Here is a 57,671-nt window from a genome sequence, read left to right as displayed (position 1 = left end):
TGCGTTGCTCGTGGTAGAGGTCGGCGAGGAACATGTTCAACGCCTTGACCCGCTGAATGCAGCCGCGCTCGACGACCCGCCATTCGCTGGCAGGAATGCTGCGTGGGATGGTATCGAAGGGAATCAGGCGCTCTGTCCCCTGCTCGTCCCCGTAGAGCGTGAAAGTAATCCCGGCGCGATGAAACAACAGATCGGCCTCGCGTCGCCGTTGTGCCAAAAGCTCGTCAGGCGTTTCGGCCAGCCAACGGGCAAACTCCCGATAATGCGGGCGAACCTGGCCGCCGGCATCGTACATCTCATCAAAATAGGTGCGGATCATGCCGTACTCCTTGTCACCCGGACATGCAGGCCTTCGCAAGGCCCGTGCCATCGGCATAAACGCTTTGATTTCAATCGGTTGGATAATCACAACGCATGCACCGCACCAATCCTGTGCGGTAATTGCCCCAACCCGATCGCCCCCGCTCCATTACAAGGCGTGATGAACGCCTACGACCAGCATAGCCGGTAGGAGCCGGCTTGCTGGCGATGGGGCCTATGAGTCATGTGCTGCACTTCAAAGACGCCTTTGCTGGCAAGCCAGCTCCTACGAAAAGCCGGAGAGTCGTAGCCTCATGATCGACGGCAAAAACGAAAACGGCCAACCCGAAGGTCAGCCGTTAGTGCTGGTTGTCACTGTTCATAAGCTTATGCGAGTCGCCCTCGTACCTCCTGTTTCACACCCCAGCCTTCGATAATGCCCCCCAACGGCTCGACCACCGCTTCGAAGCCCTGTTCGAAATCGCCGATGTCGTCGTAGGTGGCATACATGACTTTGCTCAACTCCAGCGCCCAGGCACCGTCGTCGCGCACACTGATTTGCGCATTCAGGGATTCACCACGATGGAAATGACCTGCCGCCCTGCGTGCCCGCTCCTCATCCGGGAAAATGGCGTAGAACTCGATGGGATGAAACCGCGAAAAATCAAAACCGCCTTCTTTCATGCGGCGCAACACGCTGCTGCTGATGTCTTCTTGATAGGCTGTGCTCATGAAACGTCCTCCGCAAAACGATGGATAGACTTTCCGTACTCCCTGCGCCCGCAACCGAACAGCGCGAGCGACGGCAACCGATGTGCCGACGGGAAACAAGCATGGAGCTGACAAGACCAGACCTTAGCGATTCGTTCGCTGATCTCGATTGCAGAGTAGCCCCAAGATAGAGGCGCTGCCAAGGTCTGGATGGGAATGCGACAGGCGTTGTTCAGATTGGCGTGATACTGCGGATTTCGATGCTGTTCTGGGTTTTCAGGTTTTTCACGCCTGCATCAGCGGTCCGCCCTTCCAGATCATTCAGATCCAGTTCAGCGGCGACAGGAAGGAAGCGTTCCTTGATGAGTTTGGCGGCCTGCTCGTGAGTCGGGCATTCCTCGTACTCGAAGACTTCGTCGATCGTTTCACCATGATCATCCACGAAAGTGACTTTCCACTTTTGCATTGGTGCCTCCTCGATCAAACCCGCAAATGGGCTTACCTCTATCTCGACCTTGTTAGCTGGCTAATCGTTCCGCCGGATCTGCACCCATCGCAGATCTCTGTAGGAGCGAGCTGCTCGCGAAAAACTTGAAAACGCCGCGTTAAATCAGACATCCCGCGTCATGGTTCACGTCCATCGCGAGCAGGCTCGCTCCTACAGGTCTACGTTTCAAGGAATCAGTCGTTGCTTGGCTTGTTCACCGCTTGCAGCACGTACTGCGGCAGGGCGAAGGCGCCGATGTGGATTTCTGGATTGTAGTAGCGGGTAACGATGCCGCTGCCAGCGAATCGCTGTTGCAGGGTTTCGCGCGACAGTTTGCGATAAGCGGTGTTGGTCGCGCCCCAGGCGAACGTCATTGCGCCGCCGATGTAGGTCGGTACGGCGGCCTGGTAGAAGTGCCAGTCCGGGAACAGGCTGCGCAGGCGGCCGGCGGTAGTCTTCACTTCTTCGATCTGCATGAACGGTGTGCCGTTCTGCGTCACCAGGATGCCGCCCTCATTCAGGCAACGGTGGCAGGCCTGGTAGAAGTTTTCCGAGAACAGCACTTCGCCCGGGCCGATCGGGTCGGTGGAGTCGGAAATGATCACGTCGAATTTTTCGGTGGTGGTGGCGACGAAACGCATGCCGTCATCGATCACCAGGTTCAGCCGTGGATCATCGAACGCGCCCATGGAGTGGTTCGGCAGGAATTCCTTGCACATGTCGACCACGGTACCGTCGATCTCGACCATGGTGATGTGCTCGACGCTGCGGTGCTTGGCCACTTCACGCAACATGCCACCGTCACCGCCGCCGATGATCAGCACGCGCTTGGCCGCACCGTGCGCCAGGATCGGCACGTGGGTGAGCATCTCGTGGTAGATGAACTCGTCGGCTTCGGTGGTCTGGATCACGCCGTCCAGCGCCATCACACGGCCCATGCGCGGGTTCTCGAAGATCACCAGGTGCTGATGTTCCGTGCGCACTTCGTGCAGCAGTTTTTCCATGCGAAAACGCTGGCCGTAGCCTTCGTAGAGGGTTTCCAGGTAGTCGCTGGCGGGGATATTGCTCATGGGAAGTGCTCCGATGAATGCGGGTGGCAACGGACGGTTACCCGCCCATGATGGCCAATCGATCGGCTCGATTGACCGTGAAAGGCGCGCATTCTACGTTGCGGAACATGACAGGTCGAACCTCAGTTGATCGGCTTGCCACAATCCTGTGGGAGCGTGGCTTGCCCGCGATCGGATCGCCTCGGTTTATCTGGCAGACCCGCGTCGTCTGCATCGCGGGCAAGCCACGCGCCTACACGTTCAGTGCCGCTTGTTCAGAACTTGACGTTGCCTCGCGGCCCGGCGATAGCCCAGATGATCAATCCCAGTACGGGCAACAGCGCAATCAACAGCACCCAGACGATTTTCATCCCGGTGCCGGTGCTGCTTTTGACCACATTGATGATGGCCCAGATGTCCAGGACAAAGATGATCAAGGCAACCAGACTGTTGAACGTTGAACCCATGGTGACGCTCCCGAAAAGTGATATGCACCCTTAGGATAGACGGTCGTCGCAAAGGGTTCCCTTTGTTTGACAGTGTTGTGCTATCAGACGTGGATGGCCACTTTCAGGGCTTCCAGTGAAGGCGCGGCGGCGATGCCGACTTCGCTGCACAATTCCAGCACCCGTGGCACGTCGTTGCCGAAGACCAGTACCACTTGCAACTCGTCGTCCAGCAACTGGCTGAAATTCATCAGCGTGTAGCCGCCGTTTTCCTTGTTCAGGCTGCTCATCTGCACCTGGATGCGATTGAGCGCGGTCAAGGCTTCGGTCTTGGCCAGTTGTTTGGGTTTGATGTTGAAATCGATGCCCGGACCGAACGAGGCAACGATCTGCGCGAACAGGTCCATGTAGGTGTCAGCCTGGAACAGCACAGTCTCGGGCAGGCTACCAACCACGACCCACTCACCCAATGGGATCGGGAAGGTGTCGTCGTAATTGATGTCAGGATTGGCCGTCAGAAAAGCCGCTGGATCGGCGTAGGCCTGCGCCGCTTCGGCGGCGACCTTGAGGATTTCGTCTTCGCCCATGCACCCGGAGCTGATTTTGCTGATGAGTTCGACGAGTGCGGCTTTCATGGGCGGATCCTGTAGCGAAGGGAATTTTGAGGGCGCGAAGGATACCGCAAGGATAGGTTCAAATGACCAAAAAGATCGCAGCCTGCGGCAGCTCCTACATTGGGAAGGTGTCCCCCCGCAGGAGTTGCCGCAGGCTCGGGCCGCGTTCGGACAATCTTTTGAATCCAATCAACCCAGCATTTTTTCCAACTGAGCAACGGTATCGGAAGCCCCCATGGTTTTTGCCGCCTCCAGCGCCGTGATGCCATTGGCATCCTTGGCTTGCGGGTCGGCGCCTTTGCTGATCAGGTAGTCGACCACTTCGACGCGGTTGAACATCGCCGCCATCATCAGGGCCGTACGGCCATCGAAGGACGAACCTTCAACCTGTGCGCCGCCCTCGACCAACGCCTTGATCACCGACAGATCGCCTTTGAACGCGGCGCCGGCTATCGGGCTCTGGCCGTTGTCGTTGCGGATCTCCGGATCAGCCTTGTGCTCGAGCAGGACCTTCACCGTGTCCACGTGGCCGTGGTAGGCAGCCAGCATCAGCAAGGTGTCGCCCTTGTGGTTGCGCAAGTTCGGCGGCAGCCCTTTGCTCAACAGCGCGGCCATCATCGCCGCATCGCCTTCCCGAGCCTTGTTGAATACCTGTTCGGCAAATTCGGCAGCTTCTTCGGGGGTCATCTGGCGGCTTTTGTCTGACATCGGGCACTCCATTTTCTGTCATTCGTAAAAGCCGACAGTTTCCCGAGCGCGTCCGAGACTGTCACTTGTTTTTTCTCATGGGCCGCCATAGCCAGATTCAATAGCGGTACTTGCCGCTGTGAATGTCAGACACCATCTGCTCGGTTACCTGCACGTAAGTCTGCGTTCCCGGCAGCCACGCGTAGATCGGATCGTCACCGGTCTTGCCCGGATCATAGGCTTCGGTCTTGAGCCGGGTCTTCTGGTATTTGAAGGTACCCGTGGTGTCCATTTTCACTTTCACCCGCAGGAACAGCGGCACGGCATATAACGGCATTTGCTGCTTGGCGAAGGCCAGCAGTTCGCTGAAATCCAGCGTCGCCAGGGATTCGGCCGGCGTGATCGCTGCCATGCCGGCCCGGCCATTGGTGTTATGGATTTCCACGCCGTAAGCCACGGCTTCGCAAATCTGCGGATGTCGCAGAAGAATGTTCTCGACCTCGGTGGTCGAGACGTTTTCGCCCTTCCAGCGGTAGGTATCGCCCAGGCGATCGACAAACTGCGCATGACCAAAACCAATGTTGCGCAACAGGTCACCGGTATTGAAATAACGGTCGCCCTTTTCGAACACGTCGTGAAGTACCACCTTGGCAGTCTTCTGCGGGTCGGTATAACCGTCCAGCGGGGCCTTGTCGTCGATTTTTGCCAGCAACAGCCCTTTCTCGCCCTTGGTGACCTTGCGCATCAAACCCTTGGCATCACGGATCGGCGCACCGCTGTCGTGGTCATACGCAACCAGTTCCCAGGACATCAGGGAAAAACCGATGGTGTTGTCGAAATTCAGAATGTTGGTGAAGCCGATGTTGCCATCGCTGGCGGCATAGAGCTCGCAGATGTGATTCACCGCGAACCGGGTCTTGAACGCGCTCCACGCACCGGGTCGCAGGCCGTTGCCGATCATTTTCGTGACGCCGTGACGGCTGTCGTCGGCACTGGTCGGTTGGTCCACCAGGTAACGGCACAACTCGCCCACGTAGCCGATGGTCGTCGCACGGTAATGGCGCACGTCATTCCAGAACTGACTGGCGCTGAATTTGCGGCGGATGGCGAAACCAGCAGCGCCGCTGATCGCCGAACCCCAGCACACGCACAGGCCGGTGGCGTGATACAGCGGCAAGGTGCAGTAAACGATGTCGTCCGGCCCCATATCCAGGGCGATCATCCCGAAGCTCGCGGAGCTGCGCATCCAGCGGCCATGCTTGAATACGCCGGCCTTGGGCAAGCCCGTGGTGCCCGAGGTGTAGATGTAGAAACAGGGGTCGTCGAAGAAAATCTGCCGACTGCTGAGCGGGTTGTCGCTCGATTCATCGAGGCTGGCGGACATCAGGTTGATGAAGCCGTCGGGGGCGATGCCGGGCTGGCGAGAGGTGTCCTTGTCGGCGACAAACCAGTTGCGTGTTGCGTCGATCGCCACCCGTTCACGGACCGTCGAATAGACCGGGAGCAATTCTTCACCGACGATAATCGCCTTCGGTGCCACCAGGTTCAGGCTGTGAATCAGGGTGTCGCGGGTCAACGAAGTATTGACCAGCGCACTGATCGCGCCGACCTTTGCCACGGCCAGAATCGTGACCAGCAACTCGGGACGGTTTTCGATGAACACCACCACCGCATCGCCCTTGCCGATGCCTTGGCGGGCCAGGTGATGGGCGATGCGATTGGCCCACTGGTTGACCTCGGTGTAGCTGAGCGTCACCTCGCCCTGCAACAATGCCGGGCCGTCGGGGTTGCGCAACGTAGCCTGCTCGAAGCTCCAGCCCAGGCCACAGGACTGGGTCGGGTCCGTGACGTTCGCGACTTTCATGCCCTTGACCACCCGAGGGATGGCCTTGGCAATGGAAGGTAGCTTGCGGAGCATCATGCTCCAGGTAATCGTGTCCTTCGAGGTACGGCTCATGCTTGCTCCCGTTCGATCTTCTTATTGTCGGGCAACGCTGATTGAGCCCGAAAATACGTCAACGGTTCTTGAGCTGTACACGCGGTTTTTGAAATGTTTTGTATCTGCGTGGTTTTGATCGACGATCCGAATTCCGTGTTGAACCTGGCCTGGTGCATTGGTTCCATCGAATCGGCGAAGGACCTCGCAAAATGCAGGATGCACGATGGCCATTCATGCAGATTGCACGAAACCGAAAATAACCATAAAAACTAAGTTATTGTTTTATATGAGGTTTTTACAATTTCGAATGCTGGCACATTCAGTGCAACCCTTCTCCGCATGCTTGCCATCTAAAGCCAACGGAGCTGAAAAACATGAACTTGATCCAGGAAAAATTTTCGTCCTTGTTCTCCAACTTCGAAGTCGCCACCCAGAATCGGCCCGACGGCGGAATTCTGCTGACGCTGAGTGCTGAGGGCAAAGTGTTCAAGCGTTCGATTTCCTATCAGCAATTGCACAATGGCGACCAGCTGTCGTGGGTCATCAGTGCCATCCGCCGCGACCTTGCCGAACAGGCCAGTGAACTGCCGCAGATTTCCATGCTGCAAAGTCAGCAACGCTTTGCGCTGCCGACTTATCACTCGCTGTAAGGCTTAAAACAACTGTAGGAGCGAGCTTGCTCGCGATAGCGGGGTGTCAATCAACATTGATGTTGAATGACCGGTCGCAATCGCGAGCAAGCTTGCTCCTACAGGTTGTGTAGCGTTTGGAAGGCAGCAGGATCTATCCGCGCAAAGCTGACCACGGTGACATGTCCTGTTAGTTCCCCGCCCTCACGGGCCAGGCCGCAAGTGGCCATTCCCGCTTCGCGTGCGGCGTCCAGTTCTTCGACGATGTCTGACAGAAACAGAATCTGCCCCGCCTCGACGTTGATCGCCTGCGTGATGTTGGCGTAGGACTGCGCCTCGCGCTTGGGTCCTGACGTGGTGTCGAAGTAACCACTGAACAGCGGCGTCAAATCCCCCGCCTCTGAGCAGCCGAAGATCAGGCGTTGAGCCTGGATGGAACCGGACGAGTACACAAACAGTTGATAGCCGTCCTGATGCCAGCGTTTGAGCGCTTCAACGGCGTCCGGGTACACGTGGCCCTTGAGTTGTCCGGCGTGATAACCCTGTTCCCAGACCATTCCCTGCAAAGCCTTCAATGGCGTGGCCTTGCGGTCCTCGGCGATCCAGCCCAGCAGGATCTCTATGACGCGTTCGACGTCAGCATCGGGCTCGTTACTGTCGCTGCGAACGGCGGCCAGTTGTTCGGCTACGTCGGCACGCTCGGCGTTCTGGCGGACAAAGTCCGGCAGGTGCTTGGCGGCATAGGGAAACAGCACATCGAACACAAAACTCACCGCGCTGGTGGTGCCTTCGATGTCGGTAAGGATCGCTTTGATCGGCATCGATTCAGTCCTCAAGACGCGGGAATTGGTCGGCGATGTCTTCGCCGGTGAAGTTGGCCACCCAGCCTTGCGGGTTATTGAACAGACGGATCGCGATGAAATGCGGATGCTCGCCCATGTCGAACCAGTGCCTGGTGCCGGCCGGTACCGAGATCAGGTCGTTTTTCTCGCAGAGCACCGCGTAGACATAATCGTCGATATGCAGGGTAAACAAGCCACGACCGGCGACGAAAAAACGTACTTCGTCTTCGCCGTGGCGGTGTTCGTTGAGGAACTTGGCGCGCAGTTCGGCTTTTTGTGGATGATCGCTGTCGAGGCTGATCACATCGACGGTGATGTAGCCGCGTTCGCTCATCAATTGGTCGATTTGCGCCTGATAGGCGGCGATCACTTCTTCCTGGCTGGCGCCCGGCTGGATCTTCGCAGCGGCTTGCCAACGGTCGAAACGCACGCCTTGCTCGGCCAGGGTCGAGGTGATGTCTTCGAAATGGGTCAGCACCTTGTTGGGGATTTCAGGGCTGGAAACGTGATAAACGGACAGGCTGCTCATCAGGGCAACTCCTTAACGGTTCATGCTTTAACGTTCAAGAGCGAGCGCATCTTCAGCTCGCACTCGAACAAAAATTCAAAGGCCTCGATCTGCCGCAGGGCATCGCTCATGCGCGCCCCCCAGGTGTAGAGGCCGTGGCCGCGAATCAGGTAACCGACGCAATCGGGATGGGCGTCGAGCCAAGGCTGCACCTTGGCGGCCAGGCGCGCAATGTCCTGGTCGTTATCGAAAATCGGCACCCGGACCCGGGATTCGTGGGTGGTCACACCGCTGAAGGCCTTTTGCAGTTCGTAGTCTTCGAACTCGATGAAATCTTCTGGCGTCAGGCGCGACAGCACCGTGGCATTCACCGAATGGGTGTGCAGTACCGCGCCGATCTCCGCACGCCAGCTATAGAGCTGGGTGTGCAGCAGGGTTTCGGCAGACGGTTTTTTGCCCGGTTCAAGGCTGTTGCCCGAGAGATCCGTGGCCAGCACATCGTCCATGCCCAACTGGCCTTTATGCTTGCCGGAGACGGTCAGCAAGGCTTGGCTCGGCGACAAACGGGTCGAATAGTTGCTGCTGGTGGCCGGCGACCAACCGCGGCCATACAGAAAACGCCCGGCGTCGATGATTTCCTGGGCGAAGTGTTCACGGGTAAGGCTCATGGCCTGTCCTCTTGCATGCATGTGGCAATGATAACGGCAGCCGCTACGGCTGCGAGGCTGGCAATACTAAAGGTCAATGCGGCGCCGAGGGCGCTCCAGCTATAGCCGGCGTACAACGCGCCCAATGCACCGCCGGTGCCTGCCAGTGCAGCGTACAACGCCTGACCTTGCCCTTGCTGGCGCGCACCGAAGCTACGTTGCACGAATGAAATGGCAGCGGCGTGAAAGCTGCCGAAGGTCGCCGCGTGCAATACCTGGGCAAACAGCAGCACCCACAAAAACTCGGCCAACGACCCGAGCAGCAACCAGCGCAGCGCCGCCAGCAGAAAACTCGCCATCAGCACCCGGCGCAGGGAGAACCGCGTGAGGATCTTGCTCATGGCCAAAAACATCAGAACCTCGGCGACTACGCCGACCGCCCAGAGCAGGCCGATCACGCCGCGGCTGTAGCCCAGACGCTCAAGGTGCAGGGTCAAAAACGTGTAGTACGGACCGTGGCTCATCTGCATCAGCGCCACGCAGCCGTAGAACGCCAACACGCCAGGGTTGCGCAACTGTTTGAGAAATCCCTCTCCCGCCACCCGGTTGCCCGGTGCCGGTTGGGCATTCGGCACCCACAGGCTGCTGATCACGATGCCTGCCATGATCAGCGCCAGCGCCGACGGATAGATGTCCAGGCTCAGCCATTCGAACAACCGGCCCAGCGCCACCACGGTGATGATGAAACCGATGGAGCCCCACAAGCGAATCTGGCTGTAGCGCGACGTCTGACCCTGTAAATGCGCGAGGGTGATGACCTCGAACTGTGGCAACACCGCGTGCCAGAAAAATGCGTGCAAGGCCATGACCATCGCCAGCCACGCGTAGGTCTTGCTGAAGAAAATCAGCGAGAAAGTCAGTAGCGTGCACACCGCGCCGAAACGCACGATGGCCAGCCGCCGCCCTGTGTAATCGCCCAGCCAGCCCCAGATGTTCGGTGCCACGCAGCGCATCAGCATCGGGATCGCCACCAGCTCGCCGATGCGTGCGGCGCTGAAACCCAGATGATCGAAATACAGCGCCAGAAACGGCGCCGTCGAACCGAGCAAGGCGAAATAGAACAGGTAAAAACTGGAGAGCCGCCAGTACGGCAGCGCCGCTGTCGTCATCAGACAGCAGCGGCTTTGTGGTCAGCCATTAAAGCTGACCCAGCACCGGCGTGCTCACCCGCACATCGGCGTTCTGCCCACGGTGACGCAGCAGGTGGTCCATCAGCACGATGGCCATCATCGCTTCGGCAATCGGCGTGGCACGGATGCCGACACACGGGTCGTGGCGACCCTTGGTGATGACCTCGACCGGGTTGCCATGGATGTCGATGGAGCGACCCGGCGTGGTGATGCTCGAGGTTGGCTTCAACGCCAGGTGAGCGACGATCGGCTGACCGGAGGAAATACCGCCGAGAATGCCGCCGGCATTGTTGCTGAGGAAACCTTGCGGGGTCATTTCGTCACGATGTTCGGTGCCGCGCTGGGCAACGCTGGCGAAACCGGCGCCGATCTCAACGCCCTTGACCGCGTTGATGCTCATCAGCGCATGGGCCAGCTCCGCGTCGAGACGGTCGAAAATCGGCTCGCCGAGGCCCGGCATCACACCTTCGGCCACCACGGTGATTTTCGCGCCGACCGAATCCTGGTCGCGACGCAGCTGGTCCATATAGGCTTCCAGCTCAGGCACTTTGTCCGGGTCCGGGCTGAAGAACGCGTTCTCTTCCACCGAATCCCAGGTTTTGAACGGGATTTCGATCGGTCCGAGCTGGCTCATGTAGCCGCGAATGACGATGCCCTGGCTGGCCAGGTACTTCTTCGCAATCGCACCGGCAGCCACGCGCATCGCGGTTTCGCGGGCCGAACTGCGACCGCCGCCGCGATAATCGCGCTCGCCATACTTGTGGTGGTAGGTGTAGTCGGCGTGGGCCGGGCGGAACAGATCCTTGATCGCCGAGTAGTCCTTGGACTTCTGATCGGTGTTGCGGATCAACAGGCCGATGGCGCAACCGGTGGTGCGACCTTCGAACACGCCGGAAAGGATTTCGACTTCGTCGGCTTCCTGGCGCTGAGTGGTGTGGCGGCTGGTGCCGGGCTTGCGGCGATCCAGGTCGCGCTGCAGATCCTCAAGGGAAATCTCCAGGCCCGGCGGACAGCCATCGACAATGGCGACCAACGCCGGACCATGGCTTTCGCCCGCGGTGGTGACAGTGAACAGCTTGCCGTAGGTATTGCCGGACATGCAGGACGCTCCGTGAAATGAACCTGAATACGTAATGCGCGCCAGTATACGCAGGCTACCCAAGTAGTTCATCCTCGAACCTTATGGGTGCCTGCGAGTCAAACCGGCATCCTGTTAATGATGGCGTGATGATGCTGCGAGTTCTAGCCTTGAGCCTTACCCTGATTTCCGGCTTCGCCCAGGCGACTGTCCTGCAACGACCAATCACATTGGATACCGGCACGGGTGAGCTTTTTGGCTCGCTTTTGCTGCCAAAGTCCGACAACCCGGTGCCGGTTGTCCTGCTGATTTCCGGCTCAGGCCCTACGGATCGCGACGGAAACAACTCTGACGGCGGCCGTAATGACAGTCTCAAACGACTGGCCTGGGTGTTGGCCAAACACAACATTGCCAGTGTGCGTTATGACAAACGCGGCGTAGCGGCGAGTCTGGCGGCGACCCCGGACGAACGCAACCTGTCCGTGGAAGCCTACGTGGCCGACGCTCAAGCCTGGGGCCGCAAGCTCAAGACTGATCCGCGCTTCGGACAATTGATTCTGCTCGGGCACAGTGAAGGCGCCTTGATCGCGAGCCTCGCCGCCCCGAGTGTCGACGCGGCGGGGGTGATTTCCCTGTCCGGCAGCGCCCGCCCCGTGGATGAGGTCATTCGTCAGCAATTGAGCAATCGCCTGCCTCCCCCGCTGATGTTGCGCAGCAATGAACTGCTCGACAGCCTCAAGGCCGGGAAAACCAACGACAATGTCCCACCGCAACTGCAAGTGATTTTCCGCCCGAGCGTGCAGCCGTACCTGATTTCACTGTTTCGCCAGGACCCGGCAGCCGCGTTCGCCAAGCTGAAAATGCCGGCGTTGATCATTCAGGGCAGCAACGACATCCAGGTCGGCGTCAATGATGCGCGGCTGCTCAAGGCCGCCAAACCGGACGCCGAACTGGTGTTGATCGAAGGCATGAACCACGTCCTGCGCATCGTGCCCAACGACGTCAAACGCCAGTTGGCCTCCTACAAAGATCCGAATTTGCCACTGGCGGCGGAACTGGGCACACGAATCCTCGGGTTTATTGACGGACTTCGCTCCAGTTAACCTCTTTTTGCCCTCCAGTCTTGAAGAAAACGGCCGATAAGCCTTTGTCGCCAGCACACACGCTGGCGGCAAGCAGAGCTTGGACAGGACTCGCCGTTATGACTCAAACCCAGACCTCACCCGACACCAGCGCTGAAGTAGACGTACCGCCAGCGGTCGAGCTGCCGTGGGCGGACGTCCACGCCGAGCACAACAAGATGCTCCGTCTGGCGCCGTTGCAGACTGACCGTCACACCGGCGGTCGGCCCTTGCGCTTTGTCGAGTTCGGCTACGCCGAGCGCAACGACAAGGAACGCAGCCTGATGCGCATGAGCATCACCCTGCCCGGCCAGCGTGTGCGCAAGGAACAGAATCACCTGGACGTCTGGGTCGACCACGGCGAAAAACGCGTGCATTTCGGTCCCGACAGCGGTCTGCAGATTGAACCGGTGAACCGAGGTATCGGCCGATTCATGGCGGCCCATGGCATTGCCTGGGCGAAGAAGCGCTGGCCCGCTTACACCATCGATGGCATCGACCTGAACAACAAAGACGCACTGAACGAAGGCACACGCCTGCGCCGCGATCACTTTTTACGTGTGCACGGTTTCGACGTGGTGTACGCCGATGCCCAACATTTGAAGGGCAGCATCGAGGACGTGAAGGTCGGCGAATTGCTGGCGGACTGGAACAGCGAAAAACTGCAAGTCGTGGAAATTCTCGAAGCGGCGCAGATGCTCCAGCAGGCCGAGCAGAACCTGGCCGAGCAGGAAGTCAAACTCAAGAAGCATGAAGAAAAAGTCAGCAAGTACAAACGCGAAGACGCCGGGTTGCGCTTTACCATTACCTGCCTGGTGGCGTTTGCGGTGTTTCAGGCAGGGCTGCTGATCTGGATCGCCACGCATCGTTGACAGCTGTAGGTCGCATGCTCAGTGCTTGCGCAACCACTCGATGAACAGCGCAAACAGCTCCGACTGAGAACCGACCTCCAACTTCAGGTAAAGGTTCTTGCGGTGCATGCGCACGGTTTCTGGAGAGATGCTCATCTGGCTCGCCGTGGACTTCACGGAGTGACCGCGCAGAACCATGTGCGCCACTTCTCGCTCGCGTTCGGTGAGCAACTCACAACCAAACTGCTCGAAGGCCGCCTGCACCCGGTGCTTGAGATCACCGCCCTCCCCGAATGCCTGCTGGCCTTGCCGGGTGGCGCTGCGCTGTAGACCACGACGTCCGAACTCGCTCACAAACTCGCGCACCAATGGCTCGACCGCCCGCAGCAGGTTCAGTTGCTCAGCCCGCAGGATTTCCCCGCCGAAGCCCTGGAACAGGCTGACCGATATCTGGCTGTCATGGCCGGTATCGACCAGATAGAAACTGTCTTCGGAGCTGCCTGCCTTCAAGTAGTAAGTCTTGTAGTACTCACTGTCGAAGAAATTGTCCGGGGCGATTTCTTCCAGGTGGTAGAAACCTTGAGCCAGGCCCTGCTCGACCGCGAGGCAGAACGGATCGAGCAAGTAGCCGCCGGAAAAATAACGGTCGATGATCGAGTCGCGGTACTGCTCGGCAATTCCGCGCTGATACAGCAACTGTGGCGGTCGATCCCTGTGTTCAAGGCTGATCATCACCGACTCGATGCCCACCAGATGCCCGAACGCCGACGCCAGGTGGCGCAGGGCGTCGGGCTCGTCGACCTGGGCGAAGGCGTCGCGCATGTCCCCATGCCAGCGGTGCAATGCGCCAAAGGTCAGGGCAATCAACGTATCGTCTTGTGCTTTGCTCATGCCCCGCAGTCTAGCGGGTGAGCCAACCCTTGGTAAGCGTGCGCCGGGCAACGTCATTGGCCACCGTACTGGCCGCTGGCCTGAAGTTCGGCCGCTACTTCCAGGATGCACTCGCGCAAAGTCTCGACGATTTCATCGACCTGAACAAACGTCAGGATCAGCGGCGGCGACATCACGTTGAGGTGCATGATCGGTCGCACCAGCAGGCCCCGTGCCTGGGCCCGGACGTGAATCTTCTCGCCGATGTTGATCTCATCGGCAAACAGCGCCTTGGTACGTTTATCGGCGACAAACTCTACGCAGGCCATGAGTTTCTGGCAGCGCACGTCACCCACCAGCGGCAGGTCCCGCAGGGTCGCCAGGCGTTCTTCGAGGTAGGCGCCAACGGTGTCGACATGGGCCAGCAGGTTTTCCCGCTCGATGATTTCAATGTTTTTCAGCGCCGCCGTGCAGCACACCGGATGGCCGCTGTAGGTGAAACCGTGGGTGAAGCAGCGACCCTTGCCCGGTTCGGCGATGACTTTCCAGATGCGGTCGGAAAAGATGCAGGCGCCCAGCGGCAGGTAAGCCGAGGTCAGGCCCTTGGCCGTGGTGATGATGTCGGGCTGCACGTCGAACACATCATAAGAGGCAAAGAACTTGCCCAGGCGTCCGAACGAAGTCACCACTTCGTCAGCGACGAACAGAATGTCGTAGCGCTGGCAGACGTCCCACATGCGTTTGAGATAACCCTGGGGCGGAATGATCACCCCGCCCGAGCCCATGATCGGTTCGGCGAAGAAGCCGGCGACCTTGTCCGCGCCAATCGACAGGATCTTGTCTTCGAACTCCTTGACCAGGAATTCGAGAAACTGCGCATCGTCCATGCCGTCCGGCGCGCGGTACGGGTTCGGGTTGGAGACATGGTGGATCAGCGGGTTGGCGTAATCGAACTCCGGCACCCGGTCGGCGGCCTTGTTGCCGATCGACATGGTGAGCGTGGTCGAGCCGTGATAGGCGTTGAAGCGCGCGATGATGTGCTTCTTTTCCGGTTTGCCGCGGCAGTTCTGGTAGTACTGGATCAGCCGGTACGCGGTGTCCACCGCGGTGGAGCCGCCGGTGGTGAGGAACACATGATCGAGGTCGCCGGGGGCCAGGCTGGCGAGTTTCTCGCACAACTGGATCGCAACGTTGTTGGACATGTCGGAAAACGGATTCGAGTAGGCCAGTTGCCGCACCTGATCAGCGATGGCCTCGGCCATTTCTTCACGGCCCAGGCCGATGTTGGTGCACCACATCCCGCCCACGGCATCGAGGAAACGGTTGCCCTGGGTGTCGTAGATGTAGGCGCCATCGCCAGCGACGATGTTCAACGAACCTTGTTCAGCGTGTTCGTCGAACACGTGATAGCCATGCATGTGATGGGCCTTGTCGGCCTTGACCAGCTGAGACTCGTCCGCTGGCGAAAAAACGGTGTGTGTTGGCGTCGCCATAAAAAAACCTCTAAGCGAATTGACTAACGATCGAACAAATCAGATCCCGCTTTTCACCGTGCTCCAGACCCGGGTCATGGCGCGCATGTCCTTGGCGTCCTGGGTCTTCTGTGGAAACAGTCGCTCGCGGGTTTGCGCGTCGGGATAGATCGCCGGGTTGTTGCGCACGCTGGCGTTCAACAACGGTGTGGCCGCCGCGTTACTGTTGGCGTAATTGATGTAATCACTGACGTCGGCCATCACCTGTGGCTGCATCAGGTATTCCAGAAACCTGTGTGCGTTGGCGACATGAGGCGCGTCGGCCGGGATGTACAGGTTGTCGAACCAGATCAGTGAGCCTTCCTTGGGAATGAAGTAAGCGAGGTCGATCTTTTTCTTCGCTTCTGCGGCGCGGGCCATCGCGGTGGCATAGTCGCCCGACCAGGTCATCGCCATGCACACATCGCCATTGGGCAGGCTGGTCAGGTAATTGACCGAGTCGAACTTGCGGATGAACGGCCTGACCGACAGCAGCAATTCCTGCGCGGCTTTCAGATCTGCCGGGGCGGCGCTTCGAGGGTCACGGCCCAGGTACTTCAGGGCCAGGGGAATGACTTCGGTCGGGGCATCGAGCAGCGTCACCCCGCAATCGGCGAAGCGCGAGACGATTTTCGGGTCGAAGATCATCGCCAACGAGCCGATGGGCGCGTCGGGCATGCGCTCCTTGATCTTGTCAACGTTGTAAGTCACGCCGTTACTGCCCCAGGTGTAAGGCGCCGAGTACGCGGTACCTGGATCGAACCCCTGTTGGTCCTCGAGAATTTTCGGGTCAAGGTTGCTCCAGCTCGGCAGCAGCTTTTTATCCAGTGGCTGAAAGACCTTGGCCTTGATCAACGGCGGCGCGAGCGAGGCATTCAACACGATCAGGTCATAACCTGAGTGACCGGTGAGCAACTTGGCCTGCACCGTTTCGTAGGCATCGAAGGTGTCGTAGATCACCTTGATGCCGGTGGTTTTCTCAAAATCTGCCAGGGTTTTTTCACCGATGTAATCCGCCCAGTTGTAGAGCCGCAGCGTATTGGCGTCGTTCACCTCGGCGGCGTAGGCATTGAGGGTCAGCGGTACAACAAACAGACTGGAAATCACCTTAAGCAGTGTCTTGCCCATAGCAAATGCACCTTATCAAGCGAGTTCGGCTCTGGATGAGCGGATGTGTTCACTATTGGTGGATTCGCCGGGCGGCACCATACCCCGAATGGGTGTGTGCCCTGTTTTACCCGGCGGCATGGCAAAAAGCGGCAGACCAGTTGACCCGTTTAGCCATAGATCCCGAGTTTGTCCGACGCTTAAAGTGGCGGCCTGATTCGACCAACCTGGGCATTCAATGACTGACCTGATCAAACACGAGCGATGTGACGGCGTGCTGACGCTGACACTTGACCGTCCCGACAAGCTCAATGCGCTGAACAACGCCATGTACATGCAGTTGGCCGATCTGTTGCTGGCCGCTGACGAAGACGAGCAAACTGGCGTGATCATCCTCACCGGTGGCCCGAGCTGTTTTACCAGCGGCAATGACCTGGTGGATTTTCTCCAGCATCCGCCAACGCATCTGGACAGCCCGGCGTTTCGCCTGATGAAGGTGGTCACGCGCCTGCAAAAACCGCTGATCGCGGCGGTCTGCGGGGCGGCTGTCGGCATCGGCACCACGTTGCTGCTGCATTGCGATCAGGTGTTGGTCACGCGCAAAGCCAAGCTGCGCATGCCGTTCGTCAATCTGGGCCTGTGCCCCGAATTCGGTGCCAGCCTGTTGCTGCCTCGTCGACTCGGCCACGCCCGAGCCGCACGCCTGTTGTTACTGGGCGACAGCCTCGATGGCAACGAAGCGGTGGCGTGGGGCCTGGCCAACGAAGCGTTCGACGACGGCGAACAATGCCTGGCCGCGGCGACAAAAACGGCCCAGCGTTTTTTGGCGATGCCCCAGCAAGCCTTGCGCCAATCGCGGCAACTGATGAAACAGGCTTCCCTGGCAGAACTGGAAGCCACCCTGCGCGACGAAAACCTGTTGTTTATCGCGCGCCTGAATACCGATGAGGCCAAAACGGCCTTGAACACCTTGCTCAATCGCAGCACGGAAAAGCATTCACCGAGAGGAAACCAGCCATGAACACCCCGGAAATCTACGTCGTCAGCGCCGCCCGTACCGCCATCGGTACCTTTGGTGGTTCGCTCAAGGACGTGCCACTGGCCGACCTGGCAACCACGGCCGTGAAAGCCGCCCTGCACAAGGCTGCCGTGGACCCGGCACTCGTCGGCCATCTGGTGATGGGCAACGTGATCGCGACCGAAACCCGTGACGCCTACATCTCCCGCGTCGCTGCAATGAATGCCGGCATTCCGAAGGAAACCCCGGCCTACAACGTCAACCGTCTCTGCGGTTCGGGCCTGCAGGCCATCATCAATGCCGCTCAGACGCTGATGCTCGGTGATGCAGACATCGTTGTCGGTGCCGGCGCCGAATCCATGAGCCGTGGCCCGTACCTGATGCCGGCCGCCCGCTGGGGTTCGCGCATGGGTAACGCCCAGGTCATCGACTACATGCTCGGCATCCTGCATGACCCGTTCCACGGGATCCATATGGGCATCACTGCCGAAAACGTCGCCGCCCGCAACGGCATCACCCGTCAAATGCAGGACGCCCTGGCCTTCGAAGACCAGAAACGCGCGGCCCACGCGATTGCCAACGGCTACTTCAACGAGCAGATCGCGACCGTGGAAATCCAGGATCGCAAAGGCGTCAAACTGTTCAGCGTCGACGAACATCCTCGCGCCACGTCTCTGGAACAGCTGGCTGCGATGAAGCCTGCGTTCAAAAAGGACGGCTCGGTCACCGCCGGCAACGCTTCGGGTCTGAACGATGGCGCCGCCGCGGTGGTCATGGCTACCGGCACCGCTGTCCAGGTCAACAACCTCAAGCCACTCGCTCGTCTGGTCAGCTACGCCCACGCGGGTGTGGAACCTGAGCTGATGGGCCTGGGCCCGATTCCGGCCACCCGCCTGGCACTCAAGCGCGCCGGTCTGACCGTCTCCGACCTGGACGTGATCGAAGCCAACATCGCCTTCGCCGCCCAGGCCTGCGCCGTCAGCCAGGAACTGGACCTCGACCCGGCCAGGGTCAACCCGAACGGTTCGGGCATTGCCCTGGGCCACCCGGTCGGTGCAACCGGCGCAATCATCACCACCAAAGCCATCCACGAACTGCATCGCACTGGCGGCCGCTACGCGCTGGTGACCATGTGCATCGGTGGCGGCCAAGGCATCGCCGCGATTTTCGAACGCGTTTAACCCTCTTCTCCGCTCCCCGCTCATCGTAGGAGCTGCCGCAGGCTGCGATCTTTTGATCTTGAAAATCAAAAGATCGCAGCCTGCGGCAGCTCCTACGTCGTTTCCTGACAACCGGCAATAAAAAACAATTGCCACCAAATATTACCTGCGTCATATTACGGTCGTAATCAAATCTGATTCCGACAGGTAATCCCCATGACCAGCATGTCCACCGTTGAACCTGACCTGGCCTCCCCGGTGAAGCCTGCCAAACCGCCGATGCTCAAGCGCCTGCTGCTGCCGACGCTGGGAATTGCGGCACTGATGCTGGCCGGTGTGTATGGCACGCATTGGTGGACAGCCGGGCGCTTCATCGAAGAAACCGACGACGCCTACATCGGTGGTGACGTGACGGTCATCGGGCCAAAAGTCGCGGGATACATCGACCAAGTACTGGTGGGCGACAACCAGAAGGTCAAGGCCGGCGAGGTGCTGATTCGCCTCGATGCGCGCGACTATCGTGCCCACCTGGCCAAGGCTGAGGGCGCAATCGCTGCCGAAGAAGCGTTGCTCGACAATCTCGATGCTACCGAGCAACTGCAACAAGCCGTCATTGGCCAGGCCCGGGCCGGTATTGATGCCGCCGGGGCTGAAACCGCCCGTTCCCGGGACGATGATGCGCGTTACAAAAAACTGGTCACCACCAACGCCGTCTCGGTGGAAAGCGCACAACGGGCCAACGCCACCTTCAAGACCGCCCAGGCCCAGAGCAACCGCGCCGAGGCCGAACTGCTGGCGGCGCAACGCCAGTTGAATGTGATCGCGACGCAAAAACAGCAAGCCCGTGCGGCATTGATTCAGGCAAAAGCCGAACGAGACCTGGCACAACTGAATGTCGAGTACACCGAACTGCGGGCACCGGTCGATGGCGTGATCGGCAACCGGCGGGCGCGGGTCGGCGCCTATGCCCAGGCTGGTTCGCAGTTACTCTCGGTGGTGCCGGCCAGTGGTTTGTGGGTCGATGCCAATTTCAAGGAAGACCAGCTGGCGCACATGATTGCGGGGCAACGGGTAGTGATTCACGCCGATGTGCTCTCAGGGCAGGAATTTCACGGTCACCTGGACAGCCTCGCCCCCGCCAGCGGTTCGCAATTCAGCGTGCTGCCTCCGGAGAACGCCACCGGCAACTTCACCAAAATCGTGCAACGTGTACCGGTGCGTATTCACCTGGACCCGGCCGACAGCCTGCTCGGTCATCTGCGTCCCGGTCTGTCGGTGACCGCTGAAGTCGACACTCGCAGGGAACCTGAAAGCCCCACCGTGGCCAGCGCACCATGAGCCGTGCCCTCGCCGTCCCGGTGCAACCTTTCGATGCGGCGAGCATGGCGACCGGGACCAAAGTCTTCGCGTTTGCCACCATGTGCATCGGTATGTTCATCGCACTGCTGGATATCCAGATTGTCTCCGCGTCGTTGCGCGACATCGGCGGCGGGCTCTCAGCCGGTACCGACGAAACCGCCTGGGTACAGACCAGCTACCTGATCGCCGAAATCATCGTGATACCGCTGTCCGGCTGGCTGTCCCGAGTGTTTTCCACGCGCTGGCTGTTTTGCGCCTCTGCGGTGGGTTTCACCCTGACCAGTCTGTTGTGCGGCGCGGCCTGGAACATCCAGAGCATGATTACCTTCCGCGCCCTGCAGGGTTTTCTTGGCGGCTCGATGATCCCGCTGGTGTTCACCACGGCGTTCTTTTTCTTCACCGGCAAACAGCGGGTGATTGCTGCCGCCACCATCGGCGCCGTGGCTTCGCTGGCCCCGACCCTGGGGCCGGTGATCGGCGGCTGGATCACCGATGTGTCGTCCTGGCATTGGCTGTTCTACATCAACCTCGTACCGGGGATCTTCGTCGCGGTGGCCGTGCCCTTGCTGGTGAAAATCGACCAACCGGAATTGTCGCTGCTCAAAGGCGCGGACTACTTGAGCATGGTGTTTCTGGCGCTGTTCCTCGGCTGCCTGGAATACACCCTCGAAGAAGGCCCGCGCTGGAACTGGTTCAGCGATCACACCATCCTGACCACGGCGTGGATCAGCGGCCTGTCGGGCCTGGCGTTCATCGGCCGGACTTTGCACGTGGCCAATCCGATTGTCGATCTGCGCGCCCTGAAGGATCGCAATTTCGCGCTCGGCTGTTTCTTCTCGTTCGTCACCGGCATCGGCCTGTTCGCCACCATTTACCTGACGCCGTTGTTTCTCGGCCGGGTGCGCGGCTATGGCGCGCTGGACATTGGCCTGGCGGTTTTCTCCACCGGGGTGTTCCAGGTCATGGCTATTCCGCTGTATGCCTTTCTGGCCAACCGCGTGGACCTGCGCTGGATCATGATGACCGGGCTTGGGTTGTTCGCGTTGTCGATGTGGGATTTCAGCCCGATCACCCATGACTGGGGGGCCAAAGAACTCATGCTGCCGCAAGCCCTGCGTGGCATTGCCCAGCAATTGGCGGTGCCGCCAGCGGTGACCTTGACCCTCGGCGGTTTGGCACCGGCGCGGCTCAAACATGCGTCGGGCTTGTTCAACCTGATGCGCAATCTGGGCGGCGCCATTGGCATCGCCGCGTGCGCGACCATTCTCAATGACCGCACCAACCTGCATTTCACGCGGCTGGCGGAAAACCTCAACAGCACCAACGAAGCGCTCAACCAATGGCTGTCTCAGGTGGGCAACAACTTCGCCACCCTCGGCCAGGGCGGCGATGTCGGTGTCACCGCCGCCCTGCATCATCTGTGGTTGCTGACCTATCGTGAGGCGCAGACACAGACCTATGGCGATGCGTTTCTGATGATCATGGTCTGCTTCATCATCGCCACGGCGATGGTGCCGCTGATGCGCAAAGTGCAACCACCGGCCGCACCGAGTGCCGATGCTCATTGAGCCTCGGCACCCTTGTTGAAATCAGGCCTGAGGGGTTTTGCGGAAACCGACGGCCAGACGGTTCCAGCTGTTGATGGTGCTGATCGCCACGGTCAGATCGACCATTTCCTTGGGCGTGAACCGGGCGCTGACCACTTCGTAGTCTTCATCCGGTGCATGGGTCAGGCTCAGTTGGGTCAGGGATTCGGTCCAGAGCAGCGCGGCACGTTCACGCTCGCTGAAGAACGGTGCCTCGCGCCAGGCCGTCACGGCGAACAGGCGACGCGGGGTTTCGCCACCCTTGATTGCGTCGCTGGTGTGCATGTCGATGCAGAAGGCGCAGCCGTTGATTTGCGAAGCGCGCAGCTTGACCAGTTCAATCAGGTTCTTTTCCAGCGGCAGCTTCGACACTGCGGTTTCCAACGCGATCATCGCTTTGAGGGCATCAGGGGACGCGGTGTAAAAATCGATACGCGGTTGCATGGTCTGCTCCAGGGCAAGTGGGTGTGTGACTACGTTAGCCCCCCGCCCCGGTTGCACAAATAGCCAATATTCCAGAAGTCGAGGAGGCCATTGGGTTTTGCTCATGGCGGTCATCGCGAGCAAGCTCGCTCCTACAGGGAACACGGTCATATGTGAGAGTGAACCGCGCAGCGGCCATTCAAACCCGATTGCGCAACCACTGCAAAAAGCCCTTTTTCGCCTCCGCCACCGGCAGCTCCTGAGTCAGGGTTTTCGCTTTGTACAACCGGTAATCGAGCAAGGTTTTCATCGCATCGCCGATGTCGTGACGGGCATCCAGGCATGGCTTGAGGTACGACTTTTCGATGCGATACAAGCCGCAAAAGGTCTTGGCGGTAAACTGCGCGGGCACCGAACTGTCGTCCAGGATGCCAGCCTCGCCGATCACCTCCCCCGGCCCCATGCGGCCTGATTCAAACGGTGAACCGTGACGGTTCAGCGTCACGCTGACGACGCCGGATTCGATGATGAACAAGTGATCACTGACCTCCCCCGCCTCCAGGATCGTTTCCCCGGCGCGGAAGGTTTGCAGGGTCATGTTCTGGCTGAAGGTGTCCTTTTCCTCCTGACGCAAAGTAGAGAAAATCGGCGAACTGTCGAGCAATGCCCGGGGCCGTGACAGGTTGTCGGACAGCGTGGGTTCGACGCTCGACAACAGGTTGACCCCGGACGCCTGCAAGTGTCGGTACGCCAGGTCGAACAGCTGATTGCGCACCGTGCGTTTCTCGCTCATCGACGCGACAAACCCGCTGATTTCGTATTCCACACCCGTGCTGCTGGAACCTTTCAATGCGACGCTCGGTGCCGGTGTGTCCAGCAGAAAACGGCAACCTTGCATGGCGCGCTCAAGCGCATCGATCACCGTATTCGGTCGCGCATGGGGGCTCACTTGAAGGGTGATGGATACGCCGAACATATCGCTCGGACGGCTGAAGTTGATGATCTTGGCCTTGGCGGCCAGGGAATTGGGAATCACCGCCAGGCTGCCTTGAGCGGTTTGCAGGCGCGTGGCCCGCCAGTCGATGTCGGTGACTCGGCCTTCGGTGCCGTCGATGGAGATCCAGTCATCCAGTTGATAGGGTTTGGTGGTGTTCAGGACGATCCCGGAAAACACGTCGCTGAGGGTACTTTGCAACGCCAGACCGACGATGATTGCCAACGCACCGGAGGTCGCCAGTACGCCTTTGACCGGCAATTCGAGCACGTAGGCCAGCGCGGCGATGACCGCAATCAGAAAAATCACCGCGCCAAGCAAATCCTGAAGCAGCCGCCCGGTGTGCCCGACCCGCTGCATCATCACGGCGCCGATCAGTACGGTCAGGGTCCGCGCGCCGAACAGCCACCAACCAATCTGCAAACCAGTCGCCGCCAGATGCAGGGGTACGTTTTCAGGCCACGGCGCAGGCTCGAGCGGATTGAGACCTTCGTTGAACAGCAGAACACTGAACAACGCAAAAATCACCACCCGCACCAACAGCCGCCAGCCACTGCCCATCGTACTGAGCAAGCGCCACAAACCCAGGTCGATCAGGATCAGCAGCATCGCGCAGATCAGCGGGTGTTCGGTGAGCAATGACAGCATCAAACAACTCCAGCAAAGGCCAATGAGGCGAAGATCGCACAGATTGGCCATAGTGTAGGAGCAATTGATTTGAGTGATTCTGTCGGCATCAAAAAACAAATGTGGGAACGAGCAGGCTCGTTCCCGGTAAAGGGGACCTCAGGTGCGTTGCGAATCCAGCACTTCGTGTTCGTTCGCCACTTGCTGGGCCTTGAGGTAGCTCTCGATCAGCAATTGATAATGCGGCATGGCCTGGGCGTAGACCGCCGCCCACTCTTGCGCGTCCGGACGGTTCCACGAACCTTGCAGCTCGGACAGCGTCGCCATGATGTCGATCGGCACCACACCGGCCTGGGCGAGACGGGCAATGGTCAGGTCGGTGGCAAGTTTCGAGTGGTTGCCCGAGGCATCGACCACGGCAAACACTTTGTAGCCTTCATGCACGGCCGCGATGGACGGGAACGCCAGGCACACGCTGGTCAGGGTGCCGGCGATCACCAGGGTTTTCTTGCCGGTGGCTTTGACCGCGGCGTGAAACTGCGCGTTATCCCAGGCGTTGATTTCACCTTTACGCGCCACGTATTGCGCATGGGGCGCCGCCTCGTGAATTTCCGGAATCAACGGCCCGTTCGGCCCTTGTGGAACAGAGGCAGTGGTGATCACCGGCATCTTGAGCAAGGTCGCAGCCTTGGCCAGGGCGATGGCGTTGGCGCGCAATTGCGGTACGTCCATGTCCTTGACGATCTGGAACAGCCCGCTCTGGTGGTCGATCAACAGCATCGCGCTGTCGTTGGGGTCGATGGTCGGTTTCTGGCCGTTGAAGTTGGCCGCGTTGACGGTGTTCATGAGCGTTTCCTCTTTCGTTTGGGCAACAGCCATCCCTGGCCTGAGAACCGGCCTACTCATCCTGTGTAGAGTCGGGTTATGGAAGGGCTACGGATTAACCGTGCATCTGGCCGAAGCGGCCGGACTGGAAGTCGGCGAAGGCCTGGTGGATTTCCTGCTCGGTGTTCATCACGAACGGTCCGTGGCCGACAATCGGTTCGTCGATCGGCTCGCCGCTGAGCAACAACACCACTGCGTCGCCATTGGCTTCGAGGGTCAACTGATCGCCATCGCGCTCCAACAGGGCCAGTTGCCCCTCGCGCACCAGCTCCAGACCATTGACCTGAACCGTGCCGCGCAGCACCACCAGTGCAGTGTTGCGACCTTCATGCAGGTCCAGTGTCAGCAACTTGCCGCCGTTGAGACGCAGATCCCAGACATCAATCGGGGTGAACGTGCGCGATGGGCCGGTACGGCCGTCGAACTCACCGGCGATCAGGCGCAGGCTACCGATGTTGTCCTTCAGGGTGATGTTCGGGATATCACCATCGAGGATCGTCTGGTAACCGGGCTCGGCCATTTTGTCCTTGGCGGGCAGGTTGACCCACAGTTGCACCATCTCCAGGGTCCCGCCGCTTTTGGCGAAGTCTGCGGAGTGAAACTCCTCATGCAGGATGCCCGAGGCGGCGGTCATCCATTGCACGTCGCCGGGGCCGATCTTGCCGCCACTGCCAGTAGAGTCGCGGTGTTCGACTTCACCCTTGTAAACGATAGTCACGGTTTCGAAGCCACGGTGCGGATGCTGACCAACGCCACGTCGCTCGGTGGTCGGCGTAAATTCCGCAGGCCCGGCGTGGTCAAGCAGCAAGAATGGGCTGATGTGTTTGCCCAGGTTGTCGTAGGAAAACAGCGTGCGAACCGGAAAACCGTCGCCGACCCAATGGGCCCGTGGGCTGGTGTAGATACCGATGATGTTTTTCATGGTCTCTCCTGATGAAGTGAATGAAGCCATGGACAAAGCTTAAAACCATGACCTTTGCTGCGCTAGACTGCAAAAATCAGCTTTAGCGTTCTATCTGGAGAACGATGGTGGAAGACCTCAACACCCTCTACTACTTCACCCAAGTGGTGGAACATCATGGTTTTGCCGCTGCCGGGCGGGCGCTGGACATGCCCAAGTCCAAGCTCAGCCGTCGCATTGCGCAACTTGAAGAGCGCCTCGGCGTGCGTCTGTTGCACCGCACCAGTCGGCATTGCTCACTGACCGAAATTGGCCAGGCTTACTACCAGCGTTGCCTGGCCATGCGCGTGGAAGCGGAAAGCGCCGCCGAACTGATCGAGCGCAACCGCGCCGAGCCCCAGGGGATGGTGCGCGTCAGTTGTCCGACCGCGCTGCTCAATTCCTGGGTCGGGCCGATGTTGTCCCGCTATCTGCTCAAGTACCCCTTGGTGGAGTTGTTCATCGAGAGCACCAACCGTCGGGTCGACCTGATTCACGAAGGTTTCGACATTGCGCTGCGGGTGCGTTTTCCACCGCTGGAAAACTCCGACATGGTGATGAAGGTATTGGGTAACAGCACCCAGAGCGTCGTCGGCAGCCCGGCGCTCGCGCAGCGCCTGTCGACCCCGCCGTCACCGGCCGATCTCAGTGGTTTGCCGAGCCTGCATTGGGGCGCAGCGCAGCGTGAGTATCAATGGGAACTGTTCGGCGCCGACGGCAGCACCGCGCTGATCCGGCACACGCCAAGGATGGTCACCGATGACCTGTTGGCCTTGCGTCATGCGGCGGTTGCCGGCATCGGTGTCGTGCACCTGCCGAGCGTTGTGGTACGCAATGAAATCGCCGCCGGGCGTCTGGTGGAACTGGTGCCGGGTTGGGCGCCGCAGAGCGGCGTCATCCACGCCATTTTTCCATCACGACGCGGGTTGCTGCCGTCGGTGCGCACGCTGATAGATTTTCTCGGTGAGGAATTCAGTCGCAGTGATATTGCCTGAAGGCAGCTACAAGCTTTGAGCTTCAAGCGGCAAGTTGATCGGTCAGGTTCTGGAACCTCGTCGCCCCTATCGCGAGCAGGCTCGCACACAAGGGAATGCGGTCAAATGTGTGAGCGAGCCTGCTCGCGATGAGGGCAGCACAATCACCATCAATCTCTCTGACTTCAGGCGATTCGTGATTTGCGGTAAACATTGCTTTGCCAATCCAGCGGTTTTTCCCGGGCACACAGACGCCGATACTGGCGCCCATTCCCGCTGCAATCACTGGAGTCATACATGTCTATCCCCGCATTCGGCCTGGGCACCTTTCGCTTGCAAGGCCAGGTTGTCATCGATTCGGTGAGCACCGGCCTGGAACTGGGCTACCGTGCCATCGACACCGCGCAAATCTACGAAAACGAAGCCGAGGTCGGCCAAGCCATTGCTGCCAGCGGTGTGGCCCGTGATGAGCTGTTCATCACCAGCAAGATCTGGGTCGCCAACTTCGCCCGGGATCGCTTGATCGAAAGCCTCAAGGAGAGCCTGCGCAAGCTGCAAACCGACTGCCTGGACCTGACCCTGATCCACTGGCCATCACCGGAAGACCAGATACCGGTCGAGGAATTCATGGGTGCCCTGCTGGAAGCCAGGCAACTGGGACTGACCCGGCAAATCGGCGTGTCCAACTTCACCATCGACCTGATGAAGCAGGCCATTGCCGCCATTGGTGCCGAACACATCGCCACCAACCAGATCGAACTGCACCCGTACCTGCAAAACCGTAAAGTCGCCGAGTTCGCCCAGAGCCAGGGCATCGGGATCACCTCATACATGACGCTGGCCTACGGTGAAGTGCTCAAAGACTCGGTCATCCAGCAAATTGCCGAGCGCCTTCAGGCGACCGCGGCTCAGGTCACCCTGGCCTGGGCCCTGCAATCGGGTTATGCGGTCATCCCTTCCTCGACCCGACGCGCCAACCTTGAAAGCAACCTGTGCGCCACTGCTCTGACGCTGAGCGAGGCCGATATGGGCTTGATCGCAGCACTGGATCGCGGCCAGCGCCTGACCAGCCCGAAAGGCATCGCGCCAGCCTGGGACTGAATTCAATCCTGTTGAAGCCTCCGGTCCAGCCGGGCCATGGCTTGTTGCAACTGATCGACGGCATCGTCGATCAGCGGCGCGTGGTCACTATTGAGCGCCCGCTCCAGTTGCTCGCAACACTCCACGAGGGCCAGCGCCCGAATCAGCAGCGCCCCACCCTTGATCCGGTGCGCCAGTTCGCGCAAACCGGAACGATTGCCGCTGGTATGCATGGCGAGCAGATGAACGCGATCCTCGCGGTTGCTCAACTCCAGGTCATGTAGCAGCTGATCCATGAGTTCACGTTCCGTATCGGCATATCGATCCAGTCCACTTAAATCGAACTCCACCGGACCGTCGTCGACCTGCTTCGCTGACACTTCAGCAAAACGCTGTGCCAGCCACACCTGCAGATCCATCAAGCGAATGGGCTTGAACAGGCAATCGTCCATGCCCGCCTCCTGGCAGCGGATCTTCTCCTGCGTTTGTGCATTGGCGGTAAAGCCCAGGATCAGCAGCGGCGGTAAACCCTGCCGGCGTTCTTCATCGCGTATCGCTCGTGCCAACTCGTAGCCGCTGAGCACTGGCATGCTGCAATCTGTAATAACCACGTCGAGCTTATGCGCATGCCATTGCTCAAGGGCCTGCGCGCCGTTCTCCGCCAGGAGCACGCGGTGCCCCAGATAGCTCAGCTGCCGTGAGAGCAGCAATCGATTGGCCGGATAATCGTCGACCACCAGAATCGTCAAGGACCGGGTGCAGAGCGGAGCCTCGCCTTGGCGCAACTCGCTCTCGGGCAGCGGCGGCAAGACGATCAAATCAAGGTTGATGTCGACCCGCGTTCCCTCCCCCAGCGCGCTATCGAGCTTCAATCGCCCGCCCATCATTTCGCACAGCGTACGACTGATCACCAACCCCAGCCCGGAACCCTGCCCGGCTGATTGTTGGTTGTTGCCCGCCTGCGCGAAGGGACTGAACAGGCGCCGCTGGTCGAAAGCACTGATACCGATACCGCTGTCGGCAATGCGCACGCTGACAGCCAAATGCGCTGACGGCCTTGGCTGCGCCCGCAAGGTCAGGCTTACCGCACCTTCGTGGGTGAACTTGATGGCGTTGCTCAACAGATTGGACAGCACCTGCTTGAGGCGCAGTGGATCGAGCATCACATCGCAATCACTCTGATTGTCCAGCTCGACCCGCCATTGCAGGTTTTTCTGCACCGCCAGACCTTCGAAAACTCGACAGACCGAGGCCACCAACGCCCGCAAGTTGACCCGTTCCGGCGTCAGCGACAAATGCCCGGACTCGATACGAGCGATGTCCAGAATGTCGCCGATCAACGCCAGCAACTGTTGCCCTGCATGGGAGGCGACTTCGATGGCGGAACGATCCGTCACGCCTTCATCCGCCCGCTTCAGCGCCAGTTCGAGCATGCCGAGCAATGCATTCATCGGCGTGCGGATTTCATGGCTCATGGTTGCCAGAAACGTGGTTTTTGCACGATTGGCATCGTCCGCGGCATCCTTGGCCTCCTGCAATTGGCAGAGCCATTGCTGACGCTGCCGAATTTGCCGGCGCTGCCACAGGATCCCCACCAATGCGAACAGCAGCAGAATGCCCGCGATTGAAAACGCCTGCAAAATCGCTTGCCGATGCCGCAGCCAGTAGCTCTGCTCCACCATTGAGTCGTAGCGCCAGGGTTGGGTCAGCTCGTCGATTTCATCGGGAGGAATACTCAATAACGCCTTGTCCAGAATCGAGTGCAGCTCGATCGCATCCCGGCTGGTCGCCAAGGTACTGCGGGCGGGATCCGTGCCCACGGTACTGGTCACTTGCAGGCGATCGTGGTACTGCCGGGCGATCAGGTAACGGGCGCTGATCAGTGAGTTGATGCCACCCTGCACTTTGCCTTGGTCGACCATCTCCATGGCGTCATTGGTCAAAGGAGCATCCACCATCTGGATCAATGGAAAGTGCTGCCGAATGAAATCACCGGTAATATTGCCATAGGTCAACGCCAGGACCTTCCCGGCCATATCGTCCAGCGTCCTGGGGCTGTCCGGTGCCGCCCGGGTCACCAGCACCGACGGGCTGTTGAGAAAGGAGCGGGTAAAACGCAACGTTCCTTCGCGCTGGGAACTGAGTCCAATGCCCGCCAACACGTCGACCTGGCCATCCTTGATACCCGTCAGCATGTCCGTCACGGACTTCATGCCACGGACATCGAATTGCAACCCGGTACGCTGGCTGATTTTCGCCAGCACATCGATGACGATTCCACGAAACCTGCCCTTGCTGTCGATGAAGGAAATCGGCGGGATATTCACGTTGATCGCCACGTTCACACGCGGATGCCGTTCGAGCCAACGCTGCTCCGACACACTGAGCTGCAGCGGCTGATTGCCCGGGATGGAGGCTCCATTCGCGCCCCAGCGCCGCAGGATATTCATCTGTTCATTGGTGGTGACGAGCGCCAGCGCCTTGTTGACGATGCGCAACAACGGCGAGTTGTCACGGCTCATCGCAAACGCAAAGACACCGGACTCCATGGGCGAAAAATCAGCCAGCTGGACATTGCCCAGATAGTTTTTGCTGATCAGGTAATTGGCACTGATTGCATCTCCCAGGTACACATCAGCCTGACCAAACGCCACCGCCCCCATGGCGGCCAGGGTTGAGGGGAATAGTTTCAACTGCGCACGGGAATAGAACCGTTGCACGCTGTGTTCGGGCAAATAGTGATAGAGCGTCACCAGCCGTTTGCCGGCCAGCGTCGGATCCAGCGCCACCGTGGAGTCATCGACCGTGACCAATACCGGTTGATCGACCGCATAGGCGCTGGACATCTGTAACTGCGGGTCCTCGGACTCAAAACGATTGGCCGTTCCCAGCAAGTCAGCCTGCCCTTCCTTGATCGCCTGCACCGCTTCGGCTCGCGACGGATAGCGTCGAACCTCGATCCTGAGTCCCAGAAGCTGCTCGAGGAGGCCAGCGTAATCGGCGGTGATGCCCTCGAACACCTTGCCCGCGGTATTGAATTCGAAGGGCGGATAATCCGGGGCCGAGACCGCCAGCACCAGCTGTCCCTTTTGCTGCAACCAGCGTGATTCGCTCTCCGACAGTTTGACGGAAACACCTTCAAGGCTGGAGCGCCCCAGCAACGCCAGTGAGTGCGGTTGCGCCCAGGCCGTCGATGCCCACAGGAAGAGGCCAGCCAGCGCCAGGGCAGGCAGTCGTCGAAATAAGTTCATTCAGATCAGTTGATTGCGCAAGGCAAAATCCCTCAAATGCACCAGGGAGCTGACGTTGAGCTTGTCGATCAAGCGTGTCTTGTAGGTACTGATGGTCTTGAAGCTCAGGTGCATGATGTCGGCAATTTCCTTGTTGCTCGACCCCCGGGCCAGGTATTGCAAAATGGTCAATTCACGGTTGGAGAGCCGATCAATCAGCTCTTTCTCAGTGCGCTGCAACGCCCCCCCCGAAACAAAACTCGACGCCAGCTGAACGAAACAGGTGTAACCGGCCATCACGGTCTTCACTGCGGTTTTCAGATCCTCCAGATCCTTGCACTTGGGGACAAATGCCGCCGCCCCGGCGCGCATGCAACGTTCCTGATAAAAACGGGCTTCAAGTGAGGTGAAGACCACGACCCGACAACGCGTCTTTTCGGATTTGATACGGTCCAGTACATCCAGCCCGTTCAGACCCGGCAGGCCCAGATCCAGTAGCAAGACATCCGGTCGATGTTCACGAAACATCGACAGGACCTCATCGCCTCGGGTTGCTTCATGGATTCGTTTGAACCCCAATTCCCTGAGTACGAATTTGATCATGGAACGAATAACCGGATGATCGTCCACAATCAGTGCCGACTTCATGAAAACTCCCTGTGCAAAGACACCACGAACGAGCAAAGGACGGGCCGCGTAAAGACGCAACGGCTGCGCTGAGACTCTTGCATGGAAGAATGGAAAGAACTACCTGACAGAAATGACAGTTCCGATGAATGGTTGCCGTGGATCGACGGTGGCCATCAGCTGCGTGATGGACGCCAGTTCGGGCAGAGCGGCATGGCTCACCTGAACATGCCCGCCGGCAATGATGGGTAGCTGCGCCTGCAGGCCGTCGAAGATGAACACGTGACGGGCCTGTGGGTTGTCGACGAAAAAATCCAAGAGGTTCAACTGCCCATCGGCCAATGCCCCGTTCACAACCACCAGATCGAAAGGCTCGGTGCTGTACTCCATCAAGCTCAGCAACTCGTTGACACCTTGCACCGGAGCCACTCGGAAATAACCCAGCTGGTTGAACAACCACTCGATCCGCATACGGTGAAAGTGCTGCGTATCGGCAATCAGGATACGTAACGATTTATTGGGCACCCTGGACTCCTCTGACTGTCGGATTCATGAGGTCGCACAGGCTACGCAAGCCATAAGGATCAATCTGTAGGACTTTTCCCAAATACTGTAGGGACAACCCGACAACAGAGATAGATAACGGAGCGTCGTGGGTAGGGCTCCCACGCAATCCGTAGGAATGTTCATTACCTGCTTACTGCCAGCCGAACCGCCGGATATAGAAGCCTTTCACCGCTTGGGTCAGCGCCATGTATGCCAGCAAAATCACCGGCAGGAACACGAAGTACAGTGAGGGCAGCGCCTGCAATTTGAAGTAATGGGCCAGCGGTCCCATCGGCAGGAAAATCCCCACGGCCATGATCAGCCCGGTCATCACCAGCAACGGCATGGCCGCGCGGCTTTGCAGGAACGGGATCTTCGTCGTGCGGATCATGTGCACGATCAGGGTCTGGGTCAGCAGCCCGACCACGAACCACCCGGACTGGAACAGGGTCTGGTGATCCGGGGTGTTGGCATCGAACACGTACCACATCAAGGCGAAGGTGGTGATGTCGAAGATCGAGCTGATCGGCCCGAAAAACAGCATGAAGCGCCCGACATCTGCCGGCTGCCAACGCTGCGGTTGCTTGAGCATCTGCTCATCGACGTGATCGAACGGAATGGCGATCTGCGAAATGTCATACAGCAGGTTTTGCACCAGCAGGTGCATCGGCAGCATCGGCAGGAACGGAATGAACGCACTGGCCACCAGCACCGAGAACACGTTGCCGAAGTTTGAGCTGGCGGTCATCTTGATGTACTTGAGCATGTTGGCGAAGGTCCGGCGCCCTTCCAGCACGCCCTCCTCCAGCACCATCAGGCTCTTTTCCAGCAGGATGATGTCGGCCGCTTCCTTGGCGATGTCCACGGCGCTGTCTACCGAAATACCGATGTCGGCGGTGCGCAGGGCCGGGGCGTCGTTGATGCCGTCACCCATGAATCCAACCACATGGCCGTTGCCCTTGAGCAACCGGACGATACGCTCCTTGTGGGATGGCGTCAGTCTGGCGAAGACATTGGTAGTCTCCACAGCTTTCGCCAGCTCGGCATCGCTCATGCGTTGGATGTCGTTGCCCATCAGCAGGCCTTGCTGCTCCAGACCGACTTCGAGGCAGATCTTCGCGGTCACCCGTTCGTTGTCGCCAGTCAGCACTTTCACCGCCACGCCATGGGCAGCCAAGGCCTTGAGGGCTGGTGCGGTGCTTTCTTTTGGTGGATCAAGGAACGCCACGTAACCGATCAGGGTCAGTGCCTGTTCATCGGCAAGGCTGTAGGTGTCGCGCCCTTCGACCATTGGCCGTGCCGCCACAGCAACCACCCGCAGGCCTTCGGCGTTGAACGTGGCCGTGACCTGGCGGACTCGCGCCAGCAGTTCTTCGGTCAAGGCTTCATCGACTTCGCCATGGCGCACCCGCGAGCAGACTGCCAGCACCTCTTCCACCGCGCCCTTGCAGATCAGCAGGTGCGGTTGATCGCGCTCGGCGACCACCACCGACATGCGCCGGCGGGTGAAGTCGAACGGGATCTCGTCGACCTTGCGAAACGCTGTGCCGACTTTCAGCTCACGGTGGATTTCGACGTGTTCGAGCACCGCCACATCCAGCAGGTTCTTCAGGCCGGTCTGGTAGTAGCTGTTGAGGTAGGCCATTTCCAGCACATCATCGGAGTCATTGCCCCAGACGTCGACATTGCGCGCCAGGAAGATTTTGTCCTGGGTCAGGGTGCCGGTCTTGTCGGTGCACAGCACGTCCATGGCACCGAAATTCTGGATCGCGTCGAGGCGTTTGACGATGACCTTCTTGCGCGACAGGAACACTGCGCCTTTGGCCAGGGTCGAGGTGACGATCATCGGCAGCATTTCCGGGGTCAGGCCCACGGCAATCGACAGCGCAAACAGCAGTGCTTGGGTCCAGTCGCCCTTGGTGAAACCGTTGATGAACAACACCAGCGGCGCCATCACGAACATGAAGCGGATCAGCAGCCAGCTGACTTGGTTCACCCCGGTCTGGAACGAAGTCGGCGCCCGGTCGGTTGCACCCACGCGCTGGGCCAGTGCGCCGAAATAGGTGCTGTTGCCGGTGGTGAGTATCACCGCCATGGCTGTGCCCGATACCACGTTGGTGCCCATGAACAGTATGTTGTCCAGGTCCAGCGGGTTGCGGGTGTCGCAGGTCTGCTGACGGGGGAATTTTTCCACCGGCATCGATTCACCGGTCATCGCCGCCTGGCTGACGAACAGGTCCTTGGCGCTGAGTACCCGGCAATCGGCGGGGATCATGTCACCGGCGGACAACACGATCAGGTCGCCCGGCACCAAAAATCTGATCGGCAACTCGATGCGCCAGGCATTCTGATTGTCCAGGTCTCGGCGCATCACCGTGGCGGTGTTGCTGACCATGGCCTTTAGGGCGTCGGCGGCCTGGTTGGATCGGGTTTCCTGCCAGAAGCGCAGTAGGGTCGAGAGCACCACCATGGTGAAAATCACGATGGCGGCTTTCATGTCTTCGGTCAGCCAGGAGATGACCGCCAGCAGCGTCAACAGCAGGTTGAACGGATTCTTGTAGCAGTGCCACAGGTGCGACCACCAGGGCAGCGGCTGTTCGTGCTCGACTTCATTGAGGCCCAATTGCTCGCGCAGAACATCGGCTTCGAATTCGTTCAGGCCGTCGGTATGACTGCCCAGAGTGTTGAGCAAATGGCCGGTGTCGCTGCCGGCAGCGGCCACCAGGGTTTGCGCCAGGGCGGGCGGGACTTCACGGTTGACCGTGGTGTCGGTGAAGGTTTCCAGCAGCGCCAGACGGCGGAAGTGCCGGGCGATGTGGCGGTTACGCAGGAAGCCTGCGAAGAATTCCTTGAGGGTAAGTTTCATGGCGGGTGCCCCTTTGGCCAGCCGGGAAACCATCGAGCAGGCAGTCCATGCCGCTGCCGCCGGAACAACCGGCAAAGCAAGGCCTGGCGCGCCGATCACGAATGACAGGCGTGTCGAAAGAGCGCCAGCCACGACAAAAAGTCGAAACCACGCACCGTTCAGCGTCGATGAGAGAGGCGTCGGGACACGGTCGGGAGTGACCATGAACGGAATGCCGCTGCTCGCTTTTCGGCGAGACAACGGCACAGGAGACTGCGCGTTATCTTGCCGAGAAAATGCCGGTTACCGAAGCCGGCCGACAACTGTCACTCGAACAAATACCCACTGTGGGTCTCCGTGATTGATGAAAACGCGTGGAGCTTACGCCCCGATATTTGCAGCGTAAACCCGTTACAAAATCTTGCAGGGGCAATCGCAGGGATCTTCAGGAAGGGTTCAGGATTCGACATTTTCGTTGTTGTCGAGAGCGTCATCGCCAGCAAGCCGGCTCCTACAGGGGATATTCGCAACGACGAAAATCCACTGTAGGAGCCGGCTTGCTGGCGATAGGGCCTCGCGGACGCTACACATCTCAGCTGGCTGTGGCCAACAACAAATCCACCACCGACCGCCCATGCCCGCGATGCTTGCCATGTTCATACAGTGAACCGGCAATCTCGTCGGCACGAATCGGCAGGATCGACAGCAACGTGTCGCTCAGTCCATGGCTGGCCTGGCAAAAACCCTGCATGTAGAGACCGGCCTTGCAGCGCTCGTCAGTGATCAGCTTGTAGTTGCGATCGACCTCGAAATCACCCAGATATTGCTCCAGCGGCGCCAGCAACTTGCGGTGCATCTGGCGCTCGTAACCGGTGGCCAACACCACGGCGTCGTAATGACGAACCGAGACTTCACCGGTGGCGTTGTTGCGCGACACCAGTTCGATCCCGCGTTCGGTGGCGGTGGCTTCTGAGAGGGTGGTCAAGGTGTGGAACGCATGGCGGGCGATGCCCGAGACTTTCTGCCGATAGAAAATACCGTAGATGCGCTCGATCAGATCGATGTCCACCACCGAATAGTTGGTGTTGTGGTACTCGTTTACCAGTCGCTCGCGCTCACGGTCGGGCTGCTGGAACACCAGGTCAGTAAACTCTGGCGAGAACACTTCATTGACGAAGGGGCTGTCGTCGGCCGGCTTGAGTGCCGAACCGCGCAGGATCATGTCCACCTGCACCGACGGGAAGCTGTCGTTCAAATCGATGAAGGCTTCCGCCGCGCTCTGCCCGCCACCGATGATCGCAATGTTCATCGGCCGGTTTTCCACGCACGGCTGTTTGGCCATTTGCGCCAGATACTGGGAATGGTGGAACACCCGGCCATCATCCTTGAGCGCCTTGAACACCTCGGGAATGCGTGGCGTGCCACCGGCGCTGACCACCACCGAACGGGTGGTGCGCACCTGCTGATGCCCGGTCGAATCTCGCGAGATCACTCGTAGCGCCTCGACCTGATGGTTATGCAGCACCGGCTCGATGGTCAGCACTTCTTCGCCGTAGCGGCATTGCGCGGTGAACTGCCCGGCGACCCAGCGCAGGTAGTCGTTGTACTCCATGCGGCACGGATAGAACGTGCCCAGATTGATGAAATCCACCAGACGACCGTGGGCCTTGAGGTAATTGACGAACGAATAAGGGCTGGTCGGGTTGCGCAGGGTCACCAGGTCCTTGAGGAAGGAAATCTGCAACTCGCTCTGGGTCACCAGGGTGTTGCCATGCCAGCGGTAATCGGCCTGCTTGTCGAGAAACAGCACATCCAGTTCGCCCTGGATGGCCCCGCGCTCTTGCAGCGCGATGGCCAGCGCCAGGTTCGAAGGGCCGAAACCGACGCCGATCAGGTCGTGAACGTTGGGCGATGCAATTGCCTGTGTCATTTCCAGTGTCCTCTGGATGAGCCCCTCAACAATGGGGCATTGAACCTAAGTGACCTGACCGGCCAAGGGCAGCACAACAGGTCGTCTGTTGAGTAGGAACGAGGACACTTGAACAAAATTTAACGTGTGAGGAGTCCGTCAGCTCAATGGCCATCCCACTGTCGCATGCGTGTACGGCAATGCTTCATGGCGTTGACAATGTGCTTCTCGACCAGCGCCCGGGAAATACCGAGCTGTTCGGCAATTTCCGGATGGGACAGGCCTTCGATCTTGCGCAGCAGGAAGCTTTCGCGGCACAGCCGTGGCAATTGAGCCAAGGCACGCTGGAGCATTTCCAGGCGCTGGCCATGATCGAGGGCACTGTGTGGAGAGGGTGTGAAATAACGCTCTTCGGTATCGAGCACATCCAGCGGCTCGGCCTGACGCAACGCGTTGCGCCGGTGATCGTCGATGACCAGGTTGAGCGCGGTGCGGTAAAGGAACGCCCGCGGTTGCTCGATCGGCGCGTCGCTGGTGCGCTCCAACACCCGCAGATAGGCGTCATGCACCACATCTTCGGCGACCTGACGGTTGCCGAGCCTGGCGTTCAGGAAACACACCAGCTCTCGATAGTAGTTTTCCAACATGACTCCGGTCCGCGCGGGGGCGGTTTCTGTCCTTGAGCCCTTTGCGTGACCGTTGAAATAAACAGTGGCACGGTAGTGGCAATTCGAGTCGCGTAATTTATAGTAATTCTCATATAGATTTAAAGTACTTTAAACGCAGGCGATGCCGCCGGCTGCGATCTTTTGATTTTCGACTTTGCAAGATCAAAGGATCGCAGCCTGCGGCAGCTCCTGCGCAAACGTGTGTGAATGTGTCGCCAGCTAAATTGGCCGGTGCTTTTATCGTTTACAAGGACAGCTCCCCTTCTGCGCCCGGTCTTCCCGCTGCGGCTCGATGGGCTAATTCCCAAGGCCGGAACCCTGCATGAAACGCCCTCGACAGACCCGACGCACCCTGTTTGCAGTACTTTGCCTGATCCCCGTCATCGCCGTGGCTGCCTGGCAATTCATCCCGCCGGGCCGTGACCAGTTCGCCACCGTGCAGGTCACCCGCGCCGACATCGAAAGCAGCGTCACGGCTCTGGGCACCCTGCAACCGCGAAGCTATGTCGACGTCGGCGCCCAGGCGTCCGGGCAGATTCACAAGATCCACACGGAAGTCGGCGACGTGGTCAAGGAAGGCCAGTTGCTGGTGGAAATCGACCCGTCCACGCAACAGGCCAAACTCGACGCGGGGCGTTTCTCCATCGAAAACCTCAAGGCACAGTTGCAGGAACAACGGGCGCAACACGAGCTCGCCCGGCAGAAGTTCCAGCGCCAACAAAACCTCGCCGCCGGCGGCGCCACCCGTGAAGAAGACGTGCAGACCGCCCAGGCCGAACTGCGCGCCACACAGGCTCGGGTCGACATGTTCCAGGCGCAGATCCGCCAGGCCGAAGCCAGCCTGCGCAGCGATCAGGCCGAACTCGGTTACACGCGAATCTACGCACCGATGGCCGGCACCGTGGTGGCGCTGGATGCCCGGGAAGGCCAGACCCTCAATGCCCAGCAACAGACACCGCTGATTCTGCGCATCGCCAAGCTGTCGCCGATGACGGTGTGGGCCGAAGTCTCGGAGGCCGACATCGGCCACGTCAAACCCGGCATGCATGCCTGGTTCACCACCCTCAGTGGTGGCAGCCGTCGCTGGAACAGCACCGTGCGACAAATCCTGCCCGTACCGCCCAAGCCGCTGGACCAGACCAGCCAGGGCGGCGGCAGCCCCGCCAGCACCAACAAAAGCGGGAGCGCGCGCGTGGTGCTTTACACCGTGTTGCTGGACGTCGACAACGCCGACAACGCGTTGATGGCGGAAATGACCACCCAGGTATTTTTTGTCGCCGATCAGGCAAAAAACGTACTCACCGCCCCCATCGCGGCCCTGCAAACCGGCGCACAGGCCAACGTGCAAACCGCTCAGGTGATCGCCCGCAACGGCAGCATCGAGCAGCGCGACGTGCGCACCGGCATCAGTGACCGCTTGCGCGTGCAGATCCTCGACGGCTTGCAGGAAGGCGATCACCTGTTGATCGGTCCGGTCGACGGGAGTGGCGGCTGAATGCAGACGCCCCTGATCGAACTGCTGGACATCCGCAAAGCCTATGGCGGCGGCGACGCGCCTGAGGTGCACGTGCTGCGCGGCATCGACCTGACGATCCATGCCGGTGAGTTCGTGGCCATCGTCGGCGCGTCCGGTTCCGGCAAGTCGACGCTGATGAACATACTCGGCTGTCTCGACCGACCGACCTGCGGCGAATACCGTTTCGCCGGGGAAAACGTCGCCGCCCTCGACAACGATGAACTGGCCTGGCTACGCCGGGAAGCCTTCGGTTTCGTGTTCCAGGGTTACCACCTGATTGCGTCCGCGTCGGCCCAGGAGAACGTCGAGATGCCGGCAATCTATGCAGGCTTGCCCGCCTCCGATCGCCACGCCCGCGCCGCCGCCCTGCTCGACCGTCTCGGGTTGGCCTCGCGTACCGGCAACCGCCCGCACCAGCTATCCGGCGGGCAACAGCAACGGGTGTCCATTGCCCGCGCCTTGATGAACGGCGGCCATATCATCCTCGCCGACGAACCGACCGGCGCCCTCGACAGTCACAGCGGCGCCGAAGTCATGGCCTTGCTCGACGAACTGGCCAGCCAGGGTCACGTGGTGATCCTCATCACCCACGACCGCGAAGTCGCGGCCCGGGCCAAACGCATCATCGAAATTCGCGACGGCGAGATCATCAGTGACAGCGCCCGGGACAATCGCGCCGCGCAACATTCGGCCAACCCCGGCGCCTTGCAAGCCGTGGATCTGCGCAGGCGCCTGAGCGAAGGCGCGGAAGCCACCGGCGCCTGGAAAGGCGAGTTGGTGGATGCGGTGCAAGCGGCGTGGCGGGTGATGTGGATCAACAAGTTTCGCACCGCTCTGACGCTGCTGGGGATCATCATAGGCGTGGCCTCGGTGGTGGTGATGCTCGCCGTCGGTGAAGGCAGCAAGCGCCAGGTGATGGCGCAGATGGGGGCGTTCGGCTCAAACATCATTTACCTCAGCGGCTCGGCGCCCAATCCGCGCACGCCACTGGGCATTGTCACCCTCGACGACGTCGCGGCCATCGCCAGCCTGCCGCAGGTGATGCGGATCATGCCGGTCAACGGGCAGGAAGCCGGCGTGCGTTTCGGCAACCTCGACCACTTGAGCTACGTCGGCGGCAACGACACCAACTTCCCGGCGATCTTCAACTGGCCGGTGGTGGAAGGCAGCTATTTCACCCATGCCGATGAACAGAACGCAGCCGCCGTCGCGGTGATCGGCCACAAGGTGCGGACCAAGTTGCTCAAGGACGTGGCCAACCCGATTGGCCAATACATCCTGATCGAAAACGTGCCCTTCCAGGTGGTCGGCGTGCTCGCCGAAAAAGGCGCCAGTTCGGGTGATTCCGACAGCGACGACCGCATCGCCATCCCCTACTCCGCTGCGAGCGTGCGCCTGTTCGGCACGCACAACCCCGAGTACATCGCCATCGCCGCGGCTGATGCGCGCAAGGTCAAGGAAGCGGAACAGGCCATCGAACAGCTGATGTTGCGCCTGCATAACGGCAAGAAGGATTTCGAACTGACCAACAACGCGGCGATGATCCAGGCCGAGGCGCACACGCAAAATACCCTGTCGCTGATGCTCGGCTCGATTGCCGCGATTTCGCTGCTGGTGGGCGGGATCGGCGTGATGAACATCATGCTCATGACCGTGCGCGAGCGCACCCGCGAGATCGGTATCCGCATGGCCACCGGTGCTCGCCAGCGGGACATCCTGCGCCAGTTCCTCACCGAAGCGGTGATGCTCTCGGTGGTTGGCGGACTCACCGGGATCGCCCTGGCGCTGATCGTCGGCGGCGCGCTGATGCTCAGTGAAGTGGCCGTCGCGTTTTCCTTGATAGCGGTGCTGGGCGCCTTCGGCTGCGCCCTGATCACCGGTGTTGTCTTCGGCTTCATGCCGGCCCGCAAAGCTGCCCGACTCGACCCGGTCACGGCCCTTACCAGTGAATGATCTCTCCATGAAGCCGCTCTCGATCAAGCCGTCACTCAGCCTGCTGACCGTGTGCCTGTTGCTCAGTGCCTGCGGCAGCCCGGCCGAGCGCCCGGACAGCGGCATCCAGCCGCCCGCCGCCTGGCAATCGCCCCACACGGCGAGTGCCGCTCACGACAACACGCAATGGTGGAACCGCTTCGGCAGCCCGCAACTGGGACGCCTGATCGAAGAGGCCCGGCTTGGCAGTTACGACCTCGCCGCAGCCATCGCCCGGGTGCGCCAGGCGCGGGCGGACACGGTGATTGCCGGTGGCTCGCAACTGCCCGAGGTCAAGGCGGCGGTGAATGCCAATCGCGAGAAGCTGCTGCGCGGCGATGGCTATAGCCAACTCGATGCCGATGACAGCAACAAGGCAGTGGATTACTTCGACGCCAGCCTCACGGCCAGTTATGAAATCGATTTCTGGGGCGGCCAGCGCGCCAGCCGGGACAGTGCGCAGTTCGCTTTGAAAGCCAGCGAGTTCGATCAGGCCACGGTGGAATTGACACTGCTCAGCGGAGTCGCCAACGGCTACGCGCAAGCCCTGTCGCTCCAGGAACAGCGCCGCATCGCCGAGCTGAACCTGGCCAATGCCCAACGCGTGCTGAAACTGGTGCAGACCCGTTTTGACTCCGGCTCCGCCACGGCCCTGGAACTGGCGCAGCAAAAAAGCCTGGTGGCCGCACAACAACAGCAATTGCCGCTGGTGCAGCAACTGGCCCAAGACGCGCGCGTCAGCCTCGCCCTTCTCCTCGGCCGCCCGGTACAGGAGCTGTCATTGGGACAGGAGCATTTCGATCAACTGACCTGGCCGGTCATCGATGCGGCAATACCCAGCCAATTGCTCAGCCGTCGTCCAGACATCGCCCGGGCCGAAGCCCAACTGGCTTCGGCACAAGCCGATGTCACCGTGGCCCGCGCCGCGATGCTGCCGAGCGTGACCCTGAGCGCCCAAATCGGCTCCGGCGCCGACAGTGCCAGCGACATTCTGCGCAGTCCGTTCTACAACCTGTCTGCCGGATTGCTCGCGCCGGTTTTCAACAACGGCCGTCTCGGCGCCCAGCGCGACAAGGCCACGGCCCGGCAGGAGGAACTGCTGGAGACTTACCGTGGCGCGATCATCAACGGTTTTGCCGACGTCGAGAAAGCCCTCAATAGCATTCGCGGGCTCGACGCACAGCGTCAGTGGCAGGGTGAGGAACTGAGTCAGGCACAAACGGCGTTCAACATTGCGCAGAGCCGTTATCAGGCTGGGGCCGAGGATTTGCTGATCGTGCTGGAGACCCAACGCACATTGTATGCGGCGCAGGATTTGAACGTGCAACTGCGGCTGTCGCGGATGCAGGCGAGTATTGCGTTGTACAAGGCGCTTGGGGGTGGGTGGCAGGTTCTGTAATCGTTGTCGTTAGTGAGTACGCCTTCGCGGGCAAGCCCGCTCCTACAGTGATTTTTTGTTGCCCGGAAATTTCGAGTACACCCACGGCCCCTGTAGGAGCTGGCTTGCCAGCGAAGAGGCCGGCCTATCCAACATCAACATTGCCTGCCAGGACGCCTTCGCGGGCAAGCCCGCTCCCACAGTGGTTTTTGTTGTTCGCAAATTTCACGCACACCCAAGGACCCTGTGGGAGCTGGCTTGCCAGCGATTGAACGATTACGCGGTATCAAACCGGAGTTTGCCTGGCTTTCAGATGGCGGGCATACCACGGCCGCTGCGGTATTTTTCGGAACAAGCCCTTCAACTTTGTCTCGTCCTCGCCAAAGGTGATGCGCAACGCCAGCTTCATGGTTTCCGGGTCCATTTCCACAGACTGACCCGCTCGCAACCCCGGTGTGGTGCTGCAACCGTGGGTGATCGGCCCCAGCCACGGGTCGTCGATCTCGACCCAGCGCCCCGGCGCAAACCATTGCACACCCTTGACCTCCTGCCGACTGACCTGCCCCGGATGGAAGCGCTCGTGGGCACGGAACCAGTCTTCCAGGCGATCGTCGATCCAGCCATGAAAGTGCCAGAACACCGGGCTGACATGAGAGGAAAACGGGTCGCCGAGAAAATCGTTCTCCGGCGCAAACCAGCGCGCGGAAAAGTCCGACGGATCCCGAGCGAACGGCACCGGCTGGCCGTTCGAGGGGTCACGCGGTACCGAAGCCCAGCGCATGTGCAGCCAGTCGTGCAGGCCCAGCTCGACCTCCGAACCGAACTGCCCAAGCGTCAGCGTCGACAGGTAACGCGGGTCGCGGTAGCGCGATTCCCAGACCTGGAAGTTGCTGTGGTAGGTCTCGGCGGTCTTGATGTCGCTGACCCACTGCGTGTACTCGTCATCGTCTTCGGCCAGCCAGGTCGGCGGCAGCGACGTGCCGTCGTGGTTGTCGAAGTAGCGGGCGAAGCCGAGCCGGTCCCGCGCCAGTTCCGGCTGCGGTAACGGGAAATGCGTCCAGGACGGCAGGTCCTGCATCGTGCGCGCCGTGCCGAGCATGTGCCGGTGCATGAAGAAAAAATCCACGCCCGAGCCGTTGCGATCCTTGCGCTCGCCACGGGCATCGCGCTCCTTGTCACGCGGGCCGGGTTGCCAGCCGATGCCGCGCAAGGCTGCGCGCTGGTCTTCGGACAGCTTGTGCCATTTGTCCCGGGAGGCATGCCAGAGCTGGTGAAACAGCCGGTGTTCCGGGGAAACCAGCCACGCCAGCAAGGTCGGGTTGAGCCCTGTGCGCTCGCGCGCTTCGGGGAACACGCGCTTGACCGCAATGAAGCGATTGTCCTGGGAGGTCAGCATCAGCGGACGATCCAGGTTCAGCACGCGACCACTGAGGGTGCGGCTGCCAGCGTTACCGAAACCGCCCCAGACCTCGTCCAGGGTCATGTCGAATTCGTAGGCGCAGCTGCCGTTGGCACTGACCAGCCGCCAACTCAACTGCGCCGGATTCGTCCCGGAAAGATCGCCGAGCACGCGCAAACGGGGTTCTTCGCTGCTGCGCAAACGCTCGGCTGTGTCGAGGAAACCGCTGACACCACGACCTTTGTGCCCGATGTCGAGAAACACTTCCAGGCCCTCCAGCGGCAAACCCTCGATACCGGCGTCACGCCCTTCAAAGCGAATCTTCCAGACGCCGCGCAAGGTATCCGCCAGCCGCTGGCCCGCGACATCCGCCACATCGAACGACGCTTCGCCGGGTGTGATCGTCGGGTCCGCTCTGGTCAACTCGCGATGTCCGTAATACACCGCAGGCAGGGCAGCACCGGTCAGCGCCACACCTGCGAGGAACCATCGTCGAGAAATCGTCATTGCCCTACCTGTGTCAGCCATGGAGCAGGCTTTATCCAAGCTAGAACGTTTGTTGTGCCGACAAATTTAACGGCTTCACTGTAGGAGCTGGCTTGCCAGCGAAGAGGCCGGCACAAACACCTAAATTCTCAGCCCGTCCACTCGTTCCCCCCAGATAGCAAAGGCCCCGCGCCTGCACCCTGACGGCGAACCCGACTGAGACGGCAATGACAAAACCACGTTCGAAAAAGGCTCTTTTCATTGGCCTGCCGCTGGCCCTGACGATCAGCGCGGGTGCCGGTTACATGGCTTGGGATTATTGGTTCAAGGACAATCCCGGCTACCCGGTCAAGGTGATGAAACAGGCCGATGCCTTGCAGGAACGCATCCTCTCATTCGACAGCCATATCACCGTGCCGATGGATTTCGGTACCGCCGGCAACGAAGTCGACAAGGACGGCGAAGGCCAGTTCGACCTGGTCAAGACCGGCCGCGGTCGTTTGTCTGGCGCAGCGCTGACGATCTTCGGCTGGCCGGAAATCTGGAACGGTCCCAACGCGCCGCATCGCCCCACTGCCGGCTTCATCGACGAGGCCCGGCATGAGCAGGAAACCCGCTACAAGATCATCAGTGCAATGGTCCGCGACTTTCCCAATCAGGTGGCCATTGCCTACACCCCCGACGATTTTCGCCGTCTGCACGGCGAAGGCAAATTCGCGATTTTCATGAGCATGCTCAACGCCTACCCGCTGGGCAATGACCTCAACGCACTCGACAAGTGGGCGGCCCGGGGTATGCGCATGTTTGGCTTCAGCTATGTGGGCAACAACACCTGGGCCGACTCATCGCGACCGCTACCATTCTTCAACGATTCACGGGACGCCCTCGGCGGGCTTTCGGACATCGGCAAGCAAGCGGTGCAGCGCCTCAACGACCTGGGCGTGATCATCGATGTGTCGCAGATGTCGACCAGGGCCCTGGAGCAAGTGGCGCAACTGAGTCGCACGCCGATGGTCGCCTCCCACTCGGCGCCCCGCGCCCTGGTGGACATCCCGCGCAACCTCAGCGACCAGGAAATGCAGCTGATCAGAAACAGCGGCGGCGTGGTGCAGATTGTCGCTTTCCCAACCTACATCCGCCCACTGAGCCAGGCCACCCAGGACAAACTCAACGCCCTGCGAGCGCGCTTCGACCTGCAACCTTTGCAAGGCCTGGAAATGGCGCTGATGCCCGGCGACCCGGTCATCACCGTCTGGCCGGAGCAGCGTTTCGGCGAGTACGCCAGCCAGCTCTATTCGATCCTCGACGAAGAGCCCAAGGCCACCCTCAAGGATTACGGCGACGCCATCGATTATGCCGTGAAGAAAATCGGCATCGACCACGTAGGCATCAGCTCCGACTTCAACGACGGTGGCGGTCTCGATGGCTGGAAAGACGTCAGCGAGGCCCGCAACGTGACCGCCGAGCTGATCAGCCGCGGCTACGGCGAAGCCGACATCGCCAAGCTTTGGGGCGGCAACTTCCTGCGGGTCTGGGATCAGGTACAGAAGTCCTCCCGGCCCGTCGTCCAGAACTGATTTTTACTTTTGCCAAAGCGAACCGAATACATGACCAACCGTCGTTCATTCCTCAAGCAGGCCGGCATCCTGGCCGCTGGCATCCCCCTGGCCTCGGCCGTGAACCTGCCGGCACTGGCCGCCACTCCCGCACCGCTGCCCAAGGACAAATGGGACCAGTTGCGCCAGTTGTTCACCCAGGACCCGAACTACCTGCATTTCGCCAATTTCCTGGTGACCTCGCACCCGCACCCAGTGCGTGAAGCCATCGAAATGCACCGCGTCAACCTTGACCGCAACCCAGGCCTGGCCATGGATTGGCATCGTGGCGAAACCGAGAAACGCGAGGAAGAAGTGCGCGTCTGGGCCGGTCGCTACTTGAAGGCCAAGCCGTCGCAGATCGCCCTGACCGGCAGCACCACCGAAGGCCTGGCGATGATTTACGCCGGCATCCACGTGCGCTCGGATCAGGAAATTCTCACCAGCGAACACGAGCACTATGCCGCCAACACAGTCTTGGAATATCGCACACAGAAGGACGGCACCCAGGTCCGCAAAATCAAATTGTTCGAAGACCCGTACAAGGTCTCCACCGCTGAGGTGCTGGCCGCGATTGAAAGCAACATTCGCCCCGAGACCCGCGTGCTGGGCATGACGTGGGTGCATTCCGGCAGCGGCGTGAAACTGCCCATCGGCGAGATCGGCAAACTGGTGGAAGCGAAAAACCGTGGCCGCGCCGACAAGGACCGCATCCTCTATGTGGTCGATGGCGTGCACGGCTTTGGCGTGGAGAACGTCGACTTTCCCGACATGCACTGCGATTTTTTCATTGCCGGCACCCACAAATGGATGTTCGGCCCACGGGGCACCGGGATCATCTGCGCCCGCTCCGACGAGCTCAAGGACGTCACCCCGACCATACCGACTTTCTCCGAAGCGACGCAGTTTTCGACGGTGATGACCTACGGCGGCTATCACTCCTTCGAACACCGCTGGGCGCTGACCGAGGCCTTCAAGCTGCACCTGGAACTGGGCAAGGCTGATGTCGCGGCGCGTATCCACCAGATCAACAGCTACCTGAAAAAACGTCTGCAAGCGCACCCGTCGGTAGAGCTGGTGACGCCGTTGTCGCCTGAGTACTCCGCCGGTTTCACCTTCTTCCGCATCAAGAACCGGGACTGTGAGGAAGTCGCCAATTACCTGATGGACCAGCGCGTGGTGTGCGACGCCGTTGACCGGGATGTCGGGCCGATCATTCGTGTCTCGCCGGGGTTGCTCAATACCCAAGCGCACATCGACCGCCTGATGGAACTGCTGGCCAACCAGGTCTGACTGAGCGAGAGCCAATATGAAAATCCCCCTGAAAAAACTCGGCGCCCTGACGCTGTTGGCCGTACTCGGCAGCGCTTTGCCCGGCCTCGCCCAGGCCTACACCGCGCCATTGCCCGGCAAGGTCTTCAAGGATTGCCGTAACTGCCCGGAAATGGTGGTGTTGCCCGCCGGCACCTTCAGCATGGGCACCCCGGACGACGAGGTCGGCCGCGAACCTGATGAAGGCCCGATGCATGCGGTGACGTTCGACAAACCCTTCGCCATGAGCCGCTACCAGATCACCGCCAGCGAATGGGACCAGTACATGAAGGAAACCGGAGTCACCCTGCCCGATGGCGACACCCGCCCCGGTCGCGAATGCATCAACAGCAAACCACGCTACCCCCAGGGCCCGCGCCAGCCAGCGGTGTGCATGAACTTCGCCGAGGTCAGCGCCTATGTCGCGTGGCTCTCGATGAAAACCGGTCAGCACTACCACATCGTCAGCGAGGCCCAGCGCGAATACGCGGCCCGCGCCGGCTCAACCGGGCCGTTCCCCTTCCCGTTCGACCCGGGCACCGAGTACAGCATCGCCACCCACGCCAACACCTACGGCCCGGTCGATGGCTACAGCTACAGCTCGCCGGTCGGCAGCTACCCACCCAACGCCTTCGGCATGTACGACATGCACGGCAACGTCTACGAGTGGATCGCCGACTGCTACCACCCGGACTACGTTGGCGCGCCCACCGATGGCAGCGCCTGGACTGAACCGAACTGCGACACCCTGCGCATCCGCGGCAACGACTGGGGCGAAGCACCGGTGTTTTCGCGCTCGGGCAACCGCAACGACATCGATCCACAAACCCGTGGCGACTGGATTGGTTTCCGCGTTGTGCGCACGCTCTAATCCCTCCCCAACCCTTATGGGTGCAGACTTGTTCGCGATGAGGCCGGTACCTCCGACATCAATGCTGACTGACAGACCGCCATCGCTGGCAAGCCAGCTCCTACAGTTTTTGCGTCGACCACAAACCATTCGAACAACCCCAACCCTGTAGGAGCAAGCTTGCTCGCGATGAGGCCGGTACCTCCGGCATCGATGTTGACTGACAGACCGCCATCGCGGGCAAGCCAGCTCCTACAGTTTTTACGTCGACCACAAACCATTCGAACGCCACCAAACCTGTAGGAGCAAGCTTGCTCGCGATGAGGCCCGTACATCCGACATCGATGATACTGGCAAGCTCTCTCCCACAGGTTTTGCATCGCCCACCGTTTAAATTAAGCCCTCCATCAGACGTTCTACTGGGTATCTGCCTCAGCCCCAAGGAACCCTCTGCTCATGACCCAGCCAACGCGCGGTGCAATTCATGAATTGTTCACCCTCCTCAAACCGTTCCGGCTGGTTGTCAGTCTGTCGATCGTTCTGGGCATGGTCGGCGGTCTGAGCGTGACGGTGTTGCTGGCCACGATCAACAACGCACTGCACTCGGCGGATGGACTGACCCAAGGTGTGGTCGCGCTATTCGGTGGTCTGTGCCTGCTGGCGCTCGGCAGTTCGATCTGCTCGGACATCGGTACCAATTACGTCGGCCAGCACATCATCGCCAGGCTACGCAAAGAGCTGGGGGAGAAGGTGCTTTGCGCGCCCATCGAACAGATCGAGCGCTACCGCAGCCACCGCTTGATCCCGGTACTGACCCACGACGTCGACACCATCAGCGACTTCGCTTTCGCCTTCGCGCCACTGGCGATTTCCCTGACCGTGACCCTCGGGTGCATGGGTTACCTGGCGATGCTGTCGTGGCCGATGTTCCTGATGATGGTGCTGGCGATTGCCATCGGCACCGGCATTCAGTTCTACGCACAGGGCAAGGGCATCCAGGGTTTCATGGCCGCCCGCGACGCCGAAGACGAGTTGCAGAGGCACTACAACGCCATCGCCGGTGGCGCCAAGGAGCTGCGCATTCACCGTCCGCGTCGCCAGCGCATGTTTGAATCGGGCATCAAGGGCACGGCCGATTTCATCTGCAACACCCAGGTGCGCTCGATCAATACTTTCGTGATCGCCAAGACCCTGGGCTCGATGCTGTTCTTCGTGGTGATCGGCCTGGCGCTGGCCCTGCAATCATTCTGGCCGAGCGCCGACAAGGCCGTGATGAGCGGGTTCGTGCTGGTGTTGCTGTACATGAAAGGGCCGATCGAACATTTGGTCAGCACCTTGCCGATCGTGAGCCGGGCGCGCATTGCCTTCCGGCGCATTGCCGAACTGTCGAGCCAGTTTTCTTCCCCCGAACCGCACCTGTTGCTCAGCGACAAAGGCAACGCTGCGGCCGTGGTCAATCGCCTGCAACTGGACAACGTCAGTTATGCGTTCCCGGCCGCACCGGGCAGCGAAGCGTTTCGCCTGGGTCCGGTGAACCTGACCATCGAGCAAGGCGAGATCATTTTCATCGTCGGTGAAAACGGTTGCGGCAAGACCACCTTGATCAAATTGCTGCTGGGTCTCTACGCGCCGCAACAGGGTGCCATCGTGCTCAACGGTCAAGCCATCGACGCGCAGAGCCGTGACGACTACCGCCAGTTGTTCACCACGATTTTTGCCGACTACTACCTGTTCGATGACGTGGTGCAGGGCGACCGGCACATCCCTGAAGACGCCAATCAATACCTGCAACGGCTGGAGATTGCGCACAAGGTCAGCGTCAGGGACGGCCGCTTCACCACCACCGACCTGTCCACCGGCCAGCGCAAACGCCTGGCGCTGGTCAATGCGTGGCTTGAGGAACGCCCGGTGCTGGTGTTCGACGAATGGGCCGCCGACCAGGACCCGACCTTCCGCCGAATCTTCTACACCGAACTGCTCCCGGACCTCAAACGCCTGGGCAAAACCATCATCGTCATCTCCCACGACGATCGCTATTTCGACCTGGCCGATCAACTGGTGCGCATGGAGTCCGGCCGGGTCGTGACCGAGCGCACAGCCGCCTGACAGCCGTTGCCGACACGCAGGTCATTGTTTTTCGAAGTTTGTTTTCCGGTTTAGCCGAGGTGGTCCGTCTAATAATAATTATCATTAACAAAAATCTGCACACCCCCTTCTGGAGCGATTCGAGCAATGCAAAGCCTTACTCTGTCCCGCGCACCGCTGGCACTCGCCATCGACCGGCAAAAGAAATTTCGAACGGTCTTGCCGGGCGCGCTGCTGGCCCTGTTGCTGCTGGGCACTTCCCAGGTTGAAGCGGCACCGGTGAACGTCAACGTTCCGTCTCAGTCGCTGGCCAGCGCCTTGCGCCAATTGGGCCAACAGACCAACCTGCAGATCCTGTACAGCCAGGACATGGTCAACGGCATCAAGTCCACGGCGGTGTCGGGCAACATGGAGCCGGAGCAGGCATTGAAGACGTTGCTGCTGGGGAGCGGCATCAATTTTCAACTGAACGGCAACACCGTTTCACTGGTACCGGCAGCGGATAATTCCAGCACGCTGCAACTGGGCGCCACTTCGATCACCGGCCTGGCGCTGGGGCCGACCACCGAAGGCACGCATTCCTACACCAGCGATGAAGTCAGCATCGGCAAGGGCAATATCAAGGTCAAGGACATCCCGCAGTCGGTATCCGTGGTCACGCGCCAGCGCATGGACGACCAGAACCTGAACAACCTGCAAGATGCCATGCGTCAGGTCACCGGCGTGACCATCAAGACCTACAACACCGGTTCCAGCCTCAACGACGTCTACATGCGCGGCTTCCTCGTCGATCAGGTCCAGGTTGACGGTGTGTCGCAACCGACCGGTCAGGGCGACCTGTCCACCAGCTTTGACCTGGCGATGTACGACCGCGTCGAAGTGCTGCGCGGTCCGTCGGGCCTGTATCAAGGCGCTGGCGAACCTGGCGGCACAATCAACGTGGTGCGCAAGCGCGCCCTGGACAAATTCGCCCTGAGTGGCGAGGTGGCGGGTGGCTCTTATGACCACTACCGGTCCTCGGTGGATGTCACCGGCCCGTTGAACGACCAGGGCACCGTCCGCGGCCGTTTCGTGACCGCCTACGAGAACAACAAATCCTACGTCGACTACGCCAAGAACGAACGCCCGATGGTTTACGGCCGCCTGGAATTGGACCTCGACCCGGCCACGACCCTGTCGGTCGGCGGCGCCTACCAGAAGAACAACTCCACCCCGGCGTTCGGCCTGCCGGCCTATGCCGACGGCAGTTTGCTGGATGTCCCACGCTCGACCTTCGTCGATGCCAAGTGGAACACCCTCAATGAAAAAGTCTGGGAAAGCTTTGCCGAAGTGGACCACGCGCTGGACAACGGCGGTCAGTTCAAGACCACCGTGACCTACCGCGATGCCGAGACCCCGGAGCGTAACTTTACCTGGGCCGACGGCGCTGTCGATCCCGCGACCGGCGACAGCTGGGCCGTGGCGTACGACTATTACACCCATATCAAGACCATCGGCGTCGACAGTTTCGTCACCACGCCATTCGAATTCGCCGATCGCCAGCACGAGTTCACCGTGGGTGCCGAATACCAGCACCTGGACAAGGACTTCACCTACGGCGGTGGCGAGTACTTTCCGATCAACGTGTACGATCCGGGCAGCATCGACATTCCGCATAACGACTATGAGCACGTCAACGGCAACTGGTCCAAGTCCGACCAGTACGGCCTCTACACCCGCGCCAAGTTCAACGTCACCGACTGGCTCGATGTCATTGGCGGCAGCCGCGTAACCTGGTACGAAAGCGACGCGAAAAACGAGAACGCCTTCTTCAACAACTACGGCGAAGCGCACACCAGCATCAACCACAAGGTCGTGCCGTACGGCGCCATCATTGGCAAGATCACCCCGGAACTGTCGACCTACTTCAGCTACACCGGCGTGTTCAAGCCACAAAGCGAAATCGGCACCGATGGCGAGCCGGTCGGCCCGCGTGAAGGCGAACAGTATGAGATCGGCCTCAAGCGCGAGTTCTTCGACGGTCGCCTGAACGCCAGCATCGCCGCTTTTCGCATCTACGATGAGAACCGTGCCGAGTACGACGACAGCACCGGCGCCTACATGACCGAGGGCAAGGCGCGCAGCCAGGGCTGGGAAACCGAGTTGAGCGGCAACCTGACCGACAACTGGAGCATCGTCACCGGTTACGCCTACACCGACACCAAGTACCTGGAAGCCGCAGACGCCAACAAAGGCAAGACCTTCAGCACCATCACGCCCAAGCACAACTACAACCTGTGGACCAAGTACGACTTCACCGACGGAGCGCTCAAGGGCTTCAACGTCGGCGGTGGCGTACGTGCCGTCAGCGAAACCTACTACCAGCGTGACGTGAAGTTCAAACAAGGCGGCTTTGCCGTCACCACGGCGCAGATCGGCTACAAGTTCAACGATCACCTGTCGTCGACACTGACTGCCAACAATCTGTTTGACCGCAAATACTATGATCGCGTCGATGCCGCCTGGGGCACCAACTTCTACGGTGACCCGCGCACCTTTACCCTGAGCCTGCGCGCCCAATACTGATCGTCGTCTTTCATGTACATCACCGGGCCGCTTGCGGCCCGGTGATGTTTTTTGAGGATCAACGAAAATCGGCGAATGGACAGAAAACGAACCTTCTGGACAGATCGCGCAGGCATTTTCTGCCACCGTGAATTTGTAACATTAAGCGTCATTTCGAATCAGATAGTAGCCAGCCCAACGCTTGTTCAATGAGGCTGCATCGTGTTTCAACGTCTTGTGTGTTCGCTGTCCGTTCTGAGCCTGTCCATCGCCGCCGCCCAGGCGGCCGAGACCGCCCCGCTCAACACCCCGCGCCTGAAAGGCATGGACAACTTCCGGGATGTCGCCGGGACCACCACCGCGTACTCCACGGCCAACGATGGCACGATGCGCGCCGGCGTTTTCTATCGCGCCAACGCGCTAACCCCGACTGCGACAGACCTGGCCAACCTGAACGGGCTGGGCATCAAGGCTGTCTTTGATCTGCGCACGCCCAGCGAGATCGCCGCCACCCCCGACACGCTGCTGACCGGTGCGACCTACACCAACATCGACATCATCGGCAGCACGACTTCCGGTTCGAACGTCACGTCAATCTCCTTCACCAGTGCCGCCCAAGCCTTCGCCATGATGCAGGAGACCAACCGCGCCTTCGTCAACGACGCCGGAATGCGCGGCCAGTTCACCCAGCTGTTCAATGAACTGGCCGCTGTCGATGGCGCCGCGCTGTTCCATTGCACCGCCGGCAAGGACCGCACCGGCTGGACCGCCGCCGTGCTGCAAAGCATCGCCGGGGTCGACAACGCAACCATCATGAGCGACTACCTGGCGACCAACGACTACACCGCCGCGCGCATGGCAGCGACGTTGAAGGCACTGCCGCCGAGCATGGCGGCCATCTATGCGCCGTTGCTTGGCGTAGACGCCAGTTACCTGCAAGCCGGTCTGGACCAGGTGAGCGCGCAATACGGCAGCATGGACAATTACCTCAAGCAGGGCCTGGGTCTGTCCCAGGAAACCATTTATGTGCTGCGCGGCAAAATGGTCGAGTACAACAGCCTGCCCGGCCAGGCAGGGTTTGTCGGCAACGCCGCGGCCGGTGCACAGCTGTTGCAGCAATTGCAGAACACCCGCCTGTCGGGCACTTACAGTGACTACAACTATTACCTGCAATCGGCCATTGATGTGGGCGATCTCGGCGGCGTGCAGTCCACGGTGGGTGGTCAGGTACACGCCGACGCCGCCAGTTACCTGCTGCGCCAGAACGCAATGATCGAACAGGCCGCCGCGCCGTTCTCCAGCGGCACCGACCTCAAGATCGGGCAATACCGTTTGTGGAGCACCGCGCTGGCAGGCTATCTGGGCACCGACGGTTCGGCCCACGCCGAGAGCAGCAACGAACACAGCCAGGGCTTGATGATCGGCCTGACCCAACGTTTCTCCGAACAGTTCAGCGCTTACGGCGGCTTCGGCTACAGCAAGGGCAGCGTCGGCGGCGCCGGGGGCGAAGCGGACACCGACCTGACGTTCTTCAGCGCCGGCGCCCGTTATGCACCGAATGGCCTGGAGCGCGGGTTATTTGTTGACGCCGACGCCAGCGCCGGCTACATCGACTACGACAGCAAACGCGACCTTGGCGGCGGACTGGGCACGGCCAAGGGCGACAGCCACGGCAACCTCACCGGCGCCACGTTGGCGCTGGGTTACCGCATGCCGATCAGCGGCGTGACTTTAGAACCGAGCCTCGGCGTGCGCGTCAGCCACTTGAACCTGTCGGGTTTCAAGGAAAAAGGCAGCGAACTGGCCCTCGAAGTCGACGACATCAACGAGACCCGCAAAAGTGCCGTGGCCAACCTCAACGCCTCGTTCAACGCCTTCAGCATGGGCGCCTGGCAATTGGTGCCGGGGGTACAGGTTGGTTATGAACACGTGCTGGGCGACAACGAAATCAACAGCAAAGGGCACCTGCTGGGCCTGGATATCGAACAGCGCGCGGCTTTCGACAACCGCGACCAGTTCCTGGGTGGGGTGAATGTCATGGCCAACCTCGGCGCATTGAGCGTGGGGGCCGAGGTCGGTGCCACGGGCGGCGGCGACAGCCACGGCAGTTATGGCAGCCTCAAGGCCAGCTATCTGTTCTGACGGATCACGCCCGGCTCAAACCGCTGTTGCGGCGGTTTGAGCCACAGACCATCAGGCCGGGTGCCGTACTCGCAAGCCCTTCCTCACGTGCGCCGGGCTGACACCATAAGCGCGTTGGAAATACTGCGTGAACCGGCCGACGTTGCTGAACCCGAACTGCAACGCCACCTCCGTCACCGAAGCCGCGACGTTTTGCGTGAGCACGCCGTACGCCCGCTCGAGACGAACTTGCCGCTGGTAAGTCACGATCGACATGCCGACAAAACGCTGAAAACCGTCCTGCAACGCCCGCAGACTGACGTTCGTCATGCTCGCCAGGTCCGTACCGCTGACCAGATTGTCGGGATGCTCCTGGATGTATTCCACGGCCAGCTTCACGTGGCGCGGCGCGATCAGCGGGGACGGGCGACGCAAGGTTTCGGTGAAGTTATGCGGCCAGGCTTCCAGCACCGCATCCACCAACATCTCCCGCAAGCGCGACGGCATCAGCGAACCCGTATTCATAAGCAAATCAAACTCGGCCCCCGTGGCCAGTTCCACCAGAGCCCTGATGCTCTGGAACGCCGCCACATCCAGGTCCACCACCGGCTCGAACAGGACTTTTTCCAGGATCGGTTTGCCCAGCAAGGTCGACAGTCGCTCAGTGATCAGCGCCCACCGGATCGAAATGCCGTGCTGCGCGTGATTGTCGAGAAAGCGCACCGAGCGCACATCGGCCTTGTCGATGGCCAGGCCGATCTGGCCGAAGCCGACCGACTCGGTGGCGTGGTTGAAAATGATCTTGCCGGCCGTGGGAATCACGAAAGTGATCTCGTCCAGAGGATCGGGAAAGTCGACCGAGAAGTCGCCCCGGTAATGCATGCGACGAAAACTCACGCCTTCGTGTCGGCCATAGACCCCGCCGATGATGATATTGCGCGGCGGCGGTGGGGAATCGGCATACAGGTTGCCGAACATCCTCGAAAACATGGCACCAAAGTCGTCGCAGCGCATGTCATCGGAGCGCAGGATAATTGGCTGGCGGGTTGTGCTTGAGTACACCTGAGAGTCGCCTTGAGTGGGCCGAAGCGGCGCGCAGAATCTACCAGCTGTAAATGACAGGCACGTGACGGCCTATGCTTCATGAACGCTCGATTCAAGAGGAGGCGCAACATGGACCGATTCACCGGAGGTTGCCTGTGCGGCAACGTAAGAATCGTGGCGACGGGCCGCCCCTACCGGGTCGGCCTCTGCCATTGTCTTGACTGCCGCAAACACCATGGGGCGCTGTTCCACGCCTCGGCGATATTCCCCGAAAAGGCGGTGACTATCGAAGGCGAGACCCGCGACTACGCCGGGCGGTTTTTCTGTCCTCGTTGCGGTTCATCCGTTTTTGCGCACAGCGCCGACGAAATCGAAGTAAACCTGGGTTCACTCGATGCACCTGATCAACTCAAACCCACCTACGAAAGCTGGACCGTGCGCCGCGAATCCTGGCTGCCGCCCTTCCCGCTCACCCGACACTACGCGGCTGATCGCGAAGGCACGGGGCGTTTCGAGGACGACTAGCCTTTGAGCGCCTTTTCGATGCCCGCGATGTCGATTTTGCCCATTTGCATCATGGCTTCAAATGCGCGTTTGGCCGCGGAGGGGTCCGGATCGGTGATCGCCGCCGTCAGGACGCGTGGCGTGATCTGCCACGACAGGCCCCACTTGTCCTGGCACCAGCCGCAGACGTTTTCCTGACCACCGTTATCGACGATCGCCTTCCACAAGCGGTCGGTTTCGGCCTGATCGTCGGTCGCCACCTGGAACGAAAACGCCTGGTTGTGCTTGATCCCCGAACCGCCGTTGAGCCCCAGGCATGGAATGCCCATCACCGTGAACTCGACCGTCAGGACGTCACCCTGTTTGCCTGCCGGATAGTCACCGGGCGCTTGATGCACGGCGGTTACGCAGCTGTCCGCAAAGGTTGCGGCATAGAATTTCGCAGCATCCAGGGCATCACCGTCGTACCAGAGGCAAATCGTGTTTTTGCTGACCATGGGGGTTCTCCTGAATCGGAAATTGACCGGCTCATTCTAGCTCGACATCGGCAGCCAACATTCGCGCTCGGCGTTGGCTATTTCGCCACGCTTTGTTCCTTGATGTCGCCGCAAAAAATATCCACGTTGCCATCGGTCGCCGCCGTGCGCACCACCACCGAGTACTCACCGGCCAGCAAGGCCGACAGCTCGACAGGCGCGCTCCTGGAGAAAGTCCAGCCGCGTATCGCCTGGCGCTCGGTGGTGACGATGTCGTTCATCGCATAGGCCACCGGCCCCGGTTGCTGGCAGCTGCCTTTGTTGATGAAGCTGTAGAGACGCAAGGGCAACGAGACGCCACCGGGTGCACCGCTGATGAAGAAACTGAGCCCGGTTTGCTTGTCCCACGCAGACAGCGTGACGTTGCCGATCTGACCGGCGTTCTGCCGCGTGGCGGCCAGGGGAACGTAAACACTTTTGTTCGATGACGTCGTACAGCCGAAGAGGCTCGCGCCAATCATCAGCGCTGCCAGCGAGTGCCTGAGTTTCATTGCCAAACTCCTGCAAGAAGAATTGCAAAGGTGGATTAGCGGTATAGCTCATTTATGCCCGTTCGGCCGCTCGCCGGCCGCTTGTTAATTCAATAAGGACAGCTCTGGGGACCGGTCAGCGGCCATTGCGCAAAAGCGCAAGACTTCCAGTTGAAAAGCCGGATAATGGCGGCCAATTTGAAGCTCGCAATCTGGTAACCCTCATGGAAATCAAGGTCAACTTTCTCGACAACCTTCGGCTTGAAGCCAAGTTCGACGACTTCACGGTGGTAGCCGATCAACCGATTCGCTACAAGGGCGATGGTTCGGCACCCGGTCCGTTCGACTACTTCCTGGCTTCGTCGGCGTTGTGCGCGGCCTATTTCGTGAAGCTGTATTGCGA

51 protein-coding genes (2 of these 51 cut by a window edge) are annotated in these 57,671 nt (G+C 60.2%); 20 read left to right on the top strand and 31 right to left on the bottom strand.

The window, feature by feature from the left end; genetic code table 11:
• The 8 genes from AD668_RS09130 to AD668_RS09095 all read right to left on the bottom strand — a co-directional run.
• On the bottom strand, positions 1-319 hold the start of the coding sequence (locus AD668_RS09130; protein ID WP_053157309.1) for a circularly permuted type 2 ATP-grasp protein. The gene continues 1,091 nt to the left of window position 1, outside the view; 319 of the gene's 1,410 nt are visible here — the first part of the coding sequence; its start codon is at positions 317-319; its stop codon lies beyond the left edge, outside the window.
• A 368-nt stretch (positions 320-687) separates the two neighbouring features.
• Positions 688-1,032, bottom strand: a complete 345-nt coding sequence (locus AD668_RS09125) for a ribonuclease E inhibitor RraB (RefSeq protein WP_053157306.1) — start codon at positions 1,030-1,032, stop codon at positions 688-690.
• A gap of 211 nt (positions 1,033-1,243) precedes the next feature.
• Positions 1,244-1,477: a hypothetical protein gene (locus tag AD668_RS09120; RefSeq protein WP_053157303.1), complete on the bottom strand. Its 234-nt coding sequence runs from the start codon at positions 1,475-1,477 to the stop codon at positions 1,244-1,246.
• Between the two features lie 215 nt (positions 1,478-1,692).
• Positions 1,693-2,568 (bottom strand): polyamine aminopropyltransferase, encoded by an 876-nt coding sequence (gene speE / locus AD668_RS09115; RefSeq protein WP_053157300.1) that lies wholly within the window; start codon positions 2,566-2,568, stop codon positions 1,693-1,695.
• A gap of 254 nt (positions 2,569-2,822) precedes the next feature.
• Complete coding sequence (locus AD668_RS09110; RefSeq protein WP_053157298.1) at positions 2,823-3,014, bottom strand: PLDc N-terminal domain-containing protein; 192 nt, start codon at positions 3,012-3,014, stop codon at positions 2,823-2,825.
• 83 nt (positions 3,015-3,097) lie between these two features.
• Positions 3,098-3,628: a hypothetical protein gene (locus AD668_RS09105; RefSeq protein WP_053157295.1), complete on the bottom strand. Its 531-nt coding sequence runs from the start codon at positions 3,626-3,628 to the stop codon at positions 3,098-3,100.
• 168 nt (positions 3,629-3,796) lie between these two features.
• Positions 3,797-4,315: an ankyrin repeat domain-containing protein gene (locus tag AD668_RS09100; protein WP_053157291.1), complete on the bottom strand. Its 519-nt coding sequence runs from the start codon at positions 4,313-4,315 to the stop codon at positions 3,797-3,799.
• 97 nt (positions 4,316-4,412) lie between these two features.
• Positions 4,413-6,251 carry a long-chain-acyl-CoA synthetase gene (locus AD668_RS09095; protein WP_053157288.1) on the bottom strand — a complete coding sequence of 613 codons (1,839 nt, stop codon included), beginning with the start codon at positions 6,249-6,251 and terminating at the stop codon, positions 4,413-4,415.
• 356 nt (positions 6,252-6,607) lie between these two features.
• On the opposite strand from AD668_RS09095, the gene AD668_RS09090 reads away from it, so the two are divergent.
• Positions 6,608-6,883 carry a DUF3509 domain-containing protein gene (locus tag AD668_RS09090; RefSeq protein WP_053157284.1) on the top strand — a complete coding sequence of 92 codons (276 nt, stop codon included), beginning with the start codon at positions 6,608-6,610 and terminating at the stop codon, positions 6,881-6,883.
• A 98-nt stretch (positions 6,884-6,981) separates the two neighbouring features.
• On the opposite strand, the gene mtnC is transcribed toward AD668_RS09090, so the two are convergent.
• Genes mtnC through aroC form a run of 5 tightly spaced genes read right to left on the bottom strand, consistent with a single transcriptional unit; the run spans position 6,982 to position 11,148 of the window.
• Positions 6,982-7,683 carry an acireductone synthase gene (mtnC, locus tag AD668_RS09085; protein WP_053157281.1) on the bottom strand — a complete coding sequence of 234 codons (702 nt, stop codon included), beginning with the start codon at positions 7,681-7,683 and terminating at the stop codon, positions 6,982-6,984.
• A gap of 4 nt (positions 7,684-7,687) precedes the next feature.
• Positions 7,688-8,233, bottom strand: a complete 546-nt coding sequence (locus AD668_RS09080) for an acireductone dioxygenase (RefSeq protein ID WP_053157278.1) — start codon at positions 8,231-8,233, stop codon at positions 7,688-7,690.
• 20 nt (positions 8,234-8,253) lie between these two features.
• Positions 8,254-8,880 (bottom strand): methylthioribulose 1-phosphate dehydratase, encoded by a 627-nt coding sequence (locus AD668_RS09075; RefSeq protein WP_053157275.1) that lies wholly within the window; start codon positions 8,878-8,880, stop codon positions 8,254-8,256.
• A complete protein-coding gene (locus AD668_RS09070; RefSeq protein ID WP_053157272.1) occupies positions 8,877-10,028 on the bottom strand; it encodes an MFS transporter in 1,152 nt (383 codons plus the stop codon). Before AD668_RS09070 ends, AD668_RS09075 begins: the two co-directional genes overlap by 4 nt.
• A 28-nt stretch (positions 10,029-10,056) precedes the next feature.
• Positions 10,057-11,148 (bottom strand): chorismate synthase, encoded by a 1,092-nt coding sequence (gene aroC, locus AD668_RS09065; protein ID WP_053157269.1) that lies wholly within the window; start codon positions 11,146-11,148, stop codon positions 10,057-10,059.
• An 83-nt stretch (positions 11,149-11,231) separates the two neighbouring features.
• Here aroC and AD668_RS09060 point away from each other — a divergent pair, with 83 nt between their 5' ends.
• Positions 11,232-12,230, top strand: coding sequence for an alpha/beta hydrolase (locus tag AD668_RS09060; RefSeq protein WP_053157266.1), 999 nt, complete (start codon positions 11,232-11,234; stop codon positions 12,228-12,230).
• A gap of 98 nt (positions 12,231-12,328) precedes the next feature.
• The gene (locus AD668_RS09055) at positions 12,329-13,120 is read left to right on the top strand and encodes a hypothetical protein (protein ID WP_053157263.1); all 792 of its coding nucleotides are present in this window, start codon (positions 12,329-12,331) and stop codon (positions 13,118-13,120) included.
• An 18-nt stretch (positions 13,121-13,138) separates the two neighbouring features.
• On the opposite strand, the gene AD668_RS09050 is transcribed toward AD668_RS09055, so the two are convergent.
• Genes AD668_RS09050 through AD668_RS09040 form a run of 3 tightly spaced genes read right to left on the bottom strand, consistent with a single transcriptional unit; the run spans position 13,139 to position 16,608 of the window.
• Positions 13,139-13,990, bottom strand: coding sequence for a helix-turn-helix transcriptional regulator (locus tag AD668_RS09050; RefSeq protein WP_156322321.1), 852 nt, complete (start codon positions 13,988-13,990; stop codon positions 13,139-13,141).
• A 53-nt stretch (positions 13,991-14,043) separates the two neighbouring features.
• Complete coding sequence (locus tag AD668_RS09045) at positions 14,044-15,462, bottom strand: aminotransferase (protein WP_053157257.1); 1,419 nt, start codon at positions 15,460-15,462, stop codon at positions 14,044-14,046.
• Between the two features lie 39 nt (positions 15,463-15,501).
• Complete coding sequence (locus tag AD668_RS09040) at positions 15,502-16,608, bottom strand: polyamine ABC transporter substrate-binding protein (protein ID WP_053157253.1); 1,107 nt, start codon at positions 16,606-16,608, stop codon at positions 15,502-15,504.
• A gap of 217 nt (positions 16,609-16,825) precedes the next feature.
• On the opposite strand from AD668_RS09040, the gene AD668_RS09035 reads away from it, so the two are divergent.
• The 4 genes from AD668_RS09035 (at position 16,826) to AD668_RS09020 (ending at position 21,692) form a co-directional block, all read left to right on the top strand.
• Positions 16,826-17,608, top strand: coding sequence for an enoyl-CoA hydratase-related protein (locus AD668_RS09035; RefSeq protein WP_053157250.1), 783 nt, complete (start codon positions 16,826-16,828; stop codon positions 17,606-17,608).
• Positions 17,605-18,786 (top strand): acetyl-CoA C-acyltransferase family protein, encoded by a 1,182-nt coding sequence (locus AD668_RS09030; protein ID WP_053157249.1) that lies wholly within the window; start codon positions 17,605-17,607, stop codon positions 18,784-18,786. The genes AD668_RS09035 and AD668_RS09030 overlap by 4 nt, the downstream gene beginning before the upstream one ends.
• Before the next feature lie 195 nt (positions 18,787-18,981).
• Entirely contained in the window at positions 18,982-20,103 is a 1,122-nt protein-coding gene (locus AD668_RS09025; protein WP_053157246.1) for an HlyD family secretion protein, read from the top strand.
• Positions 20,100-21,692: a DHA2 family efflux MFS transporter permease subunit gene (locus tag AD668_RS09020; RefSeq protein WP_053157244.1), complete on the top strand. Its 1,593-nt coding sequence runs from the start codon at positions 20,100-20,102 to the stop codon at positions 21,690-21,692. Before AD668_RS09025 ends, AD668_RS09020 begins: the two co-directional genes overlap by 4 nt.
• A gap of 21 nt (positions 21,693-21,713) precedes the next feature.
• Here AD668_RS09020 and AD668_RS09015 read toward each other — a convergent pair whose 3' ends face one another.
• From AD668_RS09015 to AD668_RS09000, 4 genes are all read right to left on the bottom strand, one after another.
• Positions 21,714-22,154 (bottom strand): carboxymuconolactone decarboxylase family protein, encoded by a 441-nt coding sequence (locus AD668_RS09015; protein ID WP_053157241.1) that lies wholly within the window; start codon positions 22,152-22,154, stop codon positions 21,714-21,716.
• A 178-nt stretch (positions 22,155-22,332) separates the two neighbouring features.
• Complete coding sequence (locus AD668_RS09010) at positions 22,333-23,775, bottom strand: mechanosensitive ion channel family protein (RefSeq protein ID WP_053157238.1); 1,443 nt, start codon at positions 23,773-23,775, stop codon at positions 22,333-22,335.
• A 138-nt stretch (positions 23,776-23,913) separates the two neighbouring features.
• The gene (locus tag AD668_RS09005) at positions 23,914-24,600 is read right to left on the bottom strand and encodes an isochorismatase family protein (protein ID WP_053157234.1); all 687 of its coding nucleotides are present in this window, start codon (positions 24,598-24,600) and stop codon (positions 23,914-23,916) included.
• Between the two features lie 94 nt (positions 24,601-24,694).
• The gene (locus tag AD668_RS09000) at positions 24,695-25,561 is read right to left on the bottom strand and encodes a pirin family protein (RefSeq protein WP_053157231.1); all 867 of its coding nucleotides are present in this window, start codon (positions 25,559-25,561) and stop codon (positions 24,695-24,697) included.
• Between the two features lie 104 nt (positions 25,562-25,665).
• Here AD668_RS09000 and AD668_RS08995 point away from each other — a divergent pair, with 104 nt between their 5' ends.
• Positions 25,666-26,574 carry a LysR family transcriptional regulator gene (locus AD668_RS08995; RefSeq protein WP_053157228.1) on the top strand — a complete coding sequence of 303 codons (909 nt, stop codon included), beginning with the start codon at positions 25,666-25,668 and terminating at the stop codon, positions 26,572-26,574.
• A 22-nt stretch (positions 26,575-26,596) separates the two neighbouring features.
• On the opposite strand, the gene AD668_RS08990 is transcribed toward AD668_RS08995, so the two are convergent.
• Positions 26,597-26,848: a hypothetical protein gene (locus tag AD668_RS08990; protein WP_053157224.1), complete on the bottom strand. Its 252-nt coding sequence runs from the start codon at positions 26,846-26,848 to the stop codon at positions 26,597-26,599.
• Between the two features lie 2 nt (positions 26,849-26,850).
• Here AD668_RS08990 and dkgB point away from each other — a divergent pair, with 2 nt between their 5' ends.
• Positions 26,851-27,654, top strand: coding sequence for a 2,5-didehydrogluconate reductase DkgB (dkgB, locus tag AD668_RS08985; RefSeq protein ID WP_053157221.1), 804 nt, complete (start codon positions 26,851-26,853; stop codon positions 27,652-27,654).
• Positions 27,655-27,656: 2 nt separating this feature from the next.
• On the opposite strand, the gene AD668_RS08980 is transcribed toward dkgB, so the two are convergent.
• The 6 genes from AD668_RS08980 to AD668_RS08955 form a co-directional block, all read right to left on the bottom strand.
• Positions 27,657-30,884, bottom strand: a complete 3,228-nt coding sequence (locus AD668_RS08980; RefSeq protein ID WP_053157218.1) for a transporter substrate-binding domain-containing protein — start codon at positions 30,882-30,884, stop codon at positions 27,657-27,659.
• The gene (locus tag AD668_RS08975) at positions 30,885-31,511 is read right to left on the bottom strand and encodes a response regulator transcription factor (protein ID WP_053157215.1); all 627 of its coding nucleotides are present in this window, start codon (positions 31,509-31,511) and stop codon (positions 30,885-30,887) included.
• Positions 31,512-31,610: 99 nt separating this feature from the next.
• Positions 31,611-32,015 (bottom strand): hypothetical protein, encoded by a 405-nt coding sequence (locus AD668_RS08970; protein ID WP_053157212.1) that lies wholly within the window; start codon positions 32,013-32,015, stop codon positions 31,611-31,613.
• A gap of 172 nt (positions 32,016-32,187) precedes the next feature.
• The gene (gene mgtA, locus AD668_RS08965; protein WP_053157974.1) at positions 32,188-34,902 is read right to left on the bottom strand and encodes a magnesium-translocating P-type ATPase; all 2,715 of its coding nucleotides are present in this window, start codon (positions 34,900-34,902) and stop codon (positions 32,188-32,190) included.
• A 571-nt stretch (positions 34,903-35,473) separates the two neighbouring features.
• Positions 35,474-36,811, bottom strand: a complete 1,338-nt coding sequence (locus AD668_RS08960; protein WP_053157210.1) for a lysine N(6)-hydroxylase/L-ornithine N(5)-oxygenase family protein — start codon at positions 36,809-36,811, stop codon at positions 35,474-35,476.
• 143 nt (positions 36,812-36,954) lie between these two features.
• Positions 36,955-37,437 (bottom strand): sigma-70 family RNA polymerase sigma factor, encoded by a 483-nt coding sequence (locus AD668_RS08955; RefSeq protein WP_053157207.1) that lies wholly within the window; start codon positions 37,435-37,437, stop codon positions 36,955-36,957.
• Between the two features lie 343 nt (positions 37,438-37,780).
• On the opposite strand from AD668_RS08955, the gene AD668_RS08950 reads away from it, so the two are divergent.
• Genes AD668_RS08950 through AD668_RS08940 form a run of 3 tightly spaced genes read left to right on the top strand, consistent with a single transcriptional unit; the run spans position 37,781 to position 42,344 of the window.
• On the top strand, positions 37,781-38,953 hold the full coding sequence (locus AD668_RS08950; protein ID WP_053157204.1) for an efflux RND transporter periplasmic adaptor subunit: 1,173 nt from the start codon (positions 37,781-37,783) through the stop codon (positions 38,951-38,953).
• Positions 38,954-40,927, top strand: a complete 1,974-nt coding sequence (locus AD668_RS08945) for a MacB family efflux pump subunit (RefSeq protein ID WP_053157201.1) — start codon at positions 38,954-38,956, stop codon at positions 40,925-40,927.
• A gap of 22 nt (positions 40,928-40,949) precedes the next feature.
• Positions 40,950-42,344, top strand: coding sequence for an efflux transporter outer membrane subunit (locus AD668_RS08940; RefSeq protein WP_053157971.1), 1,395 nt, complete (start codon positions 40,950-40,952; stop codon positions 42,342-42,344).
• Between the two features lie 265 nt (positions 42,345-42,609).
• Here AD668_RS08940 and AD668_RS08935 read toward each other — a convergent pair whose 3' ends face one another.
• Entirely contained in the window at positions 42,610-44,229 is a 1,620-nt protein-coding gene (locus AD668_RS08935) for a hypothetical protein (RefSeq protein ID WP_053157199.1), read from the bottom strand.
• Positions 44,230-44,435: 206 nt separating this feature from the next.
• On the opposite strand from AD668_RS08935, the gene pvdM reads away from it, so the two are divergent.
• From pvdM to AD668_RS08905, 6 genes are all read left to right on the top strand, one after another.
• Positions 44,436-45,785: a pyoverdine-tailoring dipeptidase-like protein PvdM gene (pvdM, locus tag AD668_RS08930; protein ID WP_053157195.1), complete on the top strand. Its 1,350-nt coding sequence runs from the start codon at positions 44,436-44,438 to the stop codon at positions 45,783-45,785.
• 30 nt (positions 45,786-45,815) lie between these two features.
• The gene (locus AD668_RS08925) at positions 45,816-47,096 is read left to right on the top strand and encodes an aminotransferase class V-fold PLP-dependent enzyme (RefSeq protein WP_053157191.1); all 1,281 of its coding nucleotides are present in this window, start codon (positions 45,816-45,818) and stop codon (positions 47,094-47,096) included.
• A 16-nt stretch (positions 47,097-47,112) separates the two neighbouring features.
• On the top strand, positions 47,113-47,985 hold the full coding sequence (locus AD668_RS08920; protein ID WP_053157188.1) for a formylglycine-generating enzyme family protein: 873 nt from the start codon (positions 47,113-47,115) through the stop codon (positions 47,983-47,985).
• 435 nt (positions 47,986-48,420) lie between these two features.
• Positions 48,421-50,070 carry a cyclic peptide export ABC transporter gene (locus AD668_RS08915; RefSeq protein WP_053157185.1) on the top strand — a complete coding sequence of 550 codons (1,650 nt, stop codon included), beginning with the start codon at positions 48,421-48,423 and terminating at the stop codon, positions 50,068-50,070.
• A gap of 126 nt (positions 50,071-50,196) precedes the next feature.
• On the top strand, positions 50,197-52,614 hold the full coding sequence (locus AD668_RS08910; protein ID WP_053157183.1) for a TonB-dependent receptor: 2,418 nt from the start codon (positions 50,197-50,199) through the stop codon (positions 52,612-52,614).
• 201 nt (positions 52,615-52,815) lie between these two features.
• A complete protein-coding gene (locus AD668_RS08905; RefSeq protein WP_053157180.1) occupies positions 52,816-54,735 on the top strand; it encodes a tyrosine-protein phosphatase in 1,920 nt (639 codons plus the stop codon).
• 51 nt (positions 54,736-54,786) lie between these two features.
• On the opposite strand, the gene AD668_RS08900 is transcribed toward AD668_RS08905, so the two are convergent.
• Positions 54,787-55,728: a helix-turn-helix domain-containing protein gene (locus AD668_RS08900; RefSeq protein ID WP_371259781.1), complete on the bottom strand. Its 942-nt coding sequence runs from the start codon at positions 55,726-55,728 to the stop codon at positions 54,787-54,789.
• 159 nt (positions 55,729-55,887) lie between these two features.
• Here AD668_RS08900 and AD668_RS08895 point away from each other — a divergent pair, with 159 nt between their 5' ends.
• Positions 55,888-56,283 (top strand): GFA family protein, encoded by a 396-nt coding sequence (locus AD668_RS08895; RefSeq protein ID WP_053157174.1) that lies wholly within the window; start codon positions 55,888-55,890, stop codon positions 56,281-56,283.
• On the opposite strand, the gene AD668_RS08890 is transcribed toward AD668_RS08895, so the two are convergent.
• Together AD668_RS08890 and AD668_RS08885 are read right to left on the bottom strand one after the other, a co-directional pair.
• Positions 56,280-56,759, bottom strand: coding sequence for a VOC family protein (locus tag AD668_RS08890; protein ID WP_053157171.1), 480 nt, complete (start codon positions 56,757-56,759; stop codon positions 56,280-56,282). The two genes, AD668_RS08895 and AD668_RS08890, sit on opposite strands and share 4 nt — an antisense overlap.
• Before the next feature lie 77 nt (positions 56,760-56,836).
• Positions 56,837-57,289, bottom strand: a complete 453-nt coding sequence (locus AD668_RS08885; protein WP_053157169.1) for a hypothetical protein — start codon at positions 57,287-57,289, stop codon at positions 56,837-56,839.
• Between the two features lie 203 nt (positions 57,290-57,492).
• Here AD668_RS08885 and AD668_RS08880 point away from each other — a divergent pair, with 203 nt between their 5' ends.
• Positions 57,493-57,671, top strand: the 5' portion of a protein-coding gene (locus tag AD668_RS08880; protein ID WP_053157165.1) for an OsmC domain/YcaO domain-containing protein. It continues 2,020 nt past the right edge of the window; only the first 179 of its 2,199 coding nucleotides appear in the window; it begins with the start codon at positions 57,493-57,495; the stop codon falls past the right edge of the window.

The organism is Pseudomonas sp. P1.8, assembly GCF_001269805.1.
Lineage (GTDB): Bacteria > Pseudomonadota > Gammaproteobacteria > Pseudomonadales > Pseudomonadaceae > Aquipseudomonas.
Note: the sequence above shows the minus strand (reverse complement) of the source record. Positions and strands in the feature narration are given on the sequence as shown.

Bases quoted from the DNA above. Each gene is read 5' to 3' on its own strand.
- AD668_RS09095 (WP_053157288.1), bottom strand. From the start codon at position 6,251: ATGAGCCGTACCTCGAAGGACACGATTACCTGGAGCATGATGCTCCGC.
- AD668_RS09075 (WP_053157275.1), bottom strand. From the start codon at position 8,880: ATGAGCCTTACCCGTGAACACTTCGCCCAGGAAATCATCGACGCCGGG.
- aroC (WP_053157269.1), bottom strand. From the start codon at position 11,148: ATGTCCGGCAATACCTACGGCAAGCTGTTCACTGTCACCACCGCGGGC.
- AD668_RS09040 (WP_053157253.1), bottom strand. From the start codon at position 16,608: ATGGGCAAGACACTGCTTAAGGTGATTTCCAGTCTGTTTGTTGTACCG.
- AD668_RS09035 (WP_053157250.1), top strand. From the start codon at position 16,826: ATGACTGACCTGATCAAACACGAGCGATGTGACGGCGTGCTGACGCTG.
- AD668_RS09060 (WP_053157266.1), top strand. From the start codon at position 11,232: ATGGGTGCCTGCGAGTCAAACCGGCATCCTGTTAATGATGGCGTGATG.
- AD668_RS09010 (WP_053157238.1), bottom strand. From the start codon at position 23,775: ATGCTGTCATTGCTCACCGAACACCCGCTGATCTGCGCGATGCTGCTG.
- AD668_RS08900 (WP_371259781.1), bottom strand. From the start codon at position 55,728: ATGCGCTGCGACGACTTTGGTGCCATGTTTTCGAGGATGTTCGGCAAC.
- mtnC (WP_053157281.1), bottom strand. From the start codon at position 7,683: ATGCCGATCAAAGCGATCCTTACCGACATCGAAGGCACCACCAGCGCG.
- AD668_RS08980 (WP_053157218.1), bottom strand. From the start codon at position 30,884: ATGAACTTATTTCGACGACTGCCTGCCCTGGCGCTGGCTGGCCTCTTC.
- dkgB (WP_053157221.1), top strand. From the start codon at position 26,851: ATGTCTATCCCCGCATTCGGCCTGGGCACCTTTCGCTTGCAAGGCCAG.
- AD668_RS08935 (WP_053157199.1), bottom strand. From the start codon at position 44,229: ATGACGATTTCTCGACGATGGTTCCTCGCAGGTGTGGCGCTGACCGGT.
- AD668_RS09050 (WP_156322321.1), bottom strand. From the start codon at position 13,990: ATGAGCAAAGCACAAGACGATACGTTGATTGCCCTGACCTTTGGCGCA.
- AD668_RS09080 (WP_053157278.1), bottom strand. From the start codon at position 8,233: ATGAGCAGCCTGTCCGTTTATCACGTTTCCAGCCCTGAAATCCCCAAC.
- AD668_RS08925 (WP_053157191.1), top strand. From the start codon at position 45,816: ATGACCAACCGTCGTTCATTCCTCAAGCAGGCCGGCATCCTGGCCGCT.
- AD668_RS08885 (WP_053157169.1), bottom strand. From the start codon at position 57,289: ATGAAACTCAGGCACTCGCTGGCAGCGCTGATGATTGGCGCGAGCCTC.
- AD668_RS09000 (WP_053157231.1), bottom strand. From the start codon at position 25,561: ATGAAAAACATCATCGGTATCTACACCAGCCCACGGGCCCATTGGGTC.
- AD668_RS09110 (WP_053157298.1), bottom strand. From the start codon at position 3,014: ATGGGTTCAACGTTCAACAGTCTGGTTGCCTTGATCATCTTTGTCCTG.
- AD668_RS09015 (WP_053157241.1), bottom strand. From the start codon at position 22,154: ATGCAACCGCGTATCGATTTTTACACCGCGTCCCCTGATGCCCTCAAA.
- AD668_RS09030 (WP_053157249.1), top strand. From the start codon at position 17,605: ATGAACACCCCGGAAATCTACGTCGTCAGCGCCGCCCGTACCGCCATC.
- AD668_RS08960 (WP_053157210.1), bottom strand. From the start codon at position 36,811: ATGACACAGGCAATTGCATCGCCCAACGTTCACGACCTGATCGGCGTC.
- pvdM (WP_053157195.1), top strand. From the start codon at position 44,436: ATGACAAAACCACGTTCGAAAAAGGCTCTTTTCATTGGCCTGCCGCTG.
- mgtA (WP_053157974.1), bottom strand. From the start codon at position 34,902: ATGAAACTTACCCTCAAGGAATTCTTCGCAGGCTTCCTGCGTAACCGC.
- AD668_RS08945 (WP_053157201.1), top strand. From the start codon at position 38,954: ATGCAGACGCCCCTGATCGAACTGCTGGACATCCGCAAAGCCTATGGC.
- AD668_RS08890 (WP_053157171.1), bottom strand. From the start codon at position 56,759: ATGGTCAGCAAAAACACGATTTGCCTCTGGTACGACGGTGATGCCCTG.
- AD668_RS08910 (WP_053157183.1), top strand. From the start codon at position 50,197: ATGCAAAGCCTTACTCTGTCCCGCGCACCGCTGGCACTCGCCATCGAC.
- AD668_RS09025 (WP_053157246.1), top strand. From the start codon at position 18,982: ATGACCAGCATGTCCACCGTTGAACCTGACCTGGCCTCCCCGGTGAAG.
- AD668_RS08975 (WP_053157215.1), bottom strand. From the start codon at position 31,511: ATGAAGTCGGCACTGATTGTGGACGATCATCCGGTTATTCGTTCCATG.
- AD668_RS09100 (WP_053157291.1), bottom strand. From the start codon at position 4,315: ATGTCAGACAAAAGCCGCCAGATGACCCCCGAAGAAGCTGCCGAATTT.
- AD668_RS08990 (WP_053157224.1), bottom strand. From the start codon at position 26,848: ATGACTCCAGTGATTGCAGCGGGAATGGGCGCCAGTATCGGCGTCTGT.
- AD668_RS08895 (WP_053157174.1), top strand. From the start codon at position 55,888: ATGGACCGATTCACCGGAGGTTGCCTGTGCGGCAACGTAAGAATCGTG.
- AD668_RS08920 (WP_053157188.1), top strand. From the start codon at position 47,113: ATGAAAATCCCCCTGAAAAAACTCGGCGCCCTGACGCTGTTGGCCGTA.
- AD668_RS09125 (WP_053157306.1), bottom strand. From the start codon at position 1,032: ATGAGCACAGCCTATCAAGAAGACATCAGCAGCAGCGTGTTGCGCCGC.
- AD668_RS08915 (WP_053157185.1), top strand. From the start codon at position 48,421: ATGACCCAGCCAACGCGCGGTGCAATTCATGAATTGTTCACCCTCCTC.
- AD668_RS09120 (WP_053157303.1), bottom strand. From the start codon at position 1,477: ATGCAAAAGTGGAAAGTCACTTTCGTGGATGATCATGGTGAAACGATC.
- AD668_RS09070 (WP_053157272.1), bottom strand. From the start codon at position 10,028: ATGACGACAGCGGCGCTGCCGTACTGGCGGCTCTCCAGTTTTTACCTG.
- AD668_RS09020 (WP_053157244.1), top strand. From the start codon at position 20,100: ATGAGCCGTGCCCTCGCCGTCCCGGTGCAACCTTTCGATGCGGCGAGC.
- AD668_RS09105 (WP_053157295.1), bottom strand. From the start codon at position 3,628: ATGAAAGCCGCACTCGTCGAACTCATCAGCAAAATCAGCTCCGGGTGC.
- AD668_RS08995 (WP_053157228.1), top strand. From the start codon at position 25,666: ATGGTGGAAGACCTCAACACCCTCTACTACTTCACCCAAGTGGTGGAA.
- AD668_RS09090 (WP_053157284.1), top strand. From the start codon at position 6,608: ATGAACTTGATCCAGGAAAAATTTTCGTCCTTGTTCTCCAACTTCGAA.
- AD668_RS09045 (WP_053157257.1), bottom strand. From the start codon at position 15,462: ATGGCGACGCCAACACACACCGTTTTTTCGCCAGCGGACGAGTCTCAG.
- AD668_RS08950 (WP_053157204.1), top strand. From the start codon at position 37,781: ATGAAACGCCCTCGACAGACCCGACGCACCCTGTTTGCAGTACTTTGC.
- AD668_RS09055 (WP_053157263.1), top strand. From the start codon at position 12,329: ATGACTCAAACCCAGACCTCACCCGACACCAGCGCTGAAGTAGACGTA.
- AD668_RS09005 (WP_053157234.1), bottom strand. From the start codon at position 24,600: ATGAACACCGTCAACGCGGCCAACTTCAACGGCCAGAAACCGACCATC.
- AD668_RS08955 (WP_053157207.1), bottom strand. From the start codon at position 37,437: ATGTTGGAAAACTACTATCGAGAGCTGGTGTGTTTCCTGAACGCCAGG.
- speE (WP_053157300.1), bottom strand. From the start codon at position 2,568: ATGAGCAATATCCCCGCCAGCGACTACCTGGAAACCCTCTACGAAGGC.